The following is a 55,301-nucleotide window of genomic DNA, read 5'->3' as shown; positions in this document are numbered from 1 at the left end:
CGGTCGGCCCGCCCGGCCGCGCGCGCCGCCGCCCACACCGCCTCGATCTGTTGGGCGGTGTCGGCCAGCGGCTCGCCCCACAGGCAGTAGACGTCCGCCTCGGCGCCGCCGGCGGCGTACGCGGCGGGCGAGGAGCCGCCGAAGGAGACCCCCGGATGCGGGTCCTGCACCGGGAAGATGTCGCTGACGTAGTCGTGGAAGCGGTAGTGCTCGCCCTCGTGGTCGAACGGCTCCCTGCTGGTCCACACCTTCTTGACGATCTGGATGTACTCCCTGGTCCGGCTGTAGCGCTGGTCCTTGGTCAGCGTGTCGCCCTCGCGCCGCTGCTCGTGGTCGTTGCCGCCGGTGATGAAGTGGATGGTCAGCCGCCCGTCGCTGATGTGGTCCAGCGTCGCGAACGAGCGCGCGGCGTACGTCGGGTAGGACACGTTCGGCCGGTGCGCCAGCAGGATCTGCAGCCGCTCCACCTTCGCCGCCAGCCAGCCCGCGGCCGGCGTGGGGACCGGCGTGTCCGACCCGTAGGCGAACAGGACCCGGTCCCAGCCGTGGTCCTCGTGGGCGCGGGCGAGCCTGAGCGTGTAGTCCTTGTCGAAGGAGAGCCCGGAACGGGCGGTGGTCTCCGAGGCGTTGTTGGTGTAGGCGATGCCGAGAAACTCCACGGGCATGTGAGGCGTCCTTATCGGAGAGCGGATCGGTGGCGGGCGTGCGCGGCGGCGAGCACGCCGCCGACTTCGGCCGTGCTGATGAGGACCGCCATGTTGGCCTGCGAGGTCCGCCCGCCGGTGACCTCGTCCACGGCCCGCATGAGGTACTTGGTGATCGCGTTGCCCCTGACGCCGGCCCGCTCGGCGGCGACCAGCGCCGCGCGCACGGCGGCCTCGGCCACCGCGGGGTCCACGGCGTCCTCGGGGCGGGGCGGGGTGGTGATGACGACCGCGCCGCGGCTGCCCGCCGCCCAGTGGTTGTCCACGACGCGGGCGATGACGTCGGGGTCGTCGACGCGGTGCGGGCTGCGCAGGCCGCTGGAAGCGCAGTAGAAGGCCGGGAAGTCGTCCGACCGGTACGACACCAGCGGCACGCCCTGCGTCTCCAGGTACTCCAGGGTCAGCCCGAGGTCCAGGATGTTCTTGGCCCCGGCGCAGACGACCGCCACCCTGGAGCGGGTGAACTGGATGAGGTCGGCGGAGACGTCCATCGTCGTCTCCGCGCCCCGGTGCACCCCGCCGATGCCCGCGGAGGCGAAGAACGGGATGCCCGCCAGCTCGGCGGCCACCAGCGAGGAGGCCACGGTGGTGGCGCCGAGCCCGCCGCGCGCCAGCACCACGGGCAGGTCCCGGTTGCCGGCCTTCGGGATGCCGGGGGTCGAGGCGAACCGCTCGATGTCCGCCTCTCCCATGCCGATCAGCAGCCGGCCGCCGTCCACCCCGATCGTCGCCGGCACCGCCCCGCCGGCCCGCACCGCGGACTCCACCTTGACGGCGGTGGCGGCGTTGTCCGGGTACGGCAGGCCGTGCGTGATCACGTTCGACTCCAGCGCGACCACCGCCCGGCCCTCGGCCAGCGCCTGCGCCACCTCCTCGGCGACCACCAGCGGGATGCCGCTCAACGGCGGTACTCCGGGGCCTTGATCAGCAGCTCCGGGCGGCCGGCGATCCGCGGCTCGTACACCGCGGCGCTCCAGTCGCCCGGATCCACCGGTTCGAGCGCGATGGACACGGCTCCCTCATAGGTGCCGAACTGCTCCACCACCACCGCGGTCAGCGCGTCCGCCAGGCGTCGCTTCTGCTCGGGGCCGAGGTCGAGGGGGAAGTGCTGGATGGTGACGTGCGGCATCACGACTCCTTCGTGCTCGTGCGGATGGCGCGGGCGAGCTCGGCCACGCCGGGCTCCTTGAGCGCGCCGTAGTGGTCGGCGGCCAGCTCGGACACCTTCCCGTCGATGTGCGGCTGCTCGTCGCCGGCTGCCCTGACGACGGTCACCGGCGCGGCGAGCCCGTCGAAGGTGTACGGGAAGGCGTAGGTCCTGGCCACCAGGCGGGCGATCCTGCGGATCAGCGGGCGGTCCAGCTCCGGCAGCAGGCCGTGCACGAAACCGGTGAAGCTCTCCTCGTCCCTGGCCCGCTCCAGGCAGCGTTCCAGGCCGGGGCCCGCGACCGTGCCGGTGAAGACGGAGTAGAGGATCGTCACGTACTCGGGGTTGGCGTAGGACGCCTCCCGGGGCCGGCTCCCGGCCCCCACCCGGGGGTTGCCCGGGCAGATCAGCACGACCTCGTCCACCTGCTCGCCGGCTTCCTCCAGTTGCCTGGCCGCCTCGAAGGCGACGCGCGCGCCGAAGGAGTAGCCCCACAACGTGTACGGCCCCCGCGGCCGCACGCGCCTGATCTCGGCCACGTCGGCGGCGGCCATGTCCTGGATCGACGGGTACGGCTCCTCGCCGGGGTTCAGCCCGTACGCCTGGACGCCGTAGAACGAGCGGTCGCGCGCGGCGTGGCGGGCCAGCAGGCGCAGGTTCATCGGGTAGCCGCCGAGCCCGGGCCAGCAGAACACCGGCCGGCCCCGCGCGGCGCGCCCGAGGGGCACCAGCCGCGAGGAGGGCGCCGCCTGCCCGGCGTCCACGCGTGCCGCCAGCTCCGTCAGCCTGGGCGACTCGAACAGCGCCTGGAAGGGTAAGCGCGTGCCGAACTCCCGGTTGACCCGGTTGACGAGCGCCACCGCGGTCAGCGAGTTGCCGCCGCAGGCGAAGAAGTCGTCCGTCGCCGACACCTCGTCGTACTTCAGCAGCCGGCCCCACTCGGCGGCCAGCCACCGCTCGGTCGCGGTCGCGGGCGGCGCGTGCGGGGCGGCCGGTCGCGGCCGGGCCAGGGCGCGCAGCGCGGCGGCGTCCACCTTACCGTTCGCCGTCAGCGGCAGCGCGTCCACGAGCAGGACCCGGTTGGGCAGCATGTAGTCGGGGAGCAGGCGGGCCAGCTCGTCCTTGATCAGCTCGGCGGGGCCCTTCATGTGGACGGCGTCCTCGCGCATGTCCTCGCCGGCGATCTGCTCGGCGCTGACCCGGCCGCCCAGGGCGAAGTACATCGCCTGCGGGTCCGCCGCGCCCGCGCCCGCGAGGATCTCCGCCACGCGCCGGGCCGCGGGCATCGGGTGGCCGCTCTTCGAGCTGTACCCCGACGACATCAGGCCGAGGCCCAGGCCGTTGCGCTGCAGGTGGTGCAGCCGGGCGCCCAGCACGACGTAGGCCAGCCACGGCCGCGTCTCCCTGGCCAGCAGGGCGAGGCCGAAGGCGGCGCGGTCGTACACCTGCTGGTTGATCGCCACGACGTGCCGGCGCTGCACGATCTCGTCGGCGACCCGGTCCAGCGTGCCGTCGCGATGCCGGTACCAGCCCGCGGACAGGTCCGGCACCCGGCCGGGATGCGCCTGGAGGTGGACCTCGACGTCCTCGGCGCGCGGCGAGCCGTCGTGCGGGCGGATCTCGAACGTGCCGATGTAGTGGTCGTGGGGCTCGACGCCGAGCCGTTCCCGCGCCGAGGCGATGCGGTCCAGCGGGCGGATGTCCAGCCCGTACGCGGGCAGCACGTCCTCGAAGACGCCCACCATGTGACCGGCCTCGAACTCCAGGACCTCGTGCAGGTTCTCCCGGTAGACCGGCTCGATCGCCGCCCGCCTGCCGGACAGGTGCACCCTCAGCCCGCCGTCCTCGGGCAACCGGGCCGCGCCGACGCGGACCAGGGCGTGATCGGCCGGGTTGTAGTAGTACAGCCCGGATGCCAGGCCGGCCACGCCGGTGACCTCCACGTAGAGCTGGGTCGCGTACAGGGCGCCGGGGGAGGCGTAGGCGTACTTGGGCAGCAGCCGCCGGTCGCTGCGGAACTGGCCGAACCAGCGCAGGATCCGCCCGAGCTCGTCCAGCCCGAGAGCGCCGGAGTGGCGGGCGCGCGTCGTGCCCGGCCCGGGGGCGAGCAACGCCAGCAGGTCCGCGCGGGTGACCGGTCCGCCCTCGTAGAACCGGTAGGTCTTGCGGGCGAAGACCGCCCGCCGCAGCTCGGCGGGCTCGTCGCGGTGCGGCAGCGCCACCGCCGGCCGGCCGGCCAGGTCCGGCCTGAGCCCCGCGTCGGCGAGTTGTGCCCGTACCTGCAGGCGGTCGGCCTTGGAGCGGTGATGCGCCGAGCGGTGGCTCTGGTCCATGAGCGCGGCCTCGCGGGGATCCAGCTCCGCGCACACGACCAGCTGCGGGGAACGGGTCCGGTCGTCGGTCACGACCACCGCCGCCGCCCGCCGTACCCAGGCGTGCCGTTCGGCGGCCCGCGCCACCTCGCCCAGCTCGATCCGGTGACCGCGCAGCTTGACCTGGTCGTCCGCGCGGCCGGCGAACTGGAGCGTGCCGTCGGGATTCCAGTACGCCAGGTCGCCGGTGCGGTAGAGCCGCTGGGTGGGGACGAACGGCGACGGGACGAACCGCTCGCGGGTCTGCTCCGGCCGGTTCAGGTAGCCCCGGGCGAGCTGGGCGCCGCCGATGTAGAGCTCGCCGGTCTCCCCGATGTCCACGGGGGCCAGGCTCGCGTCCAGGACGAAGCAGTGCGTGTTGTCCACCGGCACGCCGATCGGGAGCGTCCCGTCCCCGTCGCCGGCCTGCCAGGGATCGACGACGTGGGCGGTGGCGTTGATCGTGCACTCGGTGGGGCCGTACAGGTTGATCAGCGACGCGCCGGGCAGCGCGGCGAAGACGTCCCTGGCCAGCCGCTTGGTCAGGGCCTCGCCGCCGGAGAAGACCCGGGCCAGGGCGGTGCAGCGGGCCAGCCGCCCCGTGTCCACGAGCGCTTCGAGCAGCGTGGGCACGCACTGGAGGGTGGTGACGTCGTAGGCGGCCATGGTGTCGATGAGCGCGTCCGGGTCGCGGTGGCTCCCCGCCGGGGCCGTGACGACCCGGCTGCCGAACGCGGGCGCCAGGATCTCCCATTGGGCGGCGTCGAAGCTCGCGGGTGTCTTCTGCAGCACCGTGGTGTGCGGGCCGACGTGGCCGCACGTGTGCATCCAGCGGAGCTGCGACGCGATGCTGTGGTGCTCGATCATCACGCCCTTGGGACGGCCCGTGCTGCCGGAGGTGTAGATGACGTAGGCGAGGGAGCCGGGGCGCCAGGCCGCCTCCGCGGGCCGCTCCTCGCCGGGCTCGCCGGGCTCGGCGGGCTCGCCGGCCAGGCTGACGATCCGGGTGCCCGGCGGCGCCAGCTCCGACACCTCGCGGACGAGGTGGGGCTGGGTGACGACGACGGCGGCCCGGCTGTCCTCGATCATGAAGCGGACCCGGTCGCGCGGGTAGTCGGGGGAGAGCGGCAGGTACGCGGCCCCCGCCATGAGGATCCCCCAGACGCCGGTGATCAGGTCGGCCGAGGGGTCGGCGTACAGGCCGACGCAGTCGTCCGGGCCCGTGGACAGCCGCCGCAGACGGGCCGCCAGCCGGAGGGCGTCGCGAACGAGCTCGCGGAAGGTGAGGCTGCCGCCGGCCCCGGTGACCGCGACCGCGTCGGGCCGGCTCTCGGCCTGCTGGAGCAGGAGGTCCGGCAGGCAGGCTCCGAGGCCGACGGGCGTGCGGGGACCGGCCGGCCGGGCGGAAGGAACGGTGATCATCATGCTCCTGGATCGGTGGTGCCGAAGTAGCGGTCGCCGAAGTCGCCGATGCCCGGGACCATGAAGGCGTTGTCGTTCAGCCGCTCCTCGATCGAGGAGACGACGATCCTGACGTGCGGGTGCGCCTCGGTGACGGCGCGGATGCCCTCGGGCGCGGCGATGAAGTCGATCAGAACGATGTGCTCCTCCCGCACGCCGGCCTTGAGCAGCACGTCGATGGCGGCGTTGGCCGAGCCCCCGGTGGCCAGCATCGGCTCCAGGAGCAGGACGTGGCTGTCGGCGATGCCGGGCGGCAGGTGCGAGTAGTACAGGTGCGGGAGCTTCGTCTGCTTGTCCCGCTGGATGAGGATCTTGCCGATGCGGATGCCGGGATGGATGTCGCGTAACTCGGCCTCCATGCTCTCCCCGGCCCTGACCACGGCCACGGCGCAGACGTCCGCGGTGTGCCTCAGCCCCCGGTAGGTGGCGCCCACCGGCGTGGTCACGTGATGCTCGGTGAAGGGGAGCTGGTCGAGCCCGGCCTCCAGCAGGAGGCGGATGATGCGGCGGGAGTGCAGGACGAAGGCGTCGAGCCCGGCGTGCCGGTCGCGCACGACCGTGTGCAGGGCGCGTAACTGGCTGGTCTGCGGGAGCAGGTGAAGGTTGTGCTGGGCAGGCATGGCGGTCCCGTCAGGCGGTGGGCGGCTCGTCGAACGAGGGCGGGAGCTCGGGCGTGGCGGTGAACTGGCCGGCGGCGACCCGGTAGATCGAGCGGCGGCCGCTGCGCTCCCACACGCGGCGCAGCACGTACACGAGCTTGGGATTGTGCTCCTCTTCCTCCAGGACGGCCCGGCCCACGATCGTGTCCCAGTCGCCGGCGTCCCTGCCCGGGCTCTCGGCCGGGCTCTCGGCCGGGCTCTCGTCCGTGGCCTCGGAGAAGATCCGGTGCAGGGCGGCGAGCTTGGCGCGGTGCGGGAAGTCGCCGCCGGAGAAGACGGTGCCGAGCAGCCCGATCCAGAAACAGACGACGGCCTCCCGCCGCTGCTCGGCCGGCAGGCGCTCGGCGATCCGCTCCACCGCGTACAGGGAGGTGATCAGGTGCAGGAGCACGAAGTCGCCCGGACGTGACAGGTAGAGCAGGGAGACCGCGTAGTACAGCGGCTCCCACGTGTCGTTCCACGTGTCGTTCCCTGTCCAGGCGGGCGTGTCGTAGAAGAGAGGATGGCCCTCGCTCAGCGTGCGGGCGATCCTGAACTGCAGGCCGGAGCGGAGCAGCTCCGGGTGGATGCGGCCGTCCTCCACGGGGGAGGTGTCGGCGAGGATGCCGGCGACCCAGTGGGTGAGCTCGTCGCGGTGCTCGTCCCACACGCCGGCCAGCCGTAACAGCGAGTCCACGGGCGCGCCGTCCTCGCGCGGCGGCCGGGCCCGTTCCGGATGGCAGGTCGAGTACGAGAAGGCCAGGTAGGCCAGCCCCTCGATCGCCATCCACCGGTGGCCGACGTCCAGCGCCCAGCCGAGGTGGATGGTGGCGTGCGTGAACGAGCCCGTCCAGCCGGGCAGCAGCTCGGGCACGTACCGGCGCAACACCTCCTCCAGGCCGAGCTCCCGCTCGCGCCGGTCGAAGAAGTCGCAGTAGGACCAGAAGCTGGTGCGCTGACCCAGGTGCTCGCGCCAGTTCCGCTCGGTGATGAGATGCCGGTCCGGCTTGGGCGCTTCCAGGCCGAACCCGTAGGAGGTCAGCTTCGCGTACGCGTCGTAGTACGCCTTGATGTCGGCGGCGGGCACGCCCAGCCCGGCCAGGGCCACGACGGCGTGCTTGGCATGGTTGGTGAGGTGGCCGTTGAACTCGATGTGGTACGTACGGTCGTCGAGGAGTGCGTCGATCACTTCTTCTCGGTCGGGCACGGACGGATCTCCCTCTGCCGGAGACGGGCTGACAAGCGGGGCAGGCCGAGCCCCAGGAACACGAGCACCACGCCGGCCAGCCGGATCGGCGCCGGCAACGCGCGGTGCTGGACACAGTCGATGACCACGGCGGACAGCACCTGCCCGCTGATCACCAGCACGGAGGCGCTCATCGCCCCGAGCCTGGGGAAGACGTAGCTGTTGACCGCGACGAACAGGGCGCCGAACACCCCGCCCGCGTAGGCGGCGACGGGCGTGCCCGTGACGTCCGGCCACGCGCGCAGGACGAGCAGGACCACGCTCAGGAACGCGAAGCCGACCACGTGGTTCCACACGGACGCCCGGAACGCGCCCTTCCTGGTGCTGAGCCGGCCGTTGACCGTGCGGCTCGTGCCGATGAGTACGCCGTTGAGCAGCGCCAGGACGACGAAGAAGAGCATGGTCACGCTCCGCCGAGGACGATGAGGACGCTGCCGGCCAGCACGCAGGCGGCCACCGCCAGATCCATCGGCGTGATCCGGCGCCTGGGGGTGTGGAGCAGGCCCAGGTGGTCGGAGACGGTGCCGAAGAGGATCTGGCCGGTGAGCATCAGGGCGATGGTGCCGGCCAGGGCGAGCTCGCTGTTGACCGCGACGGCCGACAGGACCACGACGAGGGCGCCGGGGATGCCGCCCAGGTAGTACCAGAGCGGCGCGCGGCCCTGGCTCTCGCCGGGGGCGGCGGCCGGTGCGCGGCGGGCGAGGGCCGGCACCAGGATCGAGGCCACCACGGCCCCGAGCCCGTGCGCGGCCCAGGAGGCGTACAGGGCGCCGGTGTGGCCGGCGAGCACGGCGTTGGCCTGGGTCATCAGCGTGAGCAGCACGCCGCCGGCGATCGCGAGCGACCAGTCGAGCGCGCGCCCGCTCATGGCACCGGTTCCCCCGCCTTCGGCCGCGCCGCGCCCTCCTGCGGCCGCGCACCGCGTGCAGGCTGCGCACCGGGCGCCGGCTGCGCACCGTGCGCCGGCTGCGCACCGCGTGCAGGCTGCGCACCGGGCGCCGGCTGCGTTCCCAGCAGGGCGACGACCTCGGCGAACGTGTCGGCGATCCAGGTGGGACCGGCAAGGGCCAGCTCGTCGGCGCCGTGAACACCGTAGGTGACGGCGATCGAGCGCATGCCCGCCGCGTGCGCCATGTGGATGTCGTGCGCGGTGTCGCCCACCATCACCGTGTGCCGCGCCGCCACGCCGAGCGTGCGCATCACCAGCAGCCCCGACTCCGGATCGGGCTTGGGCCTGCTGACCTGGTCGGCCCCCACCACCAGGGCGAACAGGTCCCGCAGGCCCGCCGACCGCAGCAACGCGTCGGCGCTGGCGTGGAACTTGCTGGTCGCCACGGCGAGGGTGCTGCCCCGGGCGCGCAGCTCGTGCAGCCCCTCGGCCACGCCGGGGAAGACCAGCTCGCCGGCGCGCGGCAGGATGATCTCCTTGAACAGCCGCTGGTAGTGCCGGATGCCTTCGGCCACCAGCTCGCCGTCCGGCGCCGCGGTCAGCAGGTCGCCGAAGGCCCGTTCGAGCGGGAGCCCGATCGTGGCGCGGATGACCGCGGGCAGGGGCGCGGCCACGCCCAGCGCGCCGAACGCGGCGGTGAAGGTCTCGACGATCGCGCGTGGGGTGTCGACGAGGGTTCCGTCGAGATCGAACACGACGAGATCGAACGAGGGGAGATTGAACGCGGCGGAATCGAACACGGCGGAATCGAACACGGTCCGACGACTCATGACATCCTCTCCGGCTGCTGGAGCTTCAAGGTAGGAAGAGATTTGCCATAAATCAAGTGGGTAATGTGGGGAAGCTACAAAAAACCAACTAAACAAGTAGGACTTGACGGTTTTCGGGAGCTGTGCTGAGCTGAGGCGGCTGACGGACGCGAGAAAGGTCCCGGCTCATGGATGTGGAGTCCCGTCCCTTACCGATCACCCCCGTACCGATCACCCCTGTGCCGATCACCCCCGTACCGGCCGCGGAGACAGGCGCCGGCTTCGACCCGCTGGACGACCCGGTGCGGGCCTCGCTGCTCGGAGCGCACGCCCACCTCGCGGAACGGCGCGGCCGGGTGCTGCGTTACCCCCTCGACGTCTCCCCGTTCCTGTCGATGCCGCACGACCCGGGCCCCGCCGACTGGCGGGACGCGGCGGAGCTGGCCGGTGAGGGCGGCGACGTGCCGCTGACCGGCCCGGCGGTGGTGCCACCGGCCGGTTGGGAGGAGTCCAGGAACATCCCCGGCGTCCAGCTCACCGGCGAACGCGTCGCCGGGGCGCGCGACCCCGGCGTGGTGCGGCTGGGCCCGGCGGACGTGCCGGAGATGCTGGACCTCGTCGAGCGGACCAGGCCCGGCCCGTTCCTGCCGCGTACCGTCGAGCTGGGCGTCTACCTCGGGATCCGGTACGGCGGCGCGCTGGTGGCGATGGCGGGGGAGCGGCTGCACCCGCCGGGCTGGACCGAGATCAGCGCCGTCTGCACCGACCCGGCCCACCGGGGGCGGGGGCTGGCGACCCGGCTGGTGCTCGCGGTCGCCGCGGGCATCCGGGACCGCGGCGAGACGCCGTTCCTGCACGCCTCCGCCACCAACACGTACGCGATCCGCCTGTACGAGCGGCTCGGCTTCCGCCTGCGCCGCACCACGGAGTTCCGCACCGTACGGGTCCCGGCGCGCGACCGCACCGAGGGCGCCCCATGACGCCGCCGGAGGTCCGGGCCGCGGCGGTCGTTCCGGATCATCCCGCCGCGGGCCATGCGGACCGTGCCAAGGCCCTCTGACACCACAAGGACGACAGACATGCGTGCTGCACCCCTGCCCCTCCTCCTCGCCGTCGCCGTCCTCGCCGCCTGTGGCGCCGAACCGGCGCTCGACACCCCGGCCGCCCCCGCCCCGGTGGTCTCCGGCAAGAAGATCAACCTGAGCCCGGAGCAGAACCGGGTGCGCACCGGGAAGGTCGCGGCCATCGCGGCCAAGGTGCCCAAGGAGATCGCCGCCGACGGCAAACTCTCCGTCGGCTTCAGCGCCAGCGGCTCGCCCCCGCTGGTGTCCCCGGCCACCGACGACACCACCCTCATCGGCGTGGAGACCGATCTCGCCCAGCTCGTCGCCGACGTGCTCGGCCTGGAGTTCACCCCGCAGTCCAGCTCGTGGGAGAACCTGTTCCTGGCCGTCAAGTCCGGCAAGTACGAGGCCGTCTTCAGCAACGTCACCGTCACCGAGGAGCGCAAGGACACCTACGACTTCGCCACGTACCGCATCGACCAGCTCGCCTGGCAGGTGCCCGCCACCAGCCCCATCAAGGCGATCAAGGGCCCCGCCGACATCGCCGGGCTGCGTGTGTCGGTCGGCTCGGGCACCAACCAGGAGAAGATCCTGCTCGACTGGGACAGGGAGAACCGCGCCGCCGGCCGCAAGCCGGTCGAGATCCTCTACTACGAGAAGTACGGCGACGTGCTGCTGGCCCTGAAGTCGGGCCGCGTGCAGGCGTACTTCGGCCCCAACCCGAACATCGCCTACAACATCGCCGTCAGCGGCGACTCCCGCATCGTGGGCACGTTCTCCGGGGCGGGGCCGGATCTGCAGGGCCTCATCGCGGCCATGACGAAGAAGGGCAACGGCCTGGTCCAGCCGGTGCACGAGGCCCTGAACACGGTCATCGAGAACGGCACCTACAAGCAGGTGCTGGAACGCTGGGGCCTGGCCAACGAGGCCATCCCGAAGTCGCAGATCAACCCGCCCGGCCTGCCCCGCCAGCCCGCCTCGTGACCCGCGGGCCCCGGGTACGGTAGCCGGGTGACCGGAAAGATCGTGCCCGGGGGCCGGGCCGTGCCGCGCGGACGGATGGACAAGCGCCACGCGATCCTCCGCGCGGCGTTCACCGCCTTCGCGCGCGACGGGTACGCCCAGACCAGCGTCGATGTGATCGCCGCCGAGGCGGAGGTGGCCAAGCACACCGTCTACAACCATTTCGGTGACAAGCAGAGCCTGCTGCGCGAGACGATCGCCGCCGAGGCCGAGCGCGTGCTGCGGAAGAACCTCGACGCGATCGACCTCCTGCGTGCCGACACCGGAGAGCTGCGCGAGCGCCTGGAGGAGGCGGGCCTACGGCTGCTGCGGTGCTACACCGATGCGCGCGCCACGGCGATGCGGCGCCTGGTCTACGCCGAGATGAGCCGCGACGCGCACCTGCTCGACATCGTCCAGGAGCGGGCGGCGAAGCCCGCCGTCGAGGCTCTCGCCGACCGGCTCGCCCGGCTGGCGCTCGCGGGCCGGCTGAGCCTCAGCCGGCCGGACGAGGCCGCCGAGCAGCTACGGTCGCTGCTGGTCGGGCCGATGGAGACGCGCTCGGCCATGGGCTCGCGCGAGGTGCCCGAAGAGGAGCTGCGGGAGGTCGCCAGAGCCGCCGTACGAGTGTTCCTGCGGGTCTACGGCCCGGAAGCGGCTCCCACCCCTTGAGGTAATACCCCCTATATCTGTCGGTTTTGACACGATTCAGGCATGAGGTCTACTGTTCGGTCCATCAAACTGCACTACTCAGTGCGTTTCGTTGGACTTAGTAGGAGAAGGCCGTGCAAGCCTCACATCGGCGCAGCCCCGCGCGCCGTACGCCCGCCGCCCTCGTCACGGCCGCCGCCGCGCTGCTCGCCACGAGCTGCGGCAGCCCCGGTGCCGCCACCCCGGAAGGCACGCCCGATCCGAAGCCGGGAGGGACGCTGACGTTCGCGGTGGGCACGGACGCCGGCTGCGTGGACCCCCAGCAGGCCGGCAGCAGCGACACGGTCTACTCGCTGCGGCAGACGGTGGATTCCCTGACCGACCAGGACCCGGCGACAGGAAAGATCGTTCCCTGGCTGGCGGAGAGCTGGCAGATCGGCGCGGACGCCAGGACCTTCACCTTCCGCCTGCGCACCGGCGCCACGTTCAGCGACGGCACCCCGGTGGACGCCGCCGCGGTCAAGGCCAACTTCGACGCGATTCCGAAGCTCGGGCCGCTCGCCATCCAGGCCGCGGGATACCTCGACGGCTACTCCGGCACCACCGTGCTCGACGCGACCACGGTCAAGGTCTCCTTCAAGCGGCCGAACGCGCAGTTCCTCCAGGCCACGTCCACGCCCTCCTTGGGGCTGGTGTCGGTGGCGAGCACGCGCAGGACGCCGCGGCAGCGGTGCGGCGAGGGGGTGATCGGATCTGGACCGTTCCTGCTGGCGCAGTACGTGCCGAACAAGTCGATCACGCTGAGCCGCCGCGCCGGTTACGCCTGGGGCTCCCCGCTGTGGAAGAAGAAGGGCGAGGCGTACCTGGACAAGCTGGTCTTCACGGTGATCCCCGAGGCCGGCGTGCGCACGGGCGGCCTCCTGTCGGGGCAGGTGGACGCCGTCGGCAGGGTCGCCCGGGCCGACGAGGGCGCTCTGCGGAGCGGGAACGCCGGCCTGCCGTCGTACACCATTCCCGGCGTCGGCTACAACCTGGGGCTGAACAACGCGCGGCCGATCCTGCGGGACGCCCGCGTCCGGCAGGCGATCTCCCTGGCCATCGACCGCCGCCAGATCGTGGACACCGTGTTCCCGACCGGCACCCTGCCCGCCACCAGCGTCCTGGCCCGCACCACGCCCGGCTACCGCGACCTCGGCGCGGAGCTGGCCTTCGACGCCGCGAAGGCCGCCTCGGCGCTGGAGAGCGCGGGATGGGCTCCCGGCGCCGACGGGATCAGGACGAAGGACGGCCGCCGGCTGAGCCTGAACGTGGTCTGGTTCGCCAACGCGGCGACGTTCCAGCCGGCGCTGGAGCTGGTCCAGCAGCAGCTCAAAGCGGTCGGGATCGAGCTGGTCCTGAAGGAGCTGCCGGTCGCGCAGTTCCCGCAGCTGCTGAAGTCGGGGGACTTCGACGCGCTGTGGGGCGGCAACTACAGCCGGGCCGACCCCGACTGCCTGCGCACCCTCTACTCCACCCGGCTGGCGAACGCCTACCGCCTGGCACCGGGCCCGCTGGACGAGCTGCTGGACCGGCAGGCCGCCGAGCCCGACACCGCCAAGCGCAAGGCGCTGGTGGAGCAGGCGCAGGAGCTGATCGTGCGGGAGGCGTACGTGGTGCCGATCGTGGACATGCGGACCACGCTCGGCGTGTCCACGGCGGTACACGGCCTGGCCTTCACCGCGGCCGGTGACATCCAGCTCCACGACGCCTGGAAGAGCTGATGCGCAGGTACCTGATCACCCGCCTGGCGCAGGCCGCGGGCGTGTTGTGGGCGGCGTACACGATCGCGTTCTTCATCCTCGACTACCTGCCCGGCGATCCGGTCTCGGTGATGGCGGGCGCCGCGGCCCAGTCGGCGGCGCTCGACCCCGCCCAGCTGGAGGCGTTGCGCCGCGAGTACGGCTTCGACCGCCCGGTCCTGGCCCGCTACGCCGCTCAGCTGACGGACGCGCTGCGCGGCGACCTCGGCGACTCGATGGCCGCGGGCCGCCCGGTGACCTCCGTGATCGCGCAGGCGCTGCCGCCGACCCTGCAGCTCACCGGGTCCGCGCTGCTCCTGGCCGTGGCGGGCGGAGGCGGGCTGGCCCTCCTGGCGACCGCCACCCGCAGGCGCTGGCTGCGGCAGGTGCTGCTGTCGCTGCCGTCGCTCGCCGTGTCGGTGCCGGCCTTCTGGATCGGGCTGATGCTCGTGCAATTGTTGTCCTTCCGCGTGCGGATCTTCCCGGCGTTCGGCGACGACGGTCCGGCCGGCCTGGTCCTGCCGGCGGTCACCCTGGCCGTCCCCACGGCGGCGCTGCTCGCCCAGGTGCTGGCCAGGAGCCTGACGGCCGCGCTGGCGGAGCCGTACGTGCAGACCGCCCGCGCCAAGGGGGCGGGCCGCGCGCGCGTCCACCTGCGCCACGCGCTGCGCAACGCCTGCCTGCCCGCGCTGACCGTGGCGGGCCTGCTGGCCGGGCAGCTGCTGGCGGGCGCGGTCGTCATCGAGACGGTCTTCTCCCGCGACGGCCTGGGCCGGATCACCGCGAGCGCGGTGGCCCAGCAGGACATCCCCGTCGTGCAGGGCGTGGTGGTGGTCGGGGCGATGGTGTTCGTCCTGGTCAACCTGGCCATCGACCTGCTCTTCCCGCTGCTCGACAAACGGGTCGCGATCGGGACGGCGCACGCCGGGAGCGCGGCGTGAGCCGGCCGCCGCGCGGGGAGCCCGGCGCGTGGCGGCCGCTCGGCCGCTTCCTGCGCAGGCCCGGGCTGGTGCTGTCGGTCGCCGTCGTCACGGTGGTGGTGCTGGCGGCGTTCTGGCCGGCGCTGTTCACCGCCCGCGACCCCCTCCGGGGGCTGCCCGCGCAGAACTTCCTGCCGCCGAGCGCCGAGCACTGGTTCGGCACCGACGAGCTGGGCCGCGACCTGTACGCCCGCGTGGTGCACGGGGCGGCGTTGTCGTTGAAGGCCACCCTGATCGCCGTCGGCGTGGCGTTCGTCGCGGGTGGCGCGCTGGGGCTGGTGGCCGGGTTCGCGGGCGGGTGGCTGGAGGAGGCGCTGATGCGCTCCGTCGACGTGCTGCTGTCCATCCCGGCCCTGTTCCTGTCGCTGGCCCTGGTGACGGCGCTCGGCCACGGCACGGTGAACGTCGCCGTCGCGGTGGGGACGGCCAGCGTGGCCACCTTCGCGCGGGTCACGCGCGCCGAGGTGCTACGCGTACGGCAGGCCGTCTACGTCGAGGCCGCCCGCTCCTCCGGCGCCCGCTGGTACAGCGTGCTGGGCCGGCACGTCCTGCCCGGCTCCATCGGGCCGGTGGCCGTCCTGGCCACGCTCGACCTCGGAGCCGCGGTCCTGGCCGTGTCCTCGCTCAGCTTCCTCGGGTACGGAGCGCCGCCCCCGGCTCCGGAGTGGGGCGCGCTCATCTCCAGCGGCCGCAACTACCTGCTCAACGCCTGGTGGCTGTCCACGCTGCCGGGCCTCGTCCTGGCGGCGATGGTGCTGGCCACCAACCGCATCGCCAGGGCCCTGGACGCCGCATGGGAGGCACCCCGATGACCGCTCCGCTGCTGGAGATCCGCGGGCTGTCGGCCTCCTACCACTCCCGCGAAGGCATCACCCCCTCCGTACGCGGAGCCGATCTCGACGTGGGCCCGGGTGAGATCGTCGCGCTGGTGGGCGAGTCGGGGTCGGGCAAGAGCACGCTGGCGCAGGCCGTCGTGGGGCTGCTGCCGCCCGGCGGGCGGATCGACGAGGGCCGCATCGGGTTCGGCGGCCGCGATCTGGCCGCCCTTCCGGAGCGGGAGATCCGTGCCGTACGGGGGCGCCAGATCGGGCTGATCCCTCAGGACCCGGGCGTCTCGCTCAACCCTGTGCACCGCGTCGGCCACCAGGTGGCCGAGACCCTGCGCGTCCACGGCCTGGCCACGCGCGCCTCGGCCCGCGAGGCGGCGATCGAGCTGCTGCGCCGGGCCGGTCTGCCCGATCCGGAGACCCGGGCCCGGCAGTACCCGCACGAGCTGTCCGGCGGCATGCGGCAGCGCGTGCTCATCGCCATCGCCATCGCCGCCCGTCCGCGGCTGATCATCGCCGACGAGCCGACCAGCGCCCTCGACGTCACCGTCCAGCGAGTGATCCTCGACGACATGCAGCGGCTGGCCGAGGAGAGCGGCACCGCCGTCCTGCTGGTCACCCACGATCTGGGTGTCGCCGCGGACCGGGCGCACCGGCTGGCGGTGATGCACGAGGGCCGGATCGTCGAGTGCGGACCGGTCGCCGAGGTGCTGCGCCGGCCGCGCGTCCCGTACACGCGGCGGCTGCTGGGCGCGGGAGCCGCCGGCCCCGCCGCCGCTGCCGCCCCGCCGCCGGCCCGCGGCGGCGGGCCGATCGTCACGGTGGAGAACCTGGTCAAGGACTACCCCCTGCCCCGCGTGAAGGACGGCAGCCGCACCGCGCGGGCGGTGGGGGGCGTCAGCTTCGACATCGCGCGCGGCGAGACGCTGGCGCTGGTCGGCGAGTCGGGGTCGGGCAAGACCACCACGGCCAGGATGGTGCTGCGCCTGCTGGAACCGACCTCCGGGCGCATCGTGTTCGACGGCCAGGACGTCACCGCCGCCCGCGGGGCCGCCGTGCGGGAGCTGCGCCGCCGCGTCCAGCTCGTGTACCAGAACCCGTACGCGTCGCTGAACCCGCGCTTCTCCGTCGAGGAGGTGATCGTCGAGCCACTGCGCGCCTTCGGCATCGGTGACCGGGCCGCCCGCGCCGCCCGTGCCGCGGACCTGCTCGACCGGGTCGGGCTGCCCGCGTCCTACCTGCGGCGCAGGCCCGCGGAGTTGTCCGGCGGGCAGCGGCAGCGGGTCGCCATCGCCCGCGCGCTGGCCCTCTCGCCCGACCTGGTCGTCTGCGACGAGCCGGTCTCCGCCCTGGACGTCCCGGTGCGGGCCCAGGTGCTGGACCTGCTCATGGAGCTGCAGCGTGACACGGGCGTCGCGTACCTGCTGATCTCCCACGACCTGGCCGTCGTCCGCCGGGTCGCTCACCGGGTGGCGGTCATGCGGGCCGGCCGCATCGTCGAGACCGGCACGACCGCCGCCGTCTTCGACCGGCCCGCGCACGACTACACCAGGCGGCTCCTCGCCGCCATCCCGGGGAGCGCGTACCGCCGCTCCCAGGACGAACCTCACCACGCCGGCGCCGCCGGACGAAAGGACCGACCGTGACCTCACACGAGACGCTGCTCGCCACTCTCGCGGCCGAGCGCGAGATCCACCAGACCTTCCTGCGCTTCTTCCGGCTCGTGGACACCCGCCAGTACGAGCGGCTGGGCGAGGAGTGCTTCACCCCGGACGCCCTCATCGAATACCACGTCCCGGCGCCGCAACGGTTCAACGGGCGCGACGAGTTCACCGCGTTCATGCTGGACGGGCCGCGCCGGCGCCAGCAGATGGTGGCGCACGTGCTCGGCCAGACGGCCATCGAGTGGGACGCGGGCCGGCCCCGGGTGTCCGCGTACGCGACGGTCTGGCACTGGTACCGGGCCAACGCCGCCCAGGGCGACCTGAGGCCGGCGGACTGGACGACGATCGGCCTGGTGGAGGACGACTTCGAACAATACGACGGCAGGTGGCTGATAGCCCGCCGCAACGTGCGACCGGTCGCCGGCCTGGTGGCCGCCGGCTCCCCGCCCCTGCCCCCGTCCGTCGCCGGACCTTCCGCCCGGTGAGCGGGCGCGCGGGCCTGCGCGGCGTGACCCACCGGTCAGCCGCCAGAGCGGCTGACCGCCCGCCTGACCGGACGGTGATCGCGAACCCCGCGGCGTTCTGATCCGGCGTCGCCACCGCCGGGCCGGAAGGGATAACGGGTTCATCACGATGCCTGTCAAGGTGTGATGGAGTAGTCACCCTGAAGGTGTGGGTTCGCCTGCTCCTCCCTCTCCGGACAAGGGCCGCCGCTGGCCGCGTGCGGTGGTCGGTCTGTCGGTGCTGCTGGTGGTGGCCGGATCGGCCGGGTTCCTGGCCGACCCCCTGCACCTGCCGGACGAGCTCCTGGCGGTCCTCGACCAGCGAGCCAGCGTGATCAGCATGGGCATGGGCATGGCGGGTCTGCTGGTGGCCGGTCTCGCCTTGTGGGTGCAGGTCCGCTCCTCCGCTGCCCCAGATGCCGGTACGGGCACCGCCGTCCCCCCCTCAGGGCCGGACTCGCCGGTGATGGGCGGCCCGGCCCTGACCGGCGCCGGGGCCGTCGCCGTCAGCGGCAGCCACGTCGACCACATCGGTGACGTGGTGTATCGGGCACCGCGCCCCAGGACGGCAGGCCGGCCGACGCGGCTGGCGCCCCGCCCACCGCAACTGACCGGCCGCGAGGAGGACCTGGACGCGCTGCGCCGGCGCCTTGCCGCCGCTCCGCACCGGCCGGGCGTGCTGGCCGTACACGGCCTGGGCGGAGTGGGCAAGACCAGTCTGGTACTCGAACACGCTCACCGCCATCTCCACACCTACGACCTGGTGTGGCAGATCCCGGCAGAAGACCCCACCGTGGCCTCCGCCACCCTGGCGGCGCTGGCGGCCCTGCTGGGCGTCCGAGACGCGGACGACACCGCCGATCCCATCGACCAGGTACACGCCGCCCTGGCCGCCCGCACCACCCCCTGGCTGCTGATCTTCGACAACGCCTCCGACGCGTCCGCCGTCCAGGAGCTGCTGCCGCCCGCCGGCCCCGGACACATCCTGATCACCAGCCGCTCCGGCGCCTGGCCTCCCGCCCAGAGCCTGGAGCTGGACGTGCTCGACCGGGACGAGGCCGCGGCCTTCCTGCTGGAGCGGACCGCCGACGATGATCCCGCTACCGCGGCGGCGCTGGCCCACGAACTGGGTGCGCTGCCGCTGGCACTGGAACAGGCCGGTGCCTACGTGAGCGACACCGGCAGTACCTTGGCGGACTATCTGCGGATGCTGCGCACCCAACGCGCCACGATCCTGGCTCAGGGGAAGCCCTGGGGCTATCGGCAGCGGGTGGCCTCCACCTGGCAGCTGTCCTTCGACCAGCTGGCCGACCACGCCCCGCAGGCGATCGCGTTGTTGCGGCTGCTGGCCTGCTACGCCCCTGAGGCCATCCCGTACCGGCTCCTGCTCGACCAGGCCACCACCCTGGGCGCCGGAACCGGTGCCCTGCCGCGTGACACAGCGGCCGTGAACGCCGCCGTCGCCGCGCTGCGCCGCTACAGCCTGCTGAGCCGGCCCGTCGACGGCATGGTCTCCCTGCATCGGCTGGTCCGGGCCGTCACCCTCGACCAGCTCTCCACGCGGGAGCGGGAGCGCTGGCGGGCGAGTGCTGCCGCCCTGCTGGAGGGCGCCGTCCCCGACGACCCGCACTCCTCGTCCGCCTGGCCGCGGTTCGCGCAGTTGCTGCCTCATGTCCGCGCTCTCCTGCCGGCCGACTCACGGGGGCTGTGGGACACCGCGCGCTACCTGGGGGTGAGCGGTGATTACCACACCGCCGTGCTCCTCTTCCAGGAGATCACCCAGCAGTGCACCACCAGCCTGGGTCCCGAGGATCCCGACACCCTGGCCGCCCGGCACGACCTGGGCCGCTGGACGGGATGGGCAGGTGACGCGGCCGCCGCGCGTGACCAGCTGGCGGCCCTGTTGCCGGTGCGGGCACGGGTGCTGGGACCGGAGCACCCGCACACACTGAACACCCGGCACGACCTCGCCGTGTGGACGGGAAAGGCGGGTGACGCGGCCGCCGCGCGTGACCAGCTGGCCGCCCTCCTGCTGGTGCAGGAACGGATCTCGGGGCCGGAGCATCTGGACACCCTGGCCACCCGGCACAGCGTCGCTTGGTGGACGGGGGAGGCGGGTGACGCGGCCGCCGCGCGTGACCAGCTGGCGGCCCTGCTGCCGGTGCAGGTACGGGTGTCGGGGCCGGAGCATCCGCACACGCTGTTCACCCAGCACGACCTCGCCTGGTACACGGGGAAGGCGGGAGATCCGTCCGCTGCCCGTGACCAGTTGACCGCCCTGCTGCCGGCGCGGGTACGGGTGTCGGGGCCGGAGCATCCGTACACGCTGAACACCCGGCACGATCTCGCCATCTGGACGGGGGAGGCAGGGGACGGGGCCGCTGCTCATGACCAGTTGCGTACGCTTCTGCCCATCCGCGAGCGGGTCCTGGGCCCCGAGCACCCCGGCACCCTGGCCACCCGGCACGAACTCGTCCGCTGGGCTGACGAGGGCGGATGAGCCCGGGAATCCGGATGGCTGGCCTTACGCGTCCTCGGGCGGCGGGGTCTCGCCGGAGAGCCAGGCGCGGATCGCCGCGGAGTCGGCGCCGAGCACGGGCGGCGGGAGGTGGCCGGTGAAGGTCTGCTCGGCCCCGCCGGGGTCGAAGAACCTCAGGGGCGGGCCCGGCAGGGTGATCGGCCCGAGCGCGGGATGCCGGACGTCGAGGAGGAGCCCTTGGCTGCGGGTCTGGCCCCACTCGTAGACCTCGCGCACGTCGCGTACCTGCCCGGCGGGCACGCCCGCCTCGGCGAGCAGGGCGAGCAGCGTGGCGGTGCCGTACGCGGCGAAGCGCTCCTCGACCAGCTCGATCACGGCGTCGCGGTGCGCGACGCGCTCGGGGTTGGTGGCCATGCCCGGCCGGTCCGGGTCGAGGCCGAAGGCCGCGCAGAAGCGCCGCCACAGGCCCTCGCTGCCGACGGCGATCTGCACGGCGCCGTCCCGGGTGCGGAACAGCCCGTAGGGGCAGATGGAGGGATGGTGGTTGCCCTGGGCGCGGCCGACCTCGCCGGCCACCGTCCACTTCGTGCCCTGGAAGGCGTGCACCCCGACGACGGCCGCCAGCAGGGAGGTGCGCACGACCTGGCCGGTGCCGGTGTGCTGCCGCTCGATGAGGGCGGCGAGCACGCCGTAGGCGCCGTACATGCCGGCCAGCAGGTCGGCGATGGGCACCCCGACGCGCTGGGGGTCGTCGGGCGCGGAGCCGGTCAGCGACATGAGGCCTGCCTCGCCCTGGGCGATCTGGTCGTAGCCGGGGCGGCCGCCTTCGGGCCCGTCGTGGCCGAAACCGCTGATGCTGAGCACCACCAGGCGCGGGTTCAGCTCGGCCAACCGTTCCGGGCCGAAGCCCAGGCGTTCCAGGACGCCGGTGCGGAAGTTCTCCACGAGCACGTCGGACCTGCGGACCAGCGCTTCGAGGGTCCGCCTGCCGTCGTCGGACTTCAGGTCGAGCTCGATGGAGCGTTTGTTGCGGTTGGCGGACAGGAAGTAGGTGGATTCGCCGTCGCGGAAGGGCGGCCCCCATCCCCGGGTGTCGTCCCCGGTGCCGGGGGTCTCCACCTTGATGACGGTGGCGCCGAGGTCGCCGAGCATCATGGTGGCGTGCGGCCCCGCCAGGGCCCGGGTGAGGTCCGTCACGACGATGCCGGCGAGCGGCCCGCGGCTCACGTGTTCTCCGGGAAGCCGAGGTTGATGCCGCCGTGGCTGGGGTCGGGCCAGCGGCTGGTGACGACCTTCGCGCGGGTGAAGAAACGCACGCCCTCCATGCCGTGGGCGTGCAGGTCGCCGAAGAGCGAGTTCTTCCAGCCGCCGAAGGAGAAGTAGGCCATGGGGATGGGGATGGGCACGTTGATGCCGACCATCCCGACCTCGACCTCGTTCTGGAAGCGCCGGGCCGCGCCGCCGTCGTTGGTGAAGATGGCCGTGCCGTTGCCGTAGGGGTTGGCGTTGATCAGCTCGACCGCCTGCTCGTAGGTGTCCACGCGGAGCACGCTCAGGACCGGGCCGAAGATCTCCTCGGTGTAGATGCTCATGTCGGTGCCGACGTGGTCGAACAGCGTGGGGCCGAGCCAGAAGCCGCCGGACTCGCCCTCCGCCTCCACCTCCCGCCCGTCGATGACGAGCCGCGCGCCGGCGCCCTCGCCCTCGGCGACGTAGCCGGCGACCTTGTCACGGTGGGCACGGGTGATGAGCGGGCCCATGTCGACGCCGGTCATGCCGTCGCCGGTGCGGAGCTTGACGGTACGTTCGGCGATCCTGGCGACCAGGTCGTCGGCGATGTTCCCGACCGCGACCAGCGCGCTGACGGCCATGCAGCGCTCACCGGCCGAGCCGTAGCCGGCGTTGACCGCGGCGTCGGCGGCCAGGTCGAGGTCGGCGTCCGGAAGCACGACCATGTGGTTCTTGGCCCCGCCCAGCGCCTGGACGCGCTTGCCGCGGGAGGTGGCGGTCTCGTAGACGTAGCGGGCGATCGGGGTGGATCCCACGAAGGAGACCGCCTTGACCGCGGGGGAGACGAGCAGCGCGTCGACTGCCTCCTTGTCGCCTTGCAGCACGTTGAACACACCGTCCGGCAGGCCTGCCTCGGCCCACAGCTCGGCCATCCACAACGCCGCGGACGGGTCCTTCTCGCTGGGCTTGAGCACCACGGTGTTCCCGGCGGCGATCGCGAGGGGGAAGAACCACATCGGCACCATGGCGGGGAAGTTGAACGGGCTGATGACGGCCACCGGGCCGACCGGCTGGCGGATGGAGGACACGTCCACGCGGGTGGAGGCGTTCTCCGTGAACTCGCCCTTGAGCAGGTGCGGGATGCCGCAGGCGAACTCGACGACCTCCTGGCCCCGGGTGACCTCTCCGAGGGCGTCGGACAGCACCTTGCCGTGCTCGGCGGTGATGATCTCGGCGAGCTCGCCCTTGCGGGCGTTGAGCAGCTCGCGGAAGGCGAAGATGATCTGGGTGCGGCGGGTGAGCGAGGTGTCGCGCCAGGCGGGGAAGGCCGCGGCGGCCGCGGCGATGGCGGTGTCGGCGTCGTGCGTGGAGGCCATCGCCACCTGGCCGGTGACGGCGCCGGTCGAAGGGTCGGTGACCGGTGCGGTGCGCCCGCTCGTGCCGGCCACGCGCCTGCCGTTGATCCAGTGGGCAATGGTCATCGTGAACTCTCCTGTGGGTCGCGGGCGGGGAGCGGAGTCAGGCGGTGCCGCCGAGGTGGCTAAGCAGGAACGCCGCGGTGAGCCGCAGGTGGTCGGGGCGGTCGAACTCCTCGCCCTCGTGCCCGGCACCGCCGAGCAGGATCATCGTGGACTCCGCTCCGGCGCGGACGAGGGCGTCGTGCAGGGCCAGGCTCTCGGAGGCGGGGGTGACCCGGTCCCGGTCGCCGTGGGCGATCAGGAACGGCGGCGCGTCGGCGCTGACCCAGGTGAGCGGGCTCGCGGCACGGGCCGCGGCGGGGTTCTCGGACACCTCTCCGAGGCCGAGCAGCGGGCCCTCGAACGGCGGGTTGAGGATCTCCTTCTCCAGCCACGTGCGCCGCGCGTTGGTGAGCAGGTCGCTCTGGCCGAACCAGTGGACGACCGCGTCCACGTGGCTGGACTGGTCGAGATGGTCGCCGACCGAGCCTTCCAGCTCGGCGTTCTTGGCGGTGAGGCCGACCATGCCGGCCAGGTACGCCCCGGCGGACGCGCCCCACACGCCGATCTTCCCGGCGGCGAGACCGTGCCGCGCGCCGTTGGCACGCAGCCAGCGCACGGCGGCCTTCACGTCGTGGACCTGCGCCGGATAGGTCGCCTGCGTGGCGAAGCGATAGTTGGCGGAGGCGACGGCGACGCCGTAGGAGGCCAGCAGTTCCAGCCGTTCGGTGGCGCCGTCGCGCTTGTCGCCCACCTGCCAGCCGCCGCCGTGCAGGTAGAGCACGACCGGAGGCGGGCTGTCCGTGACGGGCACGTACAGGTCGAGTGCGAGAGGGACGCCGTCCACGTTGGCGTACTCGAGGTCGGGCGCCGTGCGCACGTTCGTCACGCGGGTTGCCTTTCGGTGTTCAGGTGAAGCCGGGCGGCCAGTTCGTCCACCAGCGCGGGGAGGGCGGAGTCCAGCGCGACGCCGAAGACGTACCAGTCCGGGCGGGTGATGTAGGCGTCGGCGTGGTGGTCCTTGAGGAAGCGGCTGTAGACGCCGTCGAGGTCGGTGACCGCGTTCGGGTCGGCCGGATCCTCCAGGACCGCGATGGAGCAGCCGATCGTCTCCAGGGTGTGCAGCTGCGCCGCGGTGAGCTGCGGGGCGTGCCGGGAGATGAGCTGGAACCCGTGGCCGAGCAGGTCGTCGCCACGTCCTTCCGCCTGGCCCTTGCGCAGGCGGCCCTGCGGGGACAACGAGCCGGTGACCGCGGCGATCGAGCCGTCGGGCTCGCGGTGCAGGACCCCGTGCTCGAGCTTGGGGAACGGCGGCGGGGGCGGGCTGAGGTTGTTGCGCATGGCGTGGTTGCGCTGCGCCGCCTCGTCCTCGTCCACGATGTTGACCAGGCGGGACAGCCCGTCGCTGGCGAACACGATCGCGGACACGTGCGGCTCGCGCTCGGCCTGGTAGGCGTCCAGCAGGTCCTCGCCCGCGGCACCGGACAGCACGAGCGACAGCTTCCAGCCGATGTTGCGGCCGTCGCGGATGGCCGAGCAGCCGCCCTGGCCCATGTACGGGGTCATGGTGTGGGCGGCGTCACCGGCGATGAACACCCGGCCGGTGCGCCACCGCTCGGCCACCCGCGTGTAGAAGTGGTAGACGACCTGGCGGCAGATCGACATGTCCTGCTCGCCGAGGCCGTGCTCCTCGCGCAGGAAGTCCCAGGCCACCTGCGGGTCGTACATCGCCGCCTCGTCCTCGTGCTCGTGCAGGCGGATCTCGAAGCGCTGGCGGGTGGTGCCGAGCGGCATGTCCATGTGCGGCCGCTTCGGGTCCATGATCATGATGAGCCGGTCGAACCGCTCGGGCAGGTCGCGGAGCTTGTTCATGTCGAAGTTGAGCCAGCGCTCGTGCAGCCCGTAGTCGCGCATGGTGATGCCGGCCGCCTCCCGCACGAAGCTGCCGGTCCCGTCCGCGCCGATGACGTAGCGGGCGCGGACCGTCCGCCGCTCGGCCGGGTCGGACGAGTTCTTGGGACGCGCCGTGAGCTCGACGAAGTCGTCGTGCTGCGTCAGGCCGAAGACCTCGGTGCCCCGGTTCACCTCGACGTTGGGCATCGTGTCGACCTTCTCCCGCACGACCGCCTCCACGTCCGGCTGGAAGATCGAGGAGTGGGCGGGGAAGCCGCACTGGCTGCCGCTCCAGTCGATGCTGAGCAGGGGCTCGGCGGCGGCGTCGCCGAAGTGGCACGCGTCCAGCCGCACGGCGGTGCTGAGCGCCTTGTCGACGGACGAGCCGGTGGCCTGCACGGTGCGGCACGCCTCACCGTCGAAGGTGACCATGCGCGGCAGCGGATACAGCTCCTTGTGCCGCTCGAACACCACCACGTGGTGGCCGGCCGCGCCGAGCGTGGCCGCCGCCACCTCGCCCGCGGGCCCATAACCGACGATCGCTACGTCGTAGATGTCAGGCACGATGTCTCCCAGATGATGGGGCGCGCTGGGCGCCGGACGAGAAGCCGCGAGCCTCCCGATGCCCGAAAACCGGCTAAAGGTTCGGGTGTTTTAAGTGAGTGTGGCCCGCCGGTGACCTGCGGGTCAAGAGCGTGTTACGTCCTATTTCAGGAAAGTTGCGTGAGGAGCCGAGGCGATCCCGCCGGGCGCGCGGGCGGGCACGCTGACGAGCATCCCCTCGTAGACGCCGTCCGCCGCGCAGTCCTCGGCCAGGTCCCGCAGCCACCACAGCTCGCCCAGGGCCATGCCGAAGCTGCCGATGAGCATCTGGTGGATGAAGCCGAACGGCGCCGCCTGCGGGCTGGTGTCCGCGGGCCAGGCCTCGACCGCGAAGGTGTCGGAGGCGACGGCCGCGCAGTGGGCGTTCCACAGGTAGCGGCACACGTCCTCCGAGTGCGCCAGGCCGGGCGCGCGCAGCTCTCGCGGGAGCCGTTTGCGCACGTCGCCGGGCTGGTCGGCGTACCAGCCCGTGAAGCCGGTGTGCAGCAGCAGGATGTCGCCGGCCTGGTAGTCGACGCCGGCCATGCGCCGGGCCGCCTCCAGCTCGTCCGGGCCGAACTCTACGGTGGTGCCGGGGTCGTAGGGGCGGCCCAGGGCCCGCATCGCGGCGGGCATGTCGAGCAGCACGCCCCGGCCGGTCATGCCGTGTTCCGCCCAGTGCTCGATCGTGTTGCGGCGGCCGGAGACGATGTCGTCGGAGGTGGCGCCGTTGTAGTACACCTGACGGCTGTAGCCGATGTGCGCCAGGGAGTCCCACTGGCTGCCCGCCTGCGGGTAGACGTTGTCCCAGACGTCGTCGAAGCCGATGCCGCCCGGCTGGGCGATGACATGGTGACGAGGGTTGCCCCTGTTGCTGTTGAGCGGAGGGGAGAACATCCCGAGGGGCGCGTCCAGCGGGAAGCTCGCCCCTTTGCGTACCAGCTTGGCGGCGGCGGCGACCCGCTCCGGGGTCAGCAGGTTGACCAGGCCGAGCTGGTCCTGCTCGCCGAACAGGCCCCAGGCGCTGCGTCCTCCGTCCGGTGCCGGCGGCAGGTCGTCGTAGTCGGGGAGTTCCGTCATGAACGATGTTCCTTTCGAGCTACCAGGGCAGGTACAGCGGAGGGTCGGGGAAGAACCCGCCGTTCTTCTCCACGGTCGCCGCCACGTACTCCTTCGACGTCTCCAGCGCCTCGCGTACCGGGCCCCACTCGGCCGTCAGCGCGCCGGCGCGCTTGCGGACCCGGCCCGCGATGATGACGGTGTCGATGTTGCCGGGATGCGCCTGCGTGATCACGGTGGCGTACGGGTCGTGCACGGGCGCGGTGTTCACCGCGTCGGCGCGGACGAGGATCACGTCGGCCTGCTTGCCCGCCCGCAGGCTGCCGATGCGCGCGGACTGGCCCAGCGCCTCGGCACCCCAGATGGTGGCGGCCTTGAGCATCGTCTCGCACGACGGCGGAACCGACTCGGGCGCCCGTCCGGCGGCCATGCCCTCGTCGGCGGCGAGCAGGCGTCCCACCTGCATGGCGGTGCGGGCCTGCTGGAGCAGGTTGCCGGAGACGGACGTCGTGACGTCGCAGCCGAACGTGCAGTGCCCGCCGGCCTCCAGCACCCGCTCGGTGGCCGGGCGGCCCATGCCCATGGCCATCTCGGCCTCGGTGCAGGTCGCCACGGAGCCGCCGGAGTCGGCCACCCTGCGCAGCTGCTCGGCGGTGGCGTAGTTGAGGTGCACCCACACCAGATCGGGCCCGAGCAGCCCGGCCTCGTCGAAGACGGCCAGGTCGTCCACCGGCTCGTGGAACAGGATCGCCAGGCCGTTGGTGGTGCTGCGCAGCCCGAGCCGCCGCGCGCCCGTCAGCTCGGTGCGGATGCGGTCGATGCCGACCTCGGGCAGGTCGGACAGCGCGATCCCGAGCGTGACCAGCGCGTCGTCCGAGGCCAGCCGCCCTTCGCGCAGCCTCGTCGCCAGCGCGAGCCGGCCCTCGGCGCTCGCCAGCGACTCGTCCTGGCCGGGCACGTCGCTGAAGCCGAGGGCGAACTGCGTGCGGATGCCGGACTCCAGGCTGCCTTCGATCGCGGCGTCCGCGTGCTCGGCCGTGCTCACCGCGTGACAGAAGTCCAGCACCGTGGTGACTCCGGCGTCGATGGCCTCCAGCATTCCCGCCAGGTTGCCCACCCGGATGTCCTCGGGCCGGTACACCGCCGAAGCCTGGAACCTGACGCTGCGGAAATAGTCCTTGAGGACGGAGTCCCCGGTGAGGCCGCGCAGCCCGGCCTGCCAGACGTGCCGGTGCGTGTCCACGAGCCCGGGCAGCACGATGGTCCCGGTCGCGTCGATCACGTCGGCGTCGGCCTGGATCCCCGGTTCCACCGCGGCGATCACGTCGTCCTCTATGAGCACGTCGGCCGGACGCGGCCGGTCGCCGGGTTCCATGGTGAGCACGGTGCCGCCCTTGACGAGCACACGGTTCATCGCAGCCTCCTTGGGTGCGGACGAAGTCGCAGGCCAGCGGCTTGTCCGCCGATTCAACCACCCGGATGTTTAGGGTGTTATGTCTTTCGCCGGAGCGTACCCGGCCGACTGCCGGATTCGCTAGGAATCTGCTAGAACTATTCGGGTGGTTAACGCGGAACCCCTGACGCGCGCGGAGGCCCTCGCCGCGGACATCGAGTCGATGATCGTCGAGCGCGGCCTCGCCCCCGGCGATCTGATCGGCACGATGGACGAGTTCCGTGACCGGTCCGGTTACGGGCGCGCGACCATCAGCGAGGCCGCCCGGCTGCTCAACGACCGCGGCAGCGTCGAGATCCGGCCGGGGCGCGGCGGCGGTCTGTTCGTGGCCCAGCCCAACCCGATCGTGCGGCTCCGGCACACCCTGCTCACCGTGCGGAAGATGCCCACCACCGTGGCCGACGCCATCGCCGTGCGCGAGGCCCTGGAGCCGCTGATCGCCACCGACGCGGCCCAGCACCGCAACCGGCAGGACATCTCCGACCTACGCCGGCACCTGGCCGCCCTCAAGCGGGCGATGACCAGCACCGACCGCTTCATGCGGGCCAACTGGGCCCTGCACGAGCGCATCGCCGAGATCAGCCCCAACCATCTGGCCAAGGCCGTCTACCTGAGCATGACGCGCTTCATCACGGACCTGTCGGAGCACGCCGATCCCGACGCCGGCCGCGACGCCGACTACCTCCGCCTGCGCCTGGAGGTGCACGCCGAGCTGGTGGACGCGATCATCGCGGGCGACGTCGCGCGGACCGTGAGGGCGGTCGAGCGGCACCACGCCCCCTCCTGACCCCGCACGGGCACGAACGAGCGGCCGGAGCGATCCCCGCCCGGTACGTCGCCGCCGCCGGACCCGGCGGTACCGCTTGCGCGCTTCCGGATCGTCACGCGCGAGAAAACGTCCGCGAAGGCTCTCCCGGCTCGCCGGCCATCCGCGGCGGCGGGACCGGGCGGCGCCCCCGCCGCCCGGCCCCGGCGGGCCGACGCTCGCGACGGCCCGGTGACCTTCAGGTCAGGACGGGCACACCGTTCCCGAGCCCCGCGTGGTGACGGCGAAGACGGACAGCGGCGGCTCGAAGGCCCGGCTCTGCGCGGGGGCGAGGGAGAGGTTCGGCCGCGCCTGCACGCAGTAGGGGAACCTCGTGTTGTTGGTCAGCTCGTAGGCGTTGAGCCCGCCGGGGATGGTCCTGCTCTCGCCCGCGGGGATCAGGACGTCGGGCTGCGGCGTCGCCGGCGAGCTGTCGACGCAGAAGTAGTTGAGCGGGCAGGTGGCCAGGCTCGCCGTCGCGGCGTGGCCGGACTGGGCGCTCATGACGACGGCGGCCCCCGCCAGGAGGGACGCGGAAACGGTACGGACGATGCCAACGGACTTCATGGTGCCTCCTCATCGGACGCGGATCGGCCTCGCCGGCGTCGAGAGCGACAGGACGGGCGGCGAGACGCGCGATGTACGCAGCCTGCCAAGGCCGCCGGCCGGGAACGAGAGAGTGGCGGCCATTCTCCGCCACGTTCGTGCCAATCACGCTCCGGGCCCGCCGATCGCAGTGGGGGCTCGCCGATCGCGCTCCGGGCTCGCCGATCACGCTCCGGGCTCGTCGATCGCGGCCGGGGTGACGACGCGAGAACGCCGGAACCCCGCTCGCGCGGCGGCGAACGGGGTTCCGGCGATCTCAGGGTCTATTTGGCGCCGCCCGGCACCTGGGTGATGCGCACGCTGTCGGCGGCGGCCGCGCCGGCGGTCGCCACCGCGAGGCCTCCGCCGAGGGCCAGGACTGTCGCCACGGTCGCGATGATGCGTCTCACGGTTGCTCCTCATGCTTCAAGGGATTACGCCTCCGGCCAAGGTGGCATGCGCGGGGCCGGCCGTTCCAGCGGATGACTGCCACTCGCCGCCGACTCCCCGCCATCCCGCGCCACCTCTCGTGACCCGGCTCAGCCGGCGGTGGCGGACGCCCGGCCGGACCGTGACAGTGACCTGGGGCTCATAGGGCCTGGAACTTCACCGGTCCCGTGGTCACTCTGCAACGGAGTGTGGTGGCCGGTTGCGAAGCGTCACTGGAGGAGTTGGAGGCTCAGTAGAACGGCGTGACGCGCGAAGCCTGGCCGACACCCTGTCGGTCGCGCCATGGATGGAGCTCGAAGAGTACGTCGATCACCTGCGGGACCGGGTGGACGCCGCCGTCCTGGCCTCGCACGGGCGGCGGGAGCAGCTCCGCGCCGAGATACTGGCGGACCACCCCGACCTGGGCGCCAGGATACGCCGCCCGCCGCCCGGGACAATGCGGTGGGCCAGGCATCTCCTGCGCACCGGGACCGTCTCGTGACGAGGGTCTTCGAGCTCCGCACGGGCCTGAGCCATCCGGAGGCGAACCTGCCGCCCGTCTTCGACCTCGTCCGCCACTACATCAAGGACCAGCGGTTCATCGCGGTCAGCGAAAGCCCCTAGGACCTGGACGTGCTCAACGCCGGCATCGTCCTGGAGCCGGGGGAGTTCATCGAGTTGCGCACGCTGGCCGACGACCTCACCGGCTTCCTGGACGGCGACGAGAGAGCGGGGACGAACAGGGCGAAGTTCACCGCGGAGGTGGGGCCGGAGGTCACCGCCCTGCTCATCAAGGCCGGGCACCGTCCGTTCCTCCTGGAGTGCCACCGGGAGCGGGTCGAGGCGGCGGCGGCGCTCTTCCTCGCCGACGCGCTCTGGACACGGGGCCTGCCGGACACCGGCGCCCCCGTGACGGCACGCGGCTTTCCCTTCCCCATCGACCTCGCCGACAACGTGGCCCGCACGATGTTCAAGGGCGGGGAGTTCCGGGCGTTCATCGAGACGCGCCTGATGGAACTCGGGGTGGAGCACGGACTCACCGATCTGGACCCACGGAGGACACGAGGATGAGCTCGGAGACCGAAGCCGAAGCCGAAGCCGGGACCGGGGCCGGGGCCAGGACCGGGACCGGGGCCGCAGCCGGGGTCGAAGCCGAGGCCGGAGAGCCGCCGGAGGAGCCGGAAGAGCAGCACGGCGCGCCTTCTCCTCGCGCCTTCTCCTGCTCCGCCGGAACAGGAGATCCCTGCGGAGGAGATCGAGGCCGCCGAGGCCAGCCTCGCCCGCTCGCTGATCCCCCTCGGTTTCGTCGCCTTCGACGGGCCGGGGACGGACAACACCAGCAGCGGCGTCCTGGTCTCCGAGCAACTGCGCCGCCATTTCCGCCGCGACCCCTACGTGGGCGTCAACGACACCGAACAAGGCATCCACCTTCCTGGGACGGGCCGTCGAAGGCCCCTTCCACAGCCCCCACGAGATCGGCCCCGACTCGGCCATCAGCCGCACCACCCTGCTCCATCCCGAGCGCACCCGGTTCCGGCCCACCTATGACGCGGCCGGCACGATCGAGATCCTCGGCGAGGTCACCCCTTCGGAGAACGTGCTCCCCACCTCGACCCGCCCCCGGCCGTACTCGCAGGTGTTCATCTATCCCAGTGACCGGCTGCGCCGGATGCTCGGCATCGAGGGCGAGTACGTACGGATGGACCAGGGGAACGACGAGCCGCACCCCGCTCGCCTGCTGGAGGAACGCTTCGGCGAACGGCGGCCGCGCGGCATCCCGGGCTTCCGGGTGTACGTGCCGAACGCCGGCATGACGGACGCGCCCGATCCTCTGCCTTTCAAGGTGCCGATCGCCGACGTGCCCGAGTTCACCGAGCCCCAGGTACGCATGTGGGGAGCCATCACCGGCCAGGCCCGGCGCAACGCGGAGCGGGCCTCCAGGCCGGGCCGGATGGGCGCCCTCGCCGCTCCCGCGCCGCCTCCTCCCGCCCGCCCGTACGATCTCAGCGACCTGATCGACGGCTTGCAGGAGGATCCGGCCACGGGAGGAACAAGTTGTACAAGCTCGGCAGGTCCGAGATGCTCGACTGGCGGCCCACCAGGAACACCCCGTACCTGGACGTGGACGAACTGCTCGTGGAGGGGTGCCTGAGCGTCTTCGACGTGAGCGAGACCGACGACAGCGCCCGCCGGTGCTGGTGGTGATCGAGGAGGTGCACACGTTCGTCTCGCGGGCCAGCGCGGGCCGGATGCGCGCGGTGCTGGACCAGTCGCAGGTCATCAGCCGGCGTGGCGCAAGCGCTGGATGGGCCTGGTGCTGGTGTCGCAGCAGCCCGGGCACGTGCCGGAGGAGCTGTTCGAGCTGGCGAACACGCGCTTCATCCACCAGCTCAAGTCGGCCGGCAATCTCGCCCCGGTCCGCGCCACCACGGGCGGGGTGCACGAGGCGCTGTGGTAGACGGTTCCCGCGCTGGGACAGGGGCAGTGCCTGCTGACGGGCTCGGTGCTCCGCAACCCTGTCTTCGTGCAGGTGCGCCCGGCGCGTTCCCGGCGGATGCACACGGCGTCCAAGCAGGTCGTGGAGCGCTATTTCGACATGTGGAACACCGGCGACGCCTCCGCCGCCAGGGACGGGACCTCGACACGCCGGGGACCGACCTCATCTGGCAGGTCCGGGTGGCGGATGGCCGGATGGCCGAGATGTGGACCTATCGCAGCACCACCTGAACGATCACCGCTCCCACGCGGAACGATCTTTCTCGATCCTCTCGCCGGTGTGGCGTTCGGCTTCCCGGCGCCGGCCGGTCACATGCCGGCGATGAGCTTGTCGACCCGCTCGTCCACGCTGCGGAACGGGTCCTTGCACAACACCGTGCGCTGCGCCTGGTCGTTGAGCTTGAGGTGCACCCAGTCGACGGTGAAGTCGCGCCGCTTCTCCTGCGCCTTGCGGATGAACTCGCCACGCAGCCGCGCCCGGGTGGTCTGCGGCGGCACCGACTTGGCCTCGAAGATCTTCAGGTCGGAGGCCACCCGCTCCACCGAGCCGCGCTTCTGCAGCAGGTAGTACAGGCCGCGCCTGCGGTGCACGTCGTGGTAGGCCAGGTCGAGCTGGGCCACCCGCGGCGAGGACAGCGGCAGGTCGTACTTCTTGCGGTAACGCTCGATGAGCTGGTATTTCGTCACCCAGTCGATCTCGCGCGAGACCAGGTCGAGATCGCCGGTCTCGACCGCGCGCAGCGTACGCTCCCACAGCTCCAGCACCCGGTGCGCGATGTCGTCGCCGCCACGCCGGTCCACGAAGTCCTTGGCCTTGCCCAGGTACTCCTGCTGGATCTCCAGGCTCGACGCCTCGCGCCCGTTGGCCAGCCGCACCCGCCGCCGGCCGGTCACGTCGTGCGAGACCTCGCGTATCGCCCGGATCGGGTTGTCCAGGCTCAGGTCGCGCATCACGACCTCGGCCTCCACCATGCGCAGCACCAGGTCGGTCGCGCCGACCTTGAGCAACGTCGTGGTCTCGCTCATGTTGGAGTCGCCGACGATGACGTGCAGGCGGCGGAAGCGCTCGGCGTCGCCGTGCGGCTCGTCACGGGTGTTGATGATGGGGCGGGACCGGGTCGTCGCCGACGACACTCCCTCCCAGATGTGCTCGGCGCGCTGCGACACGCAGTACACCGCGCCCCTCGGGGTCTGCAGCACCTTCCCCGCGCCGCAGATGATCTGCCGGGTGACCAGGAACGGTATCAGCGCGTCGGCCAGCCGGCCGAACTCCCCGTGCCGGCCCACACAGTAGTTCTCGTGGCAGCCGTAGGAGTTGCCGGCCGAGTCGGTGTTGTTCTTGAACAGGTAGATGTCACCCGCGATGCCCTCCTCGCGCAGCCGCTTCTCGGCCTCGACGAGCAACCCCTCCAGGATGCGCTCGCCGGCCTTGTCGTGGGTGACCAGCTCCGCGATGTCGTCGCACTCGGGGGTGGCGTACTCGGGATGGCTGCCCACGTCGAGGTAGAGGCGGGCGCCGTTGGGCAGGAACACGTTGCTCGACCGGCCCCAGGACACGACGCTCCGGAACAGGTAGCGCGCGACCTCGTCGGGAGACAACCTGCGCTGGCCCCTGAAGGTGCAGGTGACGCCGTACTCGTTCTCCAGCCCGAAGATGCGTCGGTCCACCACCTCACACTACTCTCCCCGCCCGGACGGCGGGGGGATCGCCCGGGAACGCCGTCCGGCACGGCTGGACGATGACGTACCAATTCTCGCGTCGGCTTCCTGCGGGCCGCGCCCGGCCGGCAGCAGCAGGTGGACGCTCACGTACGCCCCCGCCCGCGACGATTCCTCGGCGTCGGCCCGAGTTCGGCCGTCTTGTACGTGACCAGCGGGACCGTGGTGGCGACGGGCGTGGCCAGGCCGTGGGTCACCAGGTCGTCGATCACCTGCTCGATGCGCTTGTAGGCCGTCGGCGCCTCCTCGAAGAGCAGCTGCCGGTCCCCGCACACCACCAGCGACCCGACCGGGGTGCGGCGCAGCTCCTCGACCGTGTGCTTGGCCCTGCCCCGGCGCAGCGCGTCCGCACGCGACATCTTGCGTCCCGCGCCGTGCGCCACGGAGTAGCCGGCGTCCGGCCCGGCGTGGCCGGCCACGAGGTAGGACGGGGTGCCGCGGGTACCGGCGATCAGCACGTCACGGCCGTCACCCGGCGCCGCGCCCTTGCGGTGCAGGTAGCCGCCGTCACGGACCTCCACCAGGTTGTGGCACTGGTCGACGATCGGCTCGGTGGCCTCGGCGCCCAGGGCGTGGGCGACCCGGGCCGCCAGCAGCCGCCGGTTGAGCGATCCCCACCGTACGGCCTCGTCGTGCATCGCCAGGTACGCGTCCGGATCAGGGGCGGGCCCGGCACCGTGGACCTCGGTGTGCGCCCGCAGGATCCGCTCGCCCAGCCCCCGGGAACCACTGTGGACGACGAGCACCAGGTCACCGGCGTCCAGCCCGAGCCGGCTCGCGTGCTCGGGCTGGAGGACGGTCCCGACGCGCGCCAGCTCCACGAAGTGGTTGCCCCGGCCGACCGTCCCGAGACCTTCGACGTGACCGGCGGGGATGTCGTCCTTGATCATGCCCCAGGAGGGGTCGACGGCGCGGTCGAGGTCGGGGAAGCGGGCGGCGAGCTTCTCCGGGACGGCGCGCTTGAGCTTGACGGGGAACACGGCGATGCCGCACCCGATGTCGGAGCCGACCAGGAACGGATACAGGACGGTCGAGGTCATGGCGGCGCCGATGGGGGCGCCCTTGCCGGGGTGCAGGTCGGGCATGGCGGCGACGTGCACCATGCCGTCGAGGGCGGCCACCTGGTGGCACTGCGCGACGGCGTCGGACTCGATCCAGCTCGTGGGGGAGGCGAACACGGTGACCGTGGCCGTGGGGGAGGGGTGCTGAGACAAAGACGCTCTCTTCGCTGCGACAAGGATGTGGGCATGCGGCATCACGGCGGCGAACGGGCGCCGTGGCATCTCGGAGGAAGGGGTGCTGTGTCCGTCAAAGCCTCATGGACACCACATTTCCCCGAGCCCGTCACCCGCGGCAACCGATTTTCGGCCGCCCCGTCACCCCCGTGTCACAGGAACGGGACGCGGAGGCGACCCCGCGAGCCGCCCCGGGCCAGGGCGAGGCCGCTGCGTGCGCCATCCGGGCGGGCTCGGACAGCCCGGCGACCGTGGCCGGTCATCCACCGTTCGCCGAGGCCGGATACGCGCGCCGCAGCGCCGCGTCACCGCTCGACGGCCCGTCGCCGGCCGGGCGGAACTCCGCGGAGTTGACGTGTGTCTCGACGACCCTGACCTGGCTGATCGACGCGCCGGCAGCACGCGGCACGTCGGCCAGGAGCGCTTGCGTGACCCTGCCGATCATCACCGCCACCGCTTCCACCGTGGGAAGCGGCAGGTCCGCCGTGTAACTGGTGTCCGGACCCAGGTCAGGCCGACCGAACAGGAAGACCTTGCACCCGTGGGCCATGAGCAGCGGAGCGAGCGGATCCTCGGCGCCCAGCATGGCACCGTGATCGAGCTGCTCGTCGATGAACGCGCGCAGCGCCTTCTTGAACCCGCCGAACTCGACGACCGTCTGGTCGTGGCTGAGCTCCGCAGCGCTCACCGTGACCTCGGCCCACCAGGAATGCCCGTGCAGGCTCATGCACTTGCCGCTGAGGTGCGGTAGCCGGTGCGCCGTCTCGAAGTTGTGCCGGATGTGGATGTGGTGGCTCATCCTGTACCTCGTGGTCGCCGGGACAGTTACTGACCACCCATTCAACGTTACGCATCGTAATCACGGGTGAGCGTGTCGTCCCGAAGGAGTCCAAAACTCGGCATGCGCCGCGTTCGGCACCAAGGCGCCACGCACCCGCCCAGAAGAAGACCGGCCGGCCCCGCACTGCCTGGTCGACGACCGCGTCCTGGTCCGTGCGGTACGCTCCTCGCTCGGTCCCCGGCCCAGCGAGGGGCGTACTGGAAGGTCGATCGTAATGGCGTCGTTCGTCGGGCTGCGGCCGTGGTCGACCAGGGGGCCGGAAATCGAGTTCGAGGCGGACGGAGGTTCTTTCGACCTTCACAACAACGCTCGCGTCGAACGATTGACCATTGCTCCTGGGGGCCCCGCCCTGACGCTTACCTTCACTTACTGTGACGACTGGCGAGAGCTCGACTCTCGAGGGCGTGTCGTCGAGCTGGAGTTCGGCGGGATCAGGGATCTCAAGCTCGAATTACCTGCCGACTACGACCCCTTGGCGGCGATCAGCCTGGAAGGAATAACGCATCAAGAAATCTCTGGCATCTCGCACTTCGACGTCGACATGGGTGATGTGCGATGCTCGTTCGTCGCGGATGTCCTGACCTTCAGAGAATGAAACCTCTTCGGACCGCGTTCCGCTCGATCTGCCGCAGAGACGGCTGTGGTGTTGCCGCGCGAGCGTGGGAAGCACTGGCGATCGCGGGTCTCCCGCCCCCGAGGCCGGAGGCGGGAGCGGGTGCCCGCCGTTGGGGCTGTTGAAGCCGAACGGTACGTCACCGCGGCCCGGGCGCCGGGCGCCGGCAGGACGGCGAGGTCATCGCATCCGGCGTTCTCCGGTCAGTAGACGAACGGCCAGCCGGTCGCGTCGTAGCCGATCTTGTTGATGCCGAGCAGCGACGCGCCGTTGTCGGCGTAGTAGTGGTAGACCAGCACGTCGCCGTCGGTGTCGCCGAAGACCGCCTGGTGGCCGGGGCCGTGCACCGAGCCGTGGCCGGCCAGGACCTGGGTGCCGCCGCCGGAGGTCATCGCGACGCCGTTGCGGTCGACGTACGGGCCGGTGACGCTGGCCGAGCGGCCGACCATGATCCGGTACGTGCTGGCCGCGCCGCGGCAGCAGGCGTCGAAGGAGACCCACAGGTAGTAGTAGCCGCCGTGCTTGTAGAGGTACGGCGCCTCGATCGCGGTGCTGCCGGAGCGCTGGGCGATGCCGCGTACGGTGCCGTCGAGCCGCTTGCCGGTGGCCGGGTCGAGCTGGATGAGCTTGATGCCGGTCCAGAACGAGCCGAAGCTCAGCCACCAGCGGCCCTGGTCGTCCACGATCAGGTTGGGGTCGATGGCGTTGTAGGTGCTGCCGGAGCCGGTCGAGATGATCAGCCCTTCGTTGGTCCACGACCCGGACGCGCCGGTGGTGCTGGTGGCCAGGAAGATCGCCGAGGTGTTGGAGCCGAAGCTGGAGGCCGAGTAGTACAGGTAGTACCGGCCGTTGTGGTAGGAGATGTCCGGTGCCCACAGGCTGCGGCTGCCGCCGGTGTAGCTGGTCGTCCAGGGGGCGCCGCCCGGGAAGACGGTGCCGGCGTTGCGCCAGGCGGTGCGGTCGGCGGAGGTCTTCAGCACGATGTTGTCGCCGGTGTGGGCCAGCAGGTAGCCGCCGCCGGGCCTGCGGACCACCGACGGGTCGTGCACGCCGATGTCGCCGGTCACCCGGCCGGGGCCCGGGTAGGAGGAGGGCGGCGTGGTCGGGCCCGAGGGTGTCGGGCCGGGGGAGGGCGTGTCCGGCGTGCCGGTGCAGGTCACCCCGTTCAGGGCGAACGCCGCCGGGGCCGGGTTCGAGCCGGTCCAGGAGGCGTTGAAGCCGAAGGTGACGCTGCCGCCGCCGGGGATGGCGGCGTTGTGACCGGCGTCGGTGACGGTGACGGCGGCACCGCTCTGGGCGGCGGTGGCGTTCCACGTCTGGGAGATCTGCTGGCCGGCGGCGAAGCTCCAGGTCAGGCGCCAGCCGGTGACCGGGTCGCCGAGGTTGCGGACGGTGACGTCGCCGGTGAAGCCGCCCGGCCACTGCGAGGCGACCGTGTAGTCCACGCCGCAGGCCGCCGCTGCTGTCGCCGCCGCTGCCGGCGGCTGCGTGAGGGCCAACGCGGGCACCACCATGCTCGCCAGCATCGCCGTTAACGCTAACATTCTGCTCCGGATTGACCCTGCTTGTTTCATGAATCAACCAATCTCTGTGGTCGTCCGAGTGCCGGTGCAGACGGTAGGAGCCGCCGGCGAGCGGGGTCAATTCACGGGGTGCCGGGCAGCCCGGCCGTCCCGCCGGACTCCGACCCCGCCGGAGGTCACGTCGTTGCGAAGCGGCCGGTGAGCGTGGCACGGAGCTGAAACTTTCACGAATCTGAAAGTTTCACCGCCGGTCCGGGGGACGGCGCGGGGCCTCGCGGCCGCGGGGCCGGAGGCTCTGGCGGCCGAGCGGCTGACGGCGTTCGACGCCGCCGGGGGCGCGTCGGACACTTCCCTGTTCTGTTGTGTTACCGCTAACACGGCTGGTGCTGCCCGACCCTTGTGGATCGCCCGGCCGTCCGGCGCGTCCTTGCCGCCGAAGCTTTCCGTTGGTTAGCTACTGAGCATGCCGACCACGCCGCAGCCCCGCCCCCGTCCCGGCACCCGCAGGCCCTCACGCGCGCGCCTGCCCGACGGCCACCTGGCGAGCGTCTACAGCGCCGCCTGCCCCTCGCGGCAGGCGCTCGACCGGCTGGCGGACAAGTGGAGCGTCCTGCTGATCGGCGCCCTGGAGGGCGGGCCGCAGCGGTTCGGGCGGCTGCGCGATCAGATCGACGGCATCAGCGAGAAGATGCTCGCCCAGACGCTGCGCAGCCTGGAGCGCGACGGGCTGGTCCGCCGCCGTCCCGGCCCCGATCGGGGCGTCAGCTACAGCCTCACGCCGCTGGGCCGTACCCTGCGCGAGCCGATGCAGGCCATCCGCGCCTGGGCCGAGCGCTACATCAACGAGGTCGAGCAGGCCCGCGAGGCCGCCGACGCCCGCGACGACCAGGTGTGACGGCGCGTCAGCGGGCGTGAACGGCGGCGGCCCAGCGGTGCAGGCGCCGCGGCGGCAGGAACCTGCCGAACACCGTGCCGGCGAAATGGCCGCCCGCGACGAGCGTGCGCTCGTCCTGGTAGTCCTCCAGCAGCGCGAGACGGGTCTTGGTGCTCTGCTCGGCGTCGACGTCGAAGAGGAAGCTCCAGTCCGTCTCGCTGACCTGGGCCTGGGTGTGCATGACGTCGCCGAGGACGAGCAACCGCAGGTCCGTGGCCGGGTCGGTGACCAGCAGGCTGAGGTGGCCGGGCGTGTGCCCGGGCGTGGGCAGCGCCAGGACGCCGGGCACGACCGGCTCGCCCGGCCGCGCGAACTCGATCACCTCGCCCAGCGGCTCCTGCACGGCCAGCGGGTCGGGCCCGATGACCTCGGCCGTGCCGCGCCAGTGCCGCCACTCGGCCTGGTCCACCAGGTGCCGGGCGTCCGCGAACGTCAGCCCGCGCGCCGGCCCGGCGGGCCCGCCGGTGGGGGAGGGGGCGACGTCGCTGGTCCAGCCGACGTGGTCGTGGTGCAGGTGGGTGAAGACGACGGTGTCGACGTCCCCCGGCCGCAGGCCCTCCCCGGCCAGGCTGTCGAGCAGCGCCCCGCCGCGGAACCGGCCGATCCCCGGCACCTCGAAGGCGACCGCCCCGAGACCGAGGTCCACCAGGACCCGGTGCGTGCCGGTGTCGATGAGGAACGAGCCGACGCTGACCGGGAGCAGCCCGTCGGCGTCCAGGTAGGGCGCGTGGGCGGCCCAGCCGTCCGGCCCCGAGGACGGGAAGACGGCGACCGGGTCGAGGTGCGCCTCCCCGTCGGGCAGGTAGGTGACGGTGGTGGTGCCGAGGGTGATCCGATCGCGCGGTGCCGCGTCGAGCATGGTGCTCCTCCTTGCTTGCCGGTTTGGCCTGCGGCTAACTATTGGTTAGTGACCGGAGGGCGGCAAGTACGCACTTGCAAGTGCGTCACCCGGCCGGTGCGGCTCGCCGGGCGCGATCGTCCGACAAAATGGCGGGATGTCCCGACCGGTCCCCGCAGACCTCCTGGAAATCGCCGAAGCACTCGTCCCCGACGCCCCTCCCGGCTCCGCGCGCCTTGCCGAGCACGGGAACATGCACCACGTCGTGCTGTTCCCCGGCGTGGCCGCCGTGCGGATCACCAGGCGCCCCGACGCCGCCGCCGAGCTGCCGCGCCGGGTCGGGATCCTTCGGGCCGTCGCGGCGGCCGGCCTGCCCTTCGCCGTGCCGGAGCCGCTGACCGCGGTGACCACGTTCGGGGAACGCGCGGCCGTCGCGGTCTCGTGGATCGACGGCGCGGGGCTGCCGGAAGGCGCCGGGGACCCGGCGGCGTTCGGCCCGCTCCTGGAGGCGCTGCGCGAGGTCGAGGTCTCGCCGGAGCTCCAGGCCGTTCTGCACCGGCCGCGCCGGTACGCCGGTGGCTCGGGATGGGCCGACATCCTGACCGGCGAGGTCGTCCCGCGCCTGCCGGCGAAGTGGCGTGACGCGGTCCGGCAGCGGCTGGACACGCTGCTGGCGCTGGAGGAGGTCCCCGCCAGGCTCGTCCACGGCGACCTCGGCGGCGGCAACGTCCACTTCGGCGAGGACGGCAAGCCGGCCGGCGTCCTCGACTGGGACCTGGCGATCCTGTCCGACCCGGCGATCGACGCGGCACTCGTCGCGACCTGGCACGGCTGGGACGTCCTCGGCGCCACCGACGAGGAGACCCGCCGGCGTGCCCGGATCTGGAACGACGCGGTGGGGGTCGAGCACCTTCACGCGGTGTTCACCGGCAGGCCCTTGTCACACGTCGAGGGTTTCGTCCGTGCCGTCGTCGCGTGGCTGGAGGAGCGCGGCTGATCGCCGGCCGGTGAACCGGCCGGCGGCCACGTGGACCGGCCGGCGGCCGCCGGCCACGCGGATCGTCAGGCCGGCCGCCTGCCGAGCCTGAGGACGGAGCGGACGACGAGCCCGGCGATGAGGCCCCAGAACGCGGCGCTCACCCCGGCGATCGCGATGCCGGAGGCGGCGGTCGCGAAGGTGACGACGGCCGGTACCTGCTCGTCCGGCTCCGAGAGCGCCGCCCTCAAGGAGGAGGCGAAGGTGGCGAGCAGGGCGAGTCCCGCCACGGCGGGGATGACCCCGGCCGGGGCCAGCGACACGAGCGTGCCGAACGCGGCCGAGGAGACGCCGAGCACGACGAGGACGCAGCCCGAGGTCACGCTCGCGATCCAGCGCCGCGACCGGTCCTCGCCCGCCTCCGGCCCGGCCGCGAGGGCCGCGCTGATCGCGGCCAGGTTGATCGCGTGCCCGCCCGCCGGCGCGCCGAGGACGGTGCCGACCCCGGTCACGAGCATCGACCTCCGCCACGGCACCTCGTAGCCGAGACCCTTCATGACGGCGACGCCGGGCACGTTCTGCGAGGCCATCGTCACGAGGTAGAGCGGCAGGGCGATGCCGACCACCCCGGCGAGCGTGAAGCTCGGCGCCGTGATCTCCAGCCGTGGCGCGAGCGCGGCGGGGTCGATCGCGGTCCCCGAGGTCGCGACGTGCACGCCGATGACGATCGCGGCGGTCAGGAAGGCCAGCGGGGCCGCCCAGCGCGGCAGGAACCGCGTGGCGAGAAGCCAGACGGCCACTACCGGCGCGACCCGCAGCGGGTTCGCCGCCAGCCCGGTGAGCGGTCCGAGACAGAGCTGGAACAGCACGCCGGCGAGCATCGCCTGGCCGACCGAGGAGGGGATGCGGGCGATGAGCGCGCCGAGCTGCGGCACGAGGCCGGTGAGCACGATCAGCGCGCCGGTGAGGAGGAACGCGCCGATCGCGGCGGGCCACCCTCCCCCGACCGCCCCGGTCGTGGCGAGCAGCGCCGCGCCGGGCGTGGACCAGGCGGCGGTGATCGGCATCCGGGTCCACGACGCGAGCAGGACGGACGACAGGCCCATGGTGACGCTCACCGTCAGCAGGCCGCTCGATGCCTGGCCGGGGCTCGCGCCCACGGCGGCGAGGCCGGCCAGGACGACCACGAAGGAGCTGGTGAACCCCACCAGTCCCGAGACCACCCCCGCGGAGACCGGCGGGAGCACGCCGCCCGGCGCCGCCGTCCCGTCGCCGCCCTCCCGTACGCCGGGCCGCCGCCCGGCGCCCGAGCCGTTCGCGGCGAGCTCGTCCCGTAAACGCATGGTGTCCCTCCCGTCGGACGGTCGAGGGACACCCAGGCGGTCGATGTCGCTCACATGCTCCACGCCGGTCACATCCGGCCACGCCAGTCGCGGCAGCCAGAATACCGGGCACCCGATCTACGACGGTATGCGGCTGATGCCGTGAGCGACCGGGTCACATGCCGAGGTGGGCTCCCCGCAGCGCCTCGACCGCCGCGGCGGGCCCGCTCACCTCGACCCGCGCGGCGTCACCCCGTCCGAAGAGGAAGAGCAGCAGCTCGCCGGGAGGCCCGGTGACGCGGGCCACGGGCTCGCCCCGGCGCGCGCGGACGGTCCGGGTGGTGCCCGCCCACCGCAGCTCCAGGCCCGCGCCGCGCAGCCGGCGCGCCAGGAACCAGGGGGCGAGGCCGACGTTGCGCCACAGGGCCTCGTCCATCGCGGGCTCGTGGGTACGCGGGCCGCGGCCGGCCGCCCGGCGGACGTCCTCGTGGTGGACGAAGAACTCGTTCAGGCTCGGGTACCGGCGTACCCAGCCGAGACGGAAGAAGCCCGGCCGCGGCCCCGAGCGCAGCGTCGCGACGAGCCAGGCGAAGTCCCGGCGCGCGAGCGCCTGCCTGCGCCGCTCGGCCAGGCGGCCCCACGGTCCGGGGACGACGAGCCCGGGACCGGCCACAGGGTCCACGTCGCGCAGGACCAGGTGCGCGGCGAGGTCACGGGTGAGCCAGGGCGCGAGGAGGGTGGGCGCCTCGGGACCGAGCTCGTCGAACAGGTCGCTGAGGCGGGCCCGCTCGACGGCGTCGAAGAACACCTCGGCCATACCAGGGAGTGTAGTGAGGCCGGCACCGGCGTTCGAGACCCGGAAGGGCGGGCGCGCCGAGGAGGTCCCGGCCGTCGCGGGTCACTGTTGCGGGCCTTCGTAGAAGGCGTGGACGCGGGCGGCGTGACCGTGCCGGTCCAGCTCGACGACGTCGAGGACACGGTTGCCGTTCTCGCGCCGGTAGAGCAGGGCATAGCCGCCCGGGCCGGTCAGCAGCGCCTCCTCGGTGAAGGTCAGGCCGGGGGCCAGCTCCAGCCCGAGCGCGAAGTGCCTGCGCAGCTCCGCCGTGCCGTGCAGGCGGCCGTCGGCGCGGCCCCAGCGGCGCACCACGGTGGGGGCGACGAAGTCGACGTCCTCGGCGTAGCAGGCCAGGATCGCGTCGAGATCGTGCTGGTTCCACGCGGCCAGCCAGGCGTCGGCGTGGGTGCGGCAGTTCATGTGGCGTGCTCCGTCGTGCGGTCAGCGGACCATGCGGAAGAAGGTGCGGAGCTCCTCGACGAACAGCCCGGGCTGCTCGAACGCGGCGAAGTGCCCGCCCTTGTCCAGCTCGTTCCAGTGCAGGATGGTGGTGAAGCGCTTCTCGGCCCACCGCCGGGACGGCCGGGGGTTCTCCTTGGGGAAGATCGAGCATCCCGCCGGGACGGTCACCACGTCCGTCGTCCCGGAGGTGAAGAGGCGCTGGACGGGCTTGAAGCTCTCCCAGTAGAGCCGGGCGGCGGACGCGCCGGTTCCGGGCAGCCAGTAGAGCATCAGGTTGTCGAGGAGCTCGTCGCGGGTGAGGACGCTCTCGGGGTCGCCGCCGCTGTCGGTCCAGGACCGGAACTTCTCGATGATCCAGGCGCAGAGCAGCGCCGGTGAGTCGACGAGCCCGTAGCCGATGGTCTGCGGCCGGGTGGACTGCTCCAGCGAGTAGCCGTCCTCGTCCTCCCGGCCCCGTTCCAGGTCGGCGATCGCGGCCCGCTCGGCGGGGGTGAGGTCGTCGAACGTGGCCGGGTCCGGGGCCGCCAGCGGCGGGACGAGATGGATGCCCGCCACGTGGGCGGGGTCCCGCAGGCCGATGAGCGTGGTGACGGTGGTGCCCCAGTCGGAGCCCTGCGCGCCGTAGCGGTTGTAGCCGAGGCGGGCCATCAGCTCGATCCAGGCGTCGGCGATCCGCTCGACACCCCAGCCGCGGTGGTCCGGTTTGTCGCTGAAGCCGTAGCCGGGCAGGGACGGGCACACGACGTGGAAGGCGTCCCTGGCGTCGCCGCCGTGGGCCGTCGGGTCGGTGAGCGGCCCGATCACCTTGAGGAACTCCACGATCGAGCCCGGCCATCCGTGGGTCAGGACGATCGGCAGCGCGTCCTCGTGCGGCGAGCGGACGTGCAGGAAGTGGATCCCGAGGCCGTCGATGGAGGTCCGGAACTGCGGCAACGCGTTCAGGCGCCGCTCGGTGGCGCGCCAGTCGTACGCGTCGGCCCAGTACCGGCACAGCTCGCGCAGGTAGCCCAGCGGGACGCCCTGCGACCAGTCGCCGACCGTCTCCTTCTCGGGCCACCGCGTGCGCCGCAGCCGCTCGCGCAGGTCGGCCAGCACGGGCTCCGGGACGTCGAGGCGGAACAGGGTCACGCGGTCGGTCATGCTGTCTTCCTCGTCGGGTCGTCGGGTCGTCGGGTCGTCGCGTCGTCGGGTCGTGGGCACGGGAGCGGCGTGGCCCGGCCGCGCGCTCACCACGGCCGGACCCGCGAGCGCTCCAGCAGGTGGGCCAGCCGGTCGAGGCCGGGCAGGGCCAGGTCGCCGTCCAGCCCCCGCAGCGCCGCGGTCGGCATGCCCGCCGCCCGCCCGGCGGCCAGCCCCGGCTCGGAGTCCTCCACCACCAGGCAGGCGGGCGGCGCGACGCGGAGGCGGCGCGCGGCCTCCAGGTAGCCCTCGGGATCGGGTTTGCCCGCCCGTACGTCGTCGATCGTCAGGAGGACGGGCGGGTCGATCCCCGCCGCGTGCAGGCGTGCCCTGGCCAGCCGCCCGTCGGCGCTGGTCACCACGGCCCACGGCAGCCGGAGCCGGTCCAGCGTGGCGAGCAGGAGGCGGGCGCCGGGCGCTGCCGTGACCTCGGCCAGGTCCTCGTACTGCAGGGCGTGCTGCCGCCGCGCGGCCGCCGTGACGGCCTCGTCGTCCAGGCCGGGAAGCAGCCGCCGGACCGTACGCGCGGCCGGGCTCCCGTGGGCGACGGCGAGCACCGCGCCGGGGTCGACGCCGTACTCACCGGCCCAGATCGACCAGGCGCGCTCGATCGCGGCGTCGGAGTCCACGAGCGTGCCGTCCATGTCCAGCAGGACCGCTTCGACCGCCGCGAGGTCCGTTCGTCGTGGCACGGAGCCCCCCTTTCGATTAAACTCGTGCATCGAGCATAAACGAAGGGCGGCGACACATGGCAACCCCACCCGGCCGGGTCAGGTCCGTGCGGGCCGCGGATCTCCGCTGGCGCGGCGCTTTGGCCGTGCTCGACGAGATGCGCCGCGAGCCGGGCGTGACCAGGGCGGCCGTCGCCCGGCGGCTCGGCCTCAGCACCGGCTCGGCCACGGAGATCACCTCCCGGTTGCGCGAGCTCGCCCTGCTCGCCGAGACCCCGGCCGCCGCGACCTCCCGGGGCCGCCCGACGAGCGTGCTCGCCCCCCACCCGGAAGGCCCCCTCGTCATCGCCGTGGACCTGCGGCAGGAGGACTGGCGGTGCGCGATCGCGGCCCTCGACGGCGAACCGGCCGTCGCGGAGACCGGGACGCACCGCAGCCGCGCCCCCGAGGACGTGATCGGCCCGGTGGCCCGGGCCGTGCGACGCCTGCGCCGCCGTCACGGTCGGCGCGTCCGGGCGATCTCGGTGGCGGTCGCCGCGACCGTGCAGCACGGCAGGGTCGTCCAGTCCTCCGTGCTCGGCTGGGACGCGGTGGACCTGGCGGCGCTGTCGCCCGATCCCGGCCCGCCGCTGCTCATCGGCAACGACGCCACCCTCGCGGGGCTCGCCGAGGCCAGGCGGGGCGCCGCGGCGGGAGCGGCGACCGTCCTGCACGTCACCGTGGAAGTGGGGGTCGGCGGCACCCTGGTCGTCGGCGGCAGGCCCCTGCACGGGGCGACCGGCGCGGGCGGGGAGTTCGGGCACCTGCCGTTCGGCGACCCCGGCCTGCGCTGCCCGTGCGGCGCCCGGGGCTGCTGGGACCTGGCGGTCGACGGCCGCGCCATCGCCCGCCACCTCGGCGAGCCCCCGCCCCGCGACCCCCGCACGTACGCCGAGCGGGCCCTGTCCCGCACCCCGGAGGACCCGGCCGCCCGTGCCGCCGTCGGCCGCGCCGCCACCGGGCTGGCCCGCGGCCTCGCCGGGCTGATCAACGCGCTGGACCCCGCCGTCGTCACCCTGGGCGGCCTGGCGGAGCCGCTGCGGGCCGCGGCAGGGCCGGAGTTCACCGCTGCCCTGACCGGCGGCCTCATGCGCTTCCGCCGCCCGCACCCGCCTCCCGTGCTCGCGGCCGCCCTCGGCCGGGACGGGGCCCTGCACGGGGCGGTGATGACCGCGCTCGACCACGTACTCACCGAAGAGGGTCTCGCCGCCTGGGAGGCCCTGCGAAGGGGGCCGCGGGCCTGACGGCGCCGGGGTCCCTCAGCGCCGGGGTCCTTCAGCGCCCGGCGGGGTGGAAGTCGTAGGGCTGCGAGTCGTACACGTAGTAGACGCAGTCGGCGCCCGGGGCGCACCTGCCCTGGTGCACCGCCTTCGAGGGGTAGTACAGGTAGTCGCCGGCGCCCACCCGGTAGGTCTTGTGGCCTTCCACCTGCCACAACATGACCCCCGAGACCCCTACGACATGCTCGGGGCTGGTGTGCCAGTGGGGAGAGAAGGGGGTGCCGGCCTTGAGGGTGAACAGCGCCTCCGACGGGCCGGTCTTCGGGTCGCCCTTGAGCTGGACGAACGTGCACCCCTTCAGCCCCTCGCAGGGCGAGCCCTTCTCCCGGTGCGAGTGGTGGATGACCCGGTCCGCCGCCTGCGCGGGGCGGGAGTCGGCGAGCGAGCCGGTCGATCCGCTCGTCACGACGGCCAGTACGCCGGCCACGCCGGCCAGGAACAGTTTCTTGCGCATGCCAGATCTCCTGCGGTGCTCCGTCCGCATAAGCGGACTTCGGTCCGGATATCTGGCAACGTACCGGACTGCGGTCCGGTTGGTCAACGAGGGCCGGTCGTCAGGGCGCGACGGTGGCGGCGCGGACGAAGTCGGCCAGCGGCTGGGGCGTGATCTGCGGGTACCTGGCGTTGTCCAGGCTGTCGAACGTGGCCTTGCCGCTCACCATGCACCACTGGTACTGCAGCGCCACGTAGTCGAACGGATTGCTGGTGAGCGCCGCCCGGCGGGCGATCTCCGCGCGCAGGTCGTCGGCGGTGCCGAGGTGGAGCAGCCGCAACGTACGGCCGGAGCCCCGCTGGACCGCCTCGTGGAACCCGCGCATCGACACGACCTCACCGGCGAAGCGCAGCGTGCCGGTGGCGGCCGGGTCGAGGGCGACGGCGGCGGTGTAGGCGGCGGTGTCGGCCACCGAGGTCAGGTCGAGCGGCTGGTCGGGATCCCCCCAGTGGGACAGGGTGCCCCGCTCCCAGTCGATGAGCCCCATGAAGCCGATCATCACCTCGTAGAAGGCCCCGTTGAGCACGGAGACCACCTCAAGACCGGAGCCGGCGAGCGCGGCGGCGGCCTGCCGGCGCCAATCGATCATGAAGTTGTCGCCGTCGTCCAGCTTGGTCAGGTCGAAGGCGAAGTCGGACGGGACGAACCGCCGGGCGCCGGCCTTCTCCGCGGCACGCGCGAGGTTGGCCTGCCCGTCCACGATCACGTCGGGGCCGCCCTGGACGGCGGAGATCACGGTCGTGGCGTCGCCGACGGCCTCGGCCAGCCGCTCGACCGGATCGGTGATGTCACCCTCGGCCACCTCCAGGCCGCCGGTCCGCAGGGCCGTCAGGGAGTTCTTCTTCTCCGCGCCGGTGCCGGGCCGTACCAGGGCCCGCACGGGGACGCCCTGGTCGAGAAGGGCCCGGACGATCCGGCCGCCGAGCAGCCCGGTGGCGCCGGCCACGAGGACCTTGGGGGAAGAGGACATGATGGGGTACTCCTTGCTGGTAACGGACCAGAACGTTCGTCCCGGGCCCATGACGGGCCGCAGGACGTTCCGGGGATCGGGTCAAGGGATGGGCGGGGTCGTCCCGCCGGCGGCGCCGCGACGGGCTCACGACCCCTTTTTGATCGCTTCGCTGAGCGCGGTGAGGCTCGCGGCCAGTCGTTCGACGTCGGCCGGCTCCCACTCCGCCAGCAGGGCGGCGACGGCGGCCGTACGCGCCTTCCAGAGCTTGCCGATGGCGAGCTTCCCCGCCCGCGTGACGCTCACGAGCTGTGCCCGGGCGTCGGCCGGATCGGGCCGGCGCTCGATGAAGCCGCGTGCCTCCAGGCGTCTGGCCGGAGGCGACAGGGTGGACTTGTCCACCTCCATCAGCTCCGCCAGGACCGACAGCCGCACCGGCGCGTGCAGCGACACCTGGGCCAGCAGGGTGTAGTCGCCCAGCGACAGCCCCAGCCCGGAGGACGCCATGATCCTGCGCCGGGTGGCCGGCGCGAACATCCAGTTGCCCACCGTGGCCAGCGCCGCCGCCACCCCGTCGACGGCCTCGCGCCGCGGGAGGGAGCGATCGTCCTCGCCGGCCGGCCCGTGTTCCATCCGCACACCGTCCCCGAAGTAGTTGGTTTGGCACAACCAACTATGGCGCATGCGGGAACTCGATGCAAGTGCATGCGACGTTACGTGCCGGCCCTGTCGAGGAGAGGGGAGGACGGCTCGGGAACGGCGGCCGGGCGTGCCGTGCGCCGGTGGATCAGGATGACGCCGGCCATGCTGATCAGCCCGCCGGCGAGCTCGGCCGGCCCCGGGATCTCCTCCAGCCACACGAACGCCACCCCGACGGCGATCGGCGGGACCAGGTACAGGGCCGCCGTGGACTGCGCGACGGTGTACCGGGCGACCGCGTACCCCCAGGTGACGAAGCCGAGCGCGGACGGCAGCAGGCCGAGGTAGAGGGCGGACACGGCGGCGTCGGCCGGGGCGTGGAGCAGGTCGCGCACGGCGCCGGGCGCCAGCGGGGCCAGGAACAGGGTGCCCGCCCACATCGCGTAACAGGCGACCTCCAGGCCGGTGTACCGCTTCAGCAGCGGCTTGGTGGCGAAATGGTAGACGCCCTGGACGACGGCCGCCGCGAGGATCGCCAGCGCGCTGACGCTGACCTGGGCGGAGCCGGCGGCGTAGGCGATGAGCGCCACGCCGGCCAGGGCCGTGACGGTGCCGGCCACGACGGCCGCCGAGAGGCGCTCGCCGAGGAAGATCGAGGCCAGCAGCACGCTGAACACCGGCGCGGTGGCGATGAGCAGGCTGGCCGTACCGGCGGGGACGTGCACCTCGCCCCAGTTCAGCAGCACCTGGTAGGCGCTCATGCCGGTGAACGCGCACAGCGCGATCAGCGGCAGGTCGCGCCGGCGCGGCAGCCGGACCCGCAGGAGCGGGCTGACCACGGCCAGCGCGGCGGAGGCGACGGCCAGCCGCCAGAACGACAGCCCGCCGACGCCCAGGCCGCCGACGCCGACGCGGATGGCGGGGAAGGCCGACGCCCAGAGCACCACCGTCGTGAGCAGGGACGCCAGGCGTGGCGAGATCGGTGACTTCACCCTCCGCAGCATTCACCGTAGAATCAGTAAGGTCCAGTTAAAGTTTCCTTCTGAACCAGGAAGGTTCGCTTACATGTTGGATCTCCGTCGCCTGCGCCTGCTGCGTGACCTGCAGATCTACGGCACCGTGACGGCGACGGCCGAGGCCCGGCACCTCAGCGGACCGGCGGTGTCACAACAACTGGCCGCGCTGGAACGCGAGGTCGGGCTGCCGCTGCTGGAGAAACAGGGGCGGCGGTTGCGGCTCACCCCCGCGGGCAGCCTGCTGGCCGAGCACGCCGAGGTCATCCTCGGGCAGATCGCCACCGTCGAGGCCGACCTGCGCGCGTTCCAGGGAGGCGGCCAGGGGCTGGTCCGGCTGGCGGTGTTCCCCTCGGCCGCCCGGGTGCTGATGCCCCGCCTGTGGCGCCGGATGTCCGCCGACGGGGCGCCCGCGCCTGAGCTGCGCATCACCGAGTGCGAGCCCGGCCCGGCGGTCGAGGCGCTGCGCCGTCGGGAGGCCGACATCGCGATCGTCCACGCCTACAGCCTGCTGCCGCGCGAGCCGCCGCCCGGATGCCGGCAGCACCACCTCATGGACGAGCCCGTGCTGCTGGCCATGCCCGCCGCCTCGGCCTCGCGTCGCGGGCTGGGCCGCGGGCAGCCGGTGCACCTGGCCGACTTCGCGCGCGAGCACTGGCTGATGCCCGGCGCCGAGACCTCCTGCCACGAGATGACCCGCCGGGCCTGCGGCGCCGCCGGGTTCGTGCCCCGTCCGATCGTGACCGCCAACGACTTCTCCGTGCTGAGCGCGCTGGTGGCCGCGGAGGCCGGGATGGCGCTCATCCCCCGCATGGCGCTGCCCCGCGACACCGAGGGCATCAGCCTGCACCCGCTGGCGGAACGCGTCCACCGCACCGTGGCGGCCTACACCCGCACCGGCGACGCCCGCCTGCCGCGGGTCGGGCTCGTCCTGGAGGCGATCCGCAGCGCCGCGGCGGACGTGACGGGCGAGGCGGACGAGCGGAGGAGCTGATCACGAAGGCCCGCGCGGCGGCGGGTGACGGGCGCCGGCGATGCCGCCGTTGTGGCTGATGAGGGTGCCGCCGCCAGGGGCCGGCTGGACGAACACGCCCAGCCCGTAGCCGGCCGGCAACTCGGCGGGCAGCAGCTCGCCGCCCAGCGGGGCGGTGACGAAGGTGTGCGGGTCGCGGGCGGTGGAGATCATGTCGCCGCCGCTGGAGATCCAGGACGGGGCGACGACCACCGTGTTCAGCGGCTCGATCCGGGAATCCAGGACCGCGGACTGCCGGAGGGTGGCGAGGAAGAGCGCTCCGGCATCGGCGACGCTGAAGCGCAGGAAAGGGTCCCGCGGCGTCACCCGATCGGCGCCTGCACCCTCGCCGTGCTGTCTCCGCCGGGCCGCGCGTTCAGGCCGGTGAGCTTGTCGGGGTTGGTGATCGAGTAGATGGTGGTGACGCGGTCGCCACTGGGGTCCAGGTCCACGACGACGACGGCGAGCGGGCCCGTGCCGTCGAGGAGGAGGGCGCACGGGTCGCCGGCCACCTTCCGGTAGCGCAGGTGCAGCCCGTCCGCGGGCAGCGTCGCGGCGACCGACATGAACAGGGCGGCGACCTGCTCACGGCCGCGCACCGGACGCGGGCTGGTGGCCGGCCCCTTGCCGCCGCCGTCGGTCCACAGGACCACGTCCGGCGCCAGTACCCGGAGCAGGGCCCGCAGGTCGCCGCCGAGGGCGGCGGTGGCGAACCGCTCCGTGACCTCGGAATGGACGTCCGGCTCGATCCGGTGGCGGGGGCGCCGCGCGTGGACGTGCCGGCGCGCCCGGGTCGAGAGCTGGCGGACGGCCGCCGCCGAGCGGCCCAGGACCTCGGCGATCTCCGGGTGGCCGAAGCCGAACACCTCGTGCAGGACGAACACCGCCCGCTCCAGCGGCGACAACGTCTCCAGCACCACCAGCACCGCCATCGACAGCGACTCGGCGCGCTCGGCGTGGCCGGCGACGTCGTCCTCGCTCGTGACCAGGGGCTCCGGCAGCCAGGTGCCGACGTAGGTCTCCCGCCGGCGGCTCAGGACCGCGCGGCGGGCCAGCGCCTGGTTCACCGCCATCCGCACCAGGTAGGCCCGGACCTTCTCGACCGGGCCTGCGGCCGGGTCGCGGTGCCGGGCACGCCAGGCCAGCCACACCTCCTGCAGCGCGTCCTCGGTGTCGGCGACGCTGCCGAGCATGTTGTAGACCACCGCGAACAGCAGCTCGCGGTGGTCCAGGAACTGCTCGGTGGCGGCGTCGAGCGCCTGGGGGCGGGGCGATGGCATGGCGTGTCTCCTCCGTTCGGTGGGTCGTGACCGAAGAGGTCCCGCCGGGTCAGAAGTGTGACATGTGCGCCGGAAAGGTGTGCTGTGTCACATCCGCGGGAGGCGATGTCACAGTCGGCACGGTGGTGTCCCTCTGTGGTGGCGTCCGGAAGACCGAGCTTGAAGGGATACGATCCGATGCGCACACTGATCCGGGACGTCAAGGTGTTCGACGGCGAGCGGGCCGTCGCGGCGGCCGACGTGGTCATCGAGGACGGGCTGATCGCCGGCGTGGCCGCCGGCCGTCCCGGCGCGGCCGATGTCGTGGTCGATGTCGTGGTCGACGGGACGGGCAGGACGGTGCTGCCCGGCCTGATCGACGCGCACACGCACGTGTTCGACGGCAGTCTCGCCCAGGCCCTGCGGTACGGCGTCACCACCGAGCTCGACATGTTCTGCCTCCCGCAGATCCTCGCCGAGCAGCGCCGGCTGGCCGCCGGCGACGACCACGTGGCCGACTTCCGCAGCGCGGGCACCCTGGCCACCGCGCCGGGCGGGCACCCGACTCAGCTCCTGGCGGCCCTGGCGGGCACCGTCCTCGCCGAGCTCGGCACGGCCGCGAGCGACTCGGTGATCGACTTCGTCTCCGACCCGGCCCAGGCGCCGGCGTTCGTGAAGGCGCGGCTCGACGAGGGCGCCGACTACCTCAAGATCGTCATCGACGACGGCGCGGTGCACGGGGCCGACCTGCCGGTCATGACCGCGGACGTCGCCACCGCCCTCACCGAGGCGGCGCACGAGGCCGGGCTGCGGGTCATCGCCCACGCGATCACCGCGCCGGAGGTGGAGATCGCGCTGGCGGCCGGCGTGGACGGCCTGGCTCACGTCTGGACGGACCTCGCGCCCGGCGACCCGGCCTCGCGGCGGCTGGCCGAGCGGGTGCGCGCCCAGGAGGTCTTCGTCGTCTCCACGCTCGCCTACTTCGAGGCGATCACCGCCCAGCGGGTCGAGACCGCCGACTGCGCGTCCCCCGGCAGCTCCGCCAACGCGGCCGGGGCGCTGCGGGCCCTGCACGACGCGGGCGTGGCGCTGCTCGCCGGGACCGACGCGACGCCGTTCGTGCCCGAGCACGGCGCCGGCCTGCACCGCGAGCTGCGGCTGCTCACCGAGGCCGGGCTCGGCGCCGAGGAGGCGCTCGCCGCCGCGACCAGCGTGCCGGCGCGGCACTTCGGGCTCTCCGACCGCGGCAGGATCGCTCCCGGCCTGCGCGCCGACCTGGTGCTGGTCGAGGGCGACCCCACCCGCGACATCACCGCGACCGCCTCCATCGTGGACGTGTGGCGGCGCGGCGTCCGGCAGCCCTCCGCGTCGTAGAGGCGAGGGCGCCCGATCGGGGAGCGGCGTGCCGGCCCCGTCAGCTCGCAGGACGCCAGCTCGTCGAGGACGTGGGCGGAGGCGAACGCGCTCCGCACCCTGCCGGCCATGCCCGCGGAGGTCGGCGTGACGGTGTGGTCGAGCCTGGCGTCCCGGTCCCAGCCGATGTGGTTCGAGTGCTCCGCCCTCTCGTCGGCGCCGTCCCCAAGGGTGGTCGTCCCGGTGGAGCGCACGTGCTCCGCGCCGGCGCGCGCCAGGATCGAGCGGCTCCGGGGAATCGCGGAACGGGCGGCGGGGAGCCCGCGCATTCATGACGACGGCGACATGGTTCGCGAGAAATGAGCGGGCGAAACAAATTTTCATCGCCCCGGCCGCCGTGCCGCGATCAAAGCCGTGAACAGCGCGTCAAGTATTCGGCAATTCGTTGCTGAATGCCCTCTCCCAGATTGTGGCTGCCGCCGGTACCTGGGAGAGAGGACGACAGGCGAGATGACCGAGCAGACATTCACGGTGGAGCAGGGATCGGGCACGAAACTGATCACCGTCGAGGGATTCCTCGAACTGCTGATCGCGTGGGCCGACGACAACCTCAAGACGATCGCGAGATTCTGGGCCATGCCGGGGGAGGGCTGGGAGGACTCGCTGAGAACCGCCCTGTCGTCCTACGTCGAGGACAGGCACCCGTGGGCCGACCTGGGGGCCCCGCAGACCCGTAACGTCTACAAGACCAAGAAGCCGAAGCCCAAGCAGGCCGACTTCGTCCTCAACGGCACGGTGGCCGACTCCGCGTCGGACAAGGTCATCGTCGAGGTGAAAACCCAGTCGATCGGCCGGCTCAAGGATTTCACGGGCGACTTCGAAGGCGATCTCGACAAACTCGACGAGGTGGACGAGGACCACCTCGACTGCGCGCGCCTCGCCATCGGCGTTTTCTTCACCTCCGACTGGACCCAGTCCAAGACGGCGAAGAAGGGGACGGTTCCCGCGGAGAACGCCAAGGTCTCGACCAGCTTCACCAAATGGCTCGACAAATACGACCACGTCTATTTCTCGGAGACCTACAAGCCGATCAGGCGGGCGGCGGGAACGCAGACCGGAACGCAACTGGAAAAGGCCGGGGCGATCTACCGGCAGAAGAAGAGCGGAACCGGGGTGAAGCCGCCCGCGGGCGCGGTCGAGCTGGAGGCGTGGGACGTCCACGAGCTCGGCATCGTCTACAAGCTGCTGCCCTCGCGCAGGTCCGTGCTGGAGGCCCTGGAACGTGCCCGCCAGGAGGAGCAGGAGCGGGCCATGCAGGTCGATGAGGACGTCGAGGAGGTGGCCGGGGACGGGGCCGGGGACGTGGCCGGGGACGTGGTCGAGGAGACCACCGAGGAGACCACCGGGAAGACGTCGACGTCCACCAAGCGCAAGCATTCCGGCTCGTCAGGTGGCTCGTCGTCCAGGAAGAAGCAGAAATGAGGCCGTCGGCGCGATGAGACCGCACTGAGCCTGAGCCCGAGCCGCGACCGCCACCAGGTCGCGGCTCGGCCGCATGCGTGCCGCCCGCCGGGAGAACCGGCGGCGGGGAGACCAAGCGGCGGGAAGAGCCGGGGGAGACGGCGGGGTGGACGTGCCGGGAGTGGGACGTGCCGGGAGTAGGACGTGCCGGGAGTAGGACGTGCCAGGAGTGGGACGTGCCAGGAGTGGGAAGAGCCGGTGCCCCGTGCCAGGGACGGGTCCCTTCACGCCGTGAGCCAGGGCATGCCCGAGGCCGGGTCGGCCGCGGCCGTGGCGGCCTTCGCGTCCAGCTCCCAGCCTCTCGCGTACGCCGCGGCGAACTCCTCCTCGCCCAGCGCCGCCCGTCCCCGCCGGACGTGCTCGCGGACCTGCGGATCGGTACGGTCGTGCGCACCCCGCAGCCGGGCGGCGAC

General features: G+C 72.7%; 57 protein-coding genes (2 of these 57 running past the window's edge). 23 read left to right on the top strand and 34 right to left on the bottom strand.

Features of this window, described 5'->3' with window-relative positions:
• The 9 genes in view from AB0H75_RS33560 to AB0H75_RS33520 are tightly spaced (at most 11 nt apart) and all read right to left on the bottom strand, a layout consistent with a single transcriptional unit that may run on beyond the window.
• Window positions 1-665 carry the 5' portion of an LLM class flavin-dependent oxidoreductase gene (locus AB0H75_RS33560; RefSeq protein WP_367803437.1) on the bottom strand. The gene continues 472 nt to the left of window position 1, outside the view, so the window shows 665 of its 1,137 coding nt (coding positions 1-665); it begins with the start codon at window positions 663-665; the stop codon falls past the left edge of the window.
• An 11-nt stretch (window positions 666-676) separates the two neighbouring features.
• A complete protein-coding gene (locus AB0H75_RS33555) occupies window positions 677-1,606 on the bottom strand; it encodes a pseudouridine-5'-phosphate glycosidase (protein ID WP_367803435.1) in 930 nt (309 codons plus the stop codon).
• On the bottom strand, window positions 1,603-1,833 hold the full coding sequence (locus AB0H75_RS33550) for a tautomerase family protein (protein WP_367803433.1): 231 nt from the start codon (window positions 1,831-1,833) through the stop codon (window positions 1,603-1,605). Before AB0H75_RS33550 ends, AB0H75_RS33555 begins: the two co-directional genes overlap by 4 nt.
• The gene (locus tag AB0H75_RS33545; protein WP_367803431.1) at window positions 1,833-5,627 is read right to left on the bottom strand and encodes an amino acid adenylation domain-containing protein; all 3,795 of its coding nucleotides are present in this window, start codon (window positions 5,625-5,627) and stop codon (window positions 1,833-1,835) included. Before AB0H75_RS33545 ends, AB0H75_RS33550 begins: the two co-directional genes overlap by 1 nt.
• Entirely contained in the window at window positions 5,624-6,283 is a 660-nt protein-coding gene (gene upp / locus AB0H75_RS33540) for a uracil phosphoribosyltransferase (RefSeq protein WP_367803429.1), read from the bottom strand. The genes AB0H75_RS33545 and upp overlap by 4 nt, the downstream gene beginning before the upstream one ends.
• Before the next feature lie 10 nt (window positions 6,284-6,293).
• Entirely contained in the window at window positions 6,294-7,508 is a 1,215-nt protein-coding gene (locus AB0H75_RS33535; protein WP_367803427.1) for a questin oxidase family protein, read from the bottom strand.
• Window positions 7,487-7,948, bottom strand: coding sequence for a DMT family transporter (locus AB0H75_RS33530; protein ID WP_367803425.1), 462 nt, complete (start codon window positions 7,946-7,948; stop codon window positions 7,487-7,489). The genes AB0H75_RS33535 and AB0H75_RS33530 overlap by 22 nt, the downstream gene beginning before the upstream one ends.
• A 2-nt stretch (window positions 7,949-7,950) precedes the next feature.
• Window positions 7,951-8,415: a DMT family transporter gene (locus AB0H75_RS33525; protein WP_367803423.1), complete on the bottom strand. Its 465-nt coding sequence runs from the start codon at window positions 8,413-8,415 to the stop codon at window positions 7,951-7,953.
• The gene (locus AB0H75_RS33520; RefSeq protein ID WP_367803421.1) at window positions 8,412-9,251 is read right to left on the bottom strand and encodes an HAD family hydrolase; all 840 of its coding nucleotides are present in this window, start codon (window positions 9,249-9,251) and stop codon (window positions 8,412-8,414) included. The genes AB0H75_RS33525 and AB0H75_RS33520 overlap by 4 nt, the downstream gene beginning before the upstream one ends.
• Window positions 9,252-9,433: 182 nt before the next feature.
• Between AB0H75_RS33520 and AB0H75_RS33515 the strand changes: the two genes are divergently transcribed.
• From AB0H75_RS33515 to fxsT, 9 genes are all read left to right on the top strand, one after another.
• A complete protein-coding gene (locus AB0H75_RS33515) occupies window positions 9,434-10,225 on the top strand; it encodes a GNAT family N-acetyltransferase (RefSeq protein ID WP_367803419.1) in 792 nt (263 codons plus the stop codon).
• 99 nt (window positions 10,226-10,324) lie between these two features.
• Window positions 10,325-11,293, top strand: a complete 969-nt coding sequence (locus tag AB0H75_RS33510) for an ABC transporter substrate-binding protein (protein WP_367803417.1) — start codon at window positions 10,325-10,327, stop codon at window positions 11,291-11,293.
• 27 nt (window positions 11,294-11,320) lie between these two features.
• Window positions 11,321-11,983 carry a TetR/AcrR family transcriptional regulator gene (locus AB0H75_RS33505; RefSeq protein ID WP_367803415.1) on the top strand — a complete coding sequence of 221 codons (663 nt, stop codon included), beginning with the start codon at window positions 11,321-11,323 and terminating at the stop codon, window positions 11,981-11,983.
• A 113-nt stretch (window positions 11,984-12,096) separates the two neighbouring features.
• Window positions 12,097-13,722, top strand: coding sequence for an ABC transporter substrate-binding protein (locus tag AB0H75_RS33500; RefSeq protein WP_367803413.1), 1,626 nt, complete (start codon window positions 12,097-12,099; stop codon window positions 13,720-13,722).
• On the top strand, window positions 13,722-14,681 hold the full coding sequence (locus AB0H75_RS33495) for an ABC transporter permease (protein WP_367803411.1): 960 nt from the start codon (window positions 13,722-13,724) through the stop codon (window positions 14,679-14,681). The genes AB0H75_RS33500 and AB0H75_RS33495 overlap by 1 nt, the downstream gene beginning before the upstream one ends.
• Complete coding sequence (locus AB0H75_RS33490; RefSeq protein ID WP_367803409.1) at window positions 14,678-15,532, top strand: ABC transporter permease; 855 nt, start codon at window positions 14,678-14,680, stop codon at window positions 15,530-15,532. Before AB0H75_RS33495 ends, AB0H75_RS33490 begins: the two co-directional genes overlap by 4 nt.
• Window positions 15,529-17,193, top strand: a complete 1,665-nt coding sequence (locus AB0H75_RS33485; protein WP_367803407.1) for a dipeptide ABC transporter ATP-binding protein — start codon at window positions 15,529-15,531, stop codon at window positions 17,191-17,193. The genes AB0H75_RS33490 and AB0H75_RS33485 overlap by 4 nt, the downstream gene beginning before the upstream one ends.
• Entirely contained in the window at window positions 17,190-17,696 is a 507-nt protein-coding gene (locus AB0H75_RS33480) for a nuclear transport factor 2 family protein (protein ID WP_367803405.1), read from the top strand. The genes AB0H75_RS33485 and AB0H75_RS33480 overlap by 4 nt, the downstream gene beginning before the upstream one ends.
• Window positions 17,697-17,883: 187 nt before the next feature.
• On the top strand, window positions 17,884-20,214 hold the full coding sequence (fxsT, locus tag AB0H75_RS33475) for an FxSxx-COOH system tetratricopeptide repeat protein (protein ID WP_367803403.1): 2,331 nt from the start codon (window positions 17,884-17,886) through the stop codon (window positions 20,212-20,214).
• A gap of 24 nt (window positions 20,215-20,238) precedes the next feature.
• Here fxsT and AB0H75_RS33470 read toward each other — a convergent pair whose 3' ends face one another.
• The 6 genes from AB0H75_RS33470 to AB0H75_RS33445 form a co-directional block, all read right to left on the bottom strand.
• Complete coding sequence (locus AB0H75_RS33470) at window positions 20,239-21,420, bottom strand: CaiB/BaiF CoA transferase family protein (RefSeq protein ID WP_367803401.1); 1,182 nt, start codon at window positions 21,418-21,420, stop codon at window positions 20,239-20,241.
• Complete coding sequence (locus AB0H75_RS33465; protein ID WP_367803399.1) at window positions 21,417-22,904, bottom strand: CoA-acylating methylmalonate-semialdehyde dehydrogenase; 1,488 nt, start codon at window positions 22,902-22,904, stop codon at window positions 21,417-21,419. The genes AB0H75_RS33470 and AB0H75_RS33465 overlap by 4 nt, the downstream gene beginning before the upstream one ends.
• Window positions 22,905-22,941: 37 nt before the next feature.
• A complete protein-coding gene (locus AB0H75_RS33460) occupies window positions 22,942-23,769 on the bottom strand; it encodes an alpha/beta hydrolase fold domain-containing protein (RefSeq protein ID WP_367803397.1) in 828 nt (275 codons plus the stop codon).
• Window positions 23,766-25,337 (bottom strand): bifunctional 3-(3-hydroxy-phenyl)propionate/3-hydroxycinnamic acid hydroxylase, encoded by a 1,572-nt coding sequence (locus AB0H75_RS33455; RefSeq protein WP_367803395.1) that lies wholly within the window; start codon window positions 25,335-25,337, stop codon window positions 23,766-23,768. The genes AB0H75_RS33460 and AB0H75_RS33455 overlap by 4 nt, the downstream gene beginning before the upstream one ends.
• 141 nt (window positions 25,338-25,478) lie before the next feature.
• The gene (locus tag AB0H75_RS33450) at window positions 25,479-26,435 is read right to left on the bottom strand and encodes a cyclase family protein (RefSeq protein WP_367803393.1); all 957 of its coding nucleotides are present in this window, start codon (window positions 26,433-26,435) and stop codon (window positions 25,479-25,481) included.
• A 19-nt stretch (window positions 26,436-26,454) separates the two neighbouring features.
• Window positions 26,455-27,828 carry an amidohydrolase family protein gene (locus AB0H75_RS33445; RefSeq protein WP_367803391.1) on the bottom strand — a complete coding sequence of 458 codons (1,374 nt, stop codon included), beginning with the start codon at window positions 27,826-27,828 and terminating at the stop codon, window positions 26,455-26,457.
• A gap of 145 nt (window positions 27,829-27,973) precedes the next feature.
• Between AB0H75_RS33445 and AB0H75_RS33440 the strand changes: the two genes are divergently transcribed.
• Window positions 27,974-28,654, top strand: coding sequence for a FadR/GntR family transcriptional regulator (locus AB0H75_RS33440; RefSeq protein WP_367803389.1), 681 nt, complete (start codon window positions 27,974-27,976; stop codon window positions 28,652-28,654).
• A 222-nt stretch (window positions 28,655-28,876) separates the two neighbouring features.
• Here AB0H75_RS33440 and AB0H75_RS33435 read toward each other — a convergent pair whose 3' ends face one another.
• Both AB0H75_RS33435 and AB0H75_RS33430 read right to left on the bottom strand, forming a co-directional pair.
• A complete protein-coding gene (locus AB0H75_RS33435) occupies window positions 28,877-29,239 on the bottom strand; it encodes a hypothetical protein (RefSeq protein ID WP_367803387.1) in 363 nt (120 codons plus the stop codon).
• 302 nt (window positions 29,240-29,541) lie between these two features.
• Window positions 29,542-29,667 carry a hypothetical protein gene (locus AB0H75_RS33430; protein ID WP_367803385.1) on the bottom strand — a complete coding sequence of 42 codons (126 nt, stop codon included), beginning with the start codon at window positions 29,665-29,667 and terminating at the stop codon, window positions 29,542-29,544.
• Between the two features lie 326 nt (window positions 29,668-29,993).
• On the opposite strand from AB0H75_RS33430, the gene AB0H75_RS33425 reads away from it, so the two are divergent.
• The 6 genes from AB0H75_RS33425 to AB0H75_RS33400 all read left to right on the top strand — a co-directional run bounded on the left by AB0H75_RS33425 (window position 29,994) and on the right by AB0H75_RS33400 (window position 32,413).
• Window positions 29,994-30,188: a hypothetical protein gene (locus tag AB0H75_RS33425; protein ID WP_367803383.1), complete on the top strand. Its 195-nt coding sequence runs from the start codon at window positions 29,994-29,996 to the stop codon at window positions 30,186-30,188.
• The gene (locus AB0H75_RS33420) at window positions 30,185-30,310 is read left to right on the top strand and encodes a hypothetical protein (RefSeq protein ID WP_367803381.1); all 126 of its coding nucleotides are present in this window, start codon (window positions 30,185-30,187) and stop codon (window positions 30,308-30,310) included. Before AB0H75_RS33425 ends, AB0H75_RS33420 begins: the two co-directional genes overlap by 4 nt.
• A gap of 9 nt (window positions 30,311-30,319) precedes the next feature.
• Window positions 30,320-30,757, top strand: a complete 438-nt coding sequence (locus AB0H75_RS33415) for a hypothetical protein (protein WP_367803379.1) — start codon at window positions 30,320-30,322, stop codon at window positions 30,755-30,757.
• Between the two features lie 526 nt (window positions 30,758-31,283).
• Window positions 31,284-31,838 carry a hypothetical protein gene (locus tag AB0H75_RS33410; RefSeq protein ID WP_367803377.1) on the top strand — a complete coding sequence of 185 codons (555 nt, stop codon included), beginning with the start codon at window positions 31,284-31,286 and terminating at the stop codon, window positions 31,836-31,838.
• Window positions 31,839-31,991: 153 nt separating this feature from the next.
• Window positions 31,992-32,144 (top strand): hypothetical protein, encoded by a 153-nt coding sequence (locus AB0H75_RS33405; protein ID WP_367803375.1) that lies wholly within the window; start codon window positions 31,992-31,994, stop codon window positions 32,142-32,144.
• A 140-nt stretch (window positions 32,145-32,284) separates the two neighbouring features.
• Window positions 32,285-32,413, top strand: a complete 129-nt coding sequence (locus AB0H75_RS33400; protein WP_367803373.1) for a hypothetical protein — start codon at window positions 32,285-32,287, stop codon at window positions 32,411-32,413.
• A gap of 78 nt (window positions 32,414-32,491) precedes the next feature.
• Here AB0H75_RS33400 and pafA read toward each other — a convergent pair whose 3' ends face one another.
• The 3 genes from pafA to AB0H75_RS33385 all read right to left on the bottom strand — a co-directional run bounded on the left by pafA (window position 32,492) and on the right by AB0H75_RS33385 (window position 35,935).
• The gene (pafA, locus tag AB0H75_RS33395; RefSeq protein WP_367803371.1) at window positions 32,492-33,850 is read right to left on the bottom strand and encodes a Pup--protein ligase; all 1,359 of its coding nucleotides are present in this window, start codon (window positions 33,848-33,850) and stop codon (window positions 32,492-32,494) included.
• Between the two features lie 137 nt (window positions 33,851-33,987).
• The gene (locus AB0H75_RS33390; protein WP_367803369.1) at window positions 33,988-35,115 is read right to left on the bottom strand and encodes an RNA ligase RtcB family protein; all 1,128 of its coding nucleotides are present in this window, start codon (window positions 35,113-35,115) and stop codon (window positions 33,988-33,990) included.
• Between the two features lie 280 nt (window positions 35,116-35,395).
• On the bottom strand, window positions 35,396-35,935 hold the full coding sequence (locus AB0H75_RS33385; RefSeq protein WP_367803367.1) for a 6-pyruvoyl tetrahydropterin synthase family protein: 540 nt from the start codon (window positions 35,933-35,935) through the stop codon (window positions 35,396-35,398).
• Window positions 35,936-36,191: 256 nt separating this feature from the next.
• Here AB0H75_RS33385 and AB0H75_RS33380 point away from each other — a divergent pair, with 256 nt between their 5' ends.
• On the top strand, window positions 36,192-36,572 hold the full coding sequence (locus tag AB0H75_RS33380) for a hypothetical protein (RefSeq protein WP_367803365.1): 381 nt from the start codon (window positions 36,192-36,194) through the stop codon (window positions 36,570-36,572).
• A gap of 221 nt (window positions 36,573-36,793) precedes the next feature.
• Here the strand turns inward: AB0H75_RS33380 and AB0H75_RS33375 are convergent, their stop codons facing one another.
• On the bottom strand, window positions 36,794-38,116 hold the full coding sequence (locus AB0H75_RS33375) for a family 43 glycosylhydrolase (RefSeq protein WP_367803363.1): 1,323 nt from the start codon (window positions 38,114-38,116) through the stop codon (window positions 36,794-36,796).
• Between the two features lie 460 nt (window positions 38,117-38,576).
• On the opposite strand from AB0H75_RS33375, the gene AB0H75_RS33370 reads away from it, so the two are divergent.
• Window positions 38,577-39,008 carry a winged helix-turn-helix transcriptional regulator gene (locus AB0H75_RS33370; RefSeq protein ID WP_367803361.1) on the top strand — a complete coding sequence of 144 codons (432 nt, stop codon included), beginning with the start codon at window positions 38,577-38,579 and terminating at the stop codon, window positions 39,006-39,008.
• Window positions 39,009-39,015: 7 nt separating this feature from the next.
• Here the strand turns inward: AB0H75_RS33370 and AB0H75_RS33365 are convergent, their stop codons facing one another.
• Window positions 39,016-39,906 (bottom strand): MBL fold metallo-hydrolase, encoded by an 891-nt coding sequence (locus AB0H75_RS33365; protein ID WP_367803359.1) that lies wholly within the window; start codon window positions 39,904-39,906, stop codon window positions 39,016-39,018.
• Between the two features lie 136 nt (window positions 39,907-40,042).
• On the opposite strand from AB0H75_RS33365, the gene AB0H75_RS33360 reads away from it, so the two are divergent.
• Window positions 40,043-40,882, top strand: coding sequence for an aminoglycoside phosphotransferase family protein (locus AB0H75_RS33360; RefSeq protein ID WP_367803357.1), 840 nt, complete (start codon window positions 40,043-40,045; stop codon window positions 40,880-40,882).
• Between the two features lie 65 nt (window positions 40,883-40,947).
• On the opposite strand, the gene AB0H75_RS33355 is transcribed toward AB0H75_RS33360, so the two are convergent.
• The 5 genes from AB0H75_RS33355 to AB0H75_RS33335 all read right to left on the bottom strand — a co-directional run bounded on the left by AB0H75_RS33355 (window position 40,948) and on the right by AB0H75_RS33335 (window position 45,351).
• Window positions 40,948-42,204 carry a benzoate/H(+) symporter BenE family transporter gene (locus AB0H75_RS33355; protein WP_367803355.1) on the bottom strand — a complete coding sequence of 419 codons (1,257 nt, stop codon included), beginning with the start codon at window positions 42,202-42,204 and terminating at the stop codon, window positions 40,948-40,950.
• Between the two features lie 154 nt (window positions 42,205-42,358).
• On the bottom strand, window positions 42,359-43,000 hold the full coding sequence (locus AB0H75_RS33350; RefSeq protein ID WP_367803353.1) for a TIGR03085 family metal-binding protein: 642 nt from the start codon (window positions 42,998-43,000) through the stop codon (window positions 42,359-42,361).
• Window positions 43,001-43,081: 81 nt separating this feature from the next.
• The gene (locus AB0H75_RS33345; RefSeq protein ID WP_367803351.1) at window positions 43,082-43,438 is read right to left on the bottom strand and encodes a nuclear transport factor 2 family protein; all 357 of its coding nucleotides are present in this window, start codon (window positions 43,436-43,438) and stop codon (window positions 43,082-43,084) included.
• 21 nt (window positions 43,439-43,459) lie between these two features.
• Window positions 43,460-44,620, bottom strand: coding sequence for an epoxide hydrolase family protein (locus AB0H75_RS33340; protein WP_367803349.1), 1,161 nt, complete (start codon window positions 44,618-44,620; stop codon window positions 43,460-43,462).
• Between the two features lie 86 nt (window positions 44,621-44,706).
• The gene (locus tag AB0H75_RS33335; protein ID WP_367803347.1) at window positions 44,707-45,351 is read right to left on the bottom strand and encodes an HAD-IA family hydrolase; all 645 of its coding nucleotides are present in this window, start codon (window positions 45,349-45,351) and stop codon (window positions 44,707-44,709) included.
• Window positions 45,352-45,407: 56 nt separating this feature from the next.
• On the opposite strand from AB0H75_RS33335, the gene AB0H75_RS33330 reads away from it, so the two are divergent.
• Window positions 45,408-46,613, top strand: a complete 1,206-nt coding sequence (locus AB0H75_RS33330; protein ID WP_367803346.1) for an ROK family protein — start codon at window positions 45,408-45,410, stop codon at window positions 46,611-46,613.
• A gap of 31 nt (window positions 46,614-46,644) precedes the next feature.
• Here AB0H75_RS33330 and AB0H75_RS33325 read toward each other — a convergent pair whose 3' ends face one another.
• The 4 genes from AB0H75_RS33325 to AB0H75_RS33310 all read right to left on the bottom strand — a co-directional run bounded on the left by AB0H75_RS33325 (window position 46,645) and on the right by AB0H75_RS33310 (window position 49,722).
• Complete coding sequence (locus AB0H75_RS33325) at window positions 46,645-47,103, bottom strand: cupin domain-containing protein (protein WP_367803344.1); 459 nt, start codon at window positions 47,101-47,103, stop codon at window positions 46,645-46,647.
• Window positions 47,104-47,203: 100 nt separating this feature from the next.
• Window positions 47,204-48,112: an NmrA family NAD(P)-binding protein gene (locus tag AB0H75_RS33320; protein ID WP_367803342.1), complete on the bottom strand. Its 909-nt coding sequence runs from the start codon at window positions 48,110-48,112 to the stop codon at window positions 47,204-47,206.
• A gap of 126 nt (window positions 48,113-48,238) precedes the next feature.
• Window positions 48,239-48,724, bottom strand: a complete 486-nt coding sequence (locus AB0H75_RS33315) for a MarR family winged helix-turn-helix transcriptional regulator (RefSeq protein WP_367803340.1) — start codon at window positions 48,722-48,724, stop codon at window positions 48,239-48,241.
• Window positions 48,725-48,804: 80 nt separating this feature from the next.
• Window positions 48,805-49,722 carry a DMT family transporter gene (locus AB0H75_RS33310; protein ID WP_367803338.1) on the bottom strand — a complete coding sequence of 306 codons (918 nt, stop codon included), beginning with the start codon at window positions 49,720-49,722 and terminating at the stop codon, window positions 48,805-48,807.
• Window positions 49,723-49,795: 73 nt separating this feature from the next.
• On the opposite strand from AB0H75_RS33310, the gene AB0H75_RS33305 reads away from it, so the two are divergent.
• Window positions 49,796-50,737: a LysR family transcriptional regulator gene (locus AB0H75_RS33305; RefSeq protein WP_367803336.1), complete on the top strand. Its 942-nt coding sequence runs from the start codon at window positions 49,796-49,798 to the stop codon at window positions 50,735-50,737.
• On the opposite strand, the gene AB0H75_RS33300 is transcribed toward AB0H75_RS33305, so the two are convergent.
• Together AB0H75_RS33300 and sigJ are read right to left on the bottom strand one after the other, a co-directional pair.
• Window positions 50,738-51,082: a hypothetical protein gene (locus AB0H75_RS33300; RefSeq protein WP_367803334.1), complete on the bottom strand. Its 345-nt coding sequence runs from the start codon at window positions 51,080-51,082 to the stop codon at window positions 50,738-50,740.
• Window positions 51,079-52,035 (bottom strand): RNA polymerase sigma factor SigJ, encoded by a 957-nt coding sequence (sigJ, locus tag AB0H75_RS33295; RefSeq protein WP_367803333.1) that lies wholly within the window; start codon window positions 52,033-52,035, stop codon window positions 51,079-51,081. Before sigJ ends, AB0H75_RS33300 begins: the two co-directional genes overlap by 4 nt.
• A 177-nt stretch (window positions 52,036-52,212) precedes the next feature.
• Between sigJ and AB0H75_RS33290 the strand changes: the two genes are divergently transcribed.
• On the top strand, window positions 52,213-53,388 hold the full coding sequence (locus AB0H75_RS33290) for an amidohydrolase family protein (protein ID WP_367803331.1): 1,176 nt from the start codon (window positions 52,213-52,215) through the stop codon (window positions 53,386-53,388).
• A 489-nt stretch (window positions 53,389-53,877) separates the two neighbouring features.
• On the top strand, window positions 53,878-54,849 hold the full coding sequence (locus AB0H75_RS33285; RefSeq protein WP_367803329.1) for a hypothetical protein: 972 nt from the start codon (window positions 53,878-53,880) through the stop codon (window positions 54,847-54,849).
• A 263-nt stretch (window positions 54,850-55,112) separates the two neighbouring features.
• Here the strand turns inward: AB0H75_RS33285 and AB0H75_RS33280 are convergent, their stop codons facing one another.
• Window positions 55,113-55,301 carry the final stretch of a BTAD domain-containing putative transcriptional regulator gene (locus AB0H75_RS33280; protein WP_367803327.1) on the bottom strand. It continues 3,429 nt past the right edge of the window, so 189 of the gene's 3,618 nt are visible here — the last part of the coding sequence; the start codon falls outside the window, past its right edge — the gene reads right to left on this strand; its stop codon occupies window positions 55,113-55,115.

Source organism: Nonomuraea sp. NPDC050783 (assembly GCF_040802095.1).
Lineage (GTDB): Bacteria > Actinomycetota > Actinomycetes > Streptosporangiales > Streptosporangiaceae > Nonomuraea.
This window is presented reverse-complemented; position numbering and strand designations above follow the sequence as displayed.

Coding starts and splice junctions, on each gene's coding strand:
- AB0H75_RS33550 (WP_367803433.1), bottom strand. CDS start 1,833: ATGCCGCACGTCACCATCCAGCACTTCCCCCTCGACCTCGGCCCCGAG.
- AB0H75_RS33545 (WP_367803431.1), bottom strand. CDS start 5,627: ATGATGATCACCGTTCCTTCCGCCCGGCCGGCCGGTCCCCGCACGCCC.
- upp (WP_367803429.1), bottom strand. CDS start 6,283: ATGCCTGCCCAGCACAACCTTCACCTGCTCCCGCAGACCAGCCAGTTA.
- AB0H75_RS33530 (WP_367803425.1), bottom strand. CDS start 7,948: ATGCTCTTCTTCGTCGTCCTGGCGCTGCTCAACGGCGTACTCATCGGC.
- AB0H75_RS33525 (WP_367803423.1), bottom strand. CDS start 8,415: ATGAGCGGGCGCGCGCTCGACTGGTCGCTCGCGATCGCCGGCGGCGTG.
- AB0H75_RS33515 (WP_367803419.1), top strand. CDS start 9,434: ATGGATGTGGAGTCCCGTCCCTTACCGATCACCCCCGTACCGATCACC.
- AB0H75_RS33510 (WP_367803417.1), top strand. CDS start 10,325: ATGCGTGCTGCACCCCTGCCCCTCCTCCTCGCCGTCGCCGTCCTCGCC.
- AB0H75_RS33495 (WP_367803411.1), top strand. CDS start 13,722: ATGCGCAGGTACCTGATCACCCGCCTGGCGCAGGCCGCGGGCGTGTTG.
- AB0H75_RS33485 (WP_367803407.1), top strand. CDS start 15,529: ATGACCGCTCCGCTGCTGGAGATCCGCGGGCTGTCGGCCTCCTACCAC.
- AB0H75_RS33465 (WP_367803399.1), bottom strand. CDS start 22,904: ATGACCATTGCCCACTGGATCAACGGCAGGCGCGTGGCCGGCACGAGC.
- AB0H75_RS33450 (WP_367803393.1), bottom strand. CDS start 26,435: ATGACGGAACTCCCCGACTACGACGACCTGCCGCCGGCACCGGACGGA.
- AB0H75_RS33445 (WP_367803391.1), bottom strand. CDS start 27,828: ATGAACCGTGTGCTCGTCAAGGGCGGCACCGTGCTCACCATGGAACCC.
- AB0H75_RS33435 (WP_367803387.1), bottom strand. CDS start 29,239: ATGAAGTCCGTTGGCATCGTCCGTACCGTTTCCGCGTCCCTCCTGGCG.
- AB0H75_RS33425 (WP_367803383.1), top strand. CDS start 29,994: ATGGAGCTCGAAGAGTACGTCGATCACCTGCGGGACCGGGTGGACGCC.
- AB0H75_RS33405 (WP_367803375.1), top strand. CDS start 31,992: ATGGGCCTGGTGCTGGTGTCGCAGCAGCCCGGGCACGTGCCGGAGGAG.
- AB0H75_RS33385 (WP_367803367.1), bottom strand. CDS start 35,935: ATGAGCCACCACATCCACATCCGGCACAACTTCGAGACGGCGCACCGG.
- AB0H75_RS33380 (WP_367803365.1), top strand. CDS start 36,192: ATGGCGTCGTTCGTCGGGCTGCGGCCGTGGTCGACCAGGGGGCCGGAA.
- AB0H75_RS33375 (WP_367803363.1), bottom strand. CDS start 38,116: ATGCTGGCGAGCATGGTGGTGCCCGCGTTGGCCCTCACGCAGCCGCCG.
- AB0H75_RS33370 (WP_367803361.1), top strand. CDS start 38,577: ATGCCGACCACGCCGCAGCCCCGCCCCCGTCCCGGCACCCGCAGGCCC.
- AB0H75_RS33365 (WP_367803359.1), bottom strand. CDS start 39,906: ATGCTCGACGCGGCACCGCGCGATCGGATCACCCTCGGCACCACCACC.
- AB0H75_RS33360 (WP_367803357.1), top strand. CDS start 40,043: ATGTCCCGACCGGTCCCCGCAGACCTCCTGGAAATCGCCGAAGCACTC.
- AB0H75_RS33355 (WP_367803355.1), bottom strand. CDS start 42,204: ATGCGTTTACGGGACGAGCTCGCCGCGAACGGCTCGGGCGCCGGGCGG.
- AB0H75_RS33350 (WP_367803353.1), bottom strand. CDS start 43,000: ATGGCCGAGGTGTTCTTCGACGCCGTCGAGCGGGCCCGCCTCAGCGAC.
- AB0H75_RS33345 (WP_367803351.1), bottom strand. CDS start 43,438: ATGAACTGCCGCACCCACGCCGACGCCTGGCTGGCCGCGTGGAACCAG.
- AB0H75_RS33340 (WP_367803349.1), bottom strand. CDS start 44,620: ATGACCGACCGCGTGACCCTGTTCCGCCTCGACGTCCCGGAGCCCGTG.
- AB0H75_RS33330 (WP_367803346.1), top strand. CDS start 45,408: ATGGCAACCCCACCCGGCCGGGTCAGGTCCGTGCGGGCCGCGGATCTC.
- AB0H75_RS33325 (WP_367803344.1), bottom strand. CDS start 47,103: ATGCGCAAGAAACTGTTCCTGGCCGGCGTGGCCGGCGTACTGGCCGTC.
- AB0H75_RS33320 (WP_367803342.1), bottom strand. CDS start 48,112: ATGTCCTCTTCCCCCAAGGTCCTCGTGGCCGGCGCCACCGGGCTGCTC.
- AB0H75_RS33315 (WP_367803340.1), bottom strand. CDS start 48,724: ATGGAACACGGGCCGGCCGGCGAGGACGATCGCTCCCTCCCGCGGCGC.
- AB0H75_RS33305 (WP_367803336.1), top strand. CDS start 49,796: ATGTTGGATCTCCGTCGCCTGCGCCTGCTGCGTGACCTGCAGATCTAC.
- sigJ (WP_367803333.1), bottom strand. CDS start 52,035: ATGCCATCGCCCCGCCCCCAGGCGCTCGACGCCGCCACCGAGCAGTTC.
- AB0H75_RS33290 (WP_367803331.1), top strand. CDS start 52,213: ATGCGCACACTGATCCGGGACGTCAAGGTGTTCGACGGCGAGCGGGCC.
- AB0H75_RS33285 (WP_367803329.1), top strand. CDS start 53,878: ATGACCGAGCAGACATTCACGGTGGAGCAGGGATCGGGCACGAAACTG.